This window comes from Vagococcus fessus (genome assembly GCF_003987565.1).
GTDB lineage: Bacteria > Bacillota > Bacilli > Lactobacillales > Vagococcaceae > Vagococcus_D > Vagococcus_D fessus.
The window spans coordinates 1-57,671 of sequence record NZ_NGJY01000006.1; the positions used below are offsets into that span (position 1 = coordinate 1).

Genomic DNA, 57,671 nt, shown 5'->3' on the forward strand with positions numbered 1-57,671 from the left:
GATCTAGCGCCTAACGGCGTGGGGGTTCAAGTCCCTTCACCCGCATTTTATTTAGCCGGCTTAGCTCAGTTGGTAGAGCATCTGATTTGTAATCAGAGGGTCGAGGGTTCAACTCCTTTAGCCGGCATTAAGAGTTTTTTAACTCTTTTTTAATTTAAAAATTAAAATAAAGTTTGCGGAAGTAGTTCAGTGGTAGAACATCACCTTGCCAAGGTGGGGGTCGCGGGTTCGAACCCCGTCTTCCGCTTTTGTTATGTCACATAACAAAAGAAGTATTAAGACCAGTTTGTAATGCGCCGGGGTGGCGGAACTGGCAGACGCACAGGACTTAAAATCCTGCGGTAAGTAATTACCGTACCGGTTCGATTCCGGTCCTCGGCATTTTTATTAGATTACTAATAAATGAGCACCCATAGCTCAATTGGATAGAGTACCTGACTACGAATCAGGCGGTTAGAGGTTCGACTCCTCTTGGGTGCATGTATTATCCCGGGAAGTAGCTCAGCTTGGTAGAGCACTTGGTTTGGGACCAAGGGGTCGCAGGTTCGAATCCTGTCTTCCCGATATTATAACCGGTAAAAGCTAAACATTTAATGTTTAGCTTTTTTTGTATAGAATAACGAGTCTTTTTTTTGCATTTCTAGATAGGGTTTTAGTATAATGAAATAAGTCAAATAAAGTCAGTTTATTGGGAGGGAAATAGATGTGGGGAGTAAAAACATGTCAGATGCTATTGAAAGTCATATAAAAGATATTTTAAATGAAAAAGATATGATTGAAATTAAGCGTGTAGAGTTAGCTCACTATTTTTGTTGTGTACCGTCTCAAATAAATTATGTTATAAATACACGTTTTACGATAAGTCAAGGCTATATTGTTGAGAGCAAGCGTGGTGGCGGTGGCTTTATTAGGATAAAAAAAGTTATCCATACGGAACATAGCGTTTTGCTTGATTTGAAAAGAAATTTAGAAGATGAGTTAACCGAGCAAGAAGCTGAATGGATGCTTCATAAATTGGTTGAGTTTAAATTAATAACAGTTAGAGAAAAAGAGTTAATGAAGGCTATATTTATAAGATCTGTATTGTCTAATAATTCTCAAAGTGATTTAAAAATAAGAGCAAACATGATGGAGACGTTATTGGAACGTCTTGGCTATGAAGAGAGGGAATAAATAATGGAACAATTTTTTACTGAAAGAGCGAAAACAGTCTTGGTTTTGGCCCAGGATAATGCACAATATTTTAAGCATCAATCGATTGGAACAGAACATCTTTTATTTGCATTAGTAGCTGAAGAAAATGGAATAGCTGGGAAAATTCTCAGACAGTCAGGTATGTCAGAAAAATATATTATTGAAGAAATTGAAAAAATAACAGGATATGGTTCTACAAAAGGAAGGTCTAATGATCGTTTCTTACCTTATTCACCTCGAGCTAAAAAGGTTTTGGCTTTTTCAGGAGATGAATCTAAGCGTCTAGGGGCACCTAGTATTGGGACCGAACATATTTTATTGGGACTATTAAGAGACGAGGAAGTATTAGCAGCTCGTATTCTTCAAAATTTTGGCTTGAGTTTAGCTAAAACACGTCAATATATCCTTAAAACGATTGGTGTTACTGAAAATAGAGGAATGAAGACTACTAAAAAAGGTATTTCTCAAGATAAAGTTAATGATGTTTCGGGGAGTTTAACTCCTACGCTAGATTCACTTGCACGTGATTTAACAAGTTATGCTCGTTCAAATAAAATTGATCCGGTTGTGGGTAGAAGTAAGGAAATTGAGAGAATTATTCAAGTTTTATGTAGACGAACAAAAAATAATCCTGTTTTAGTAGGAGAGCCAGGTGTTGGTAAAACAGCTATTGCAGAAGGATTAGCTCAAAAGATAGTGATGGGTGAAGTGCCAGAGGAAATTGCTAAGAAACGCTTAATGATGCTTGATATGGGTTCAATGGTTGCAGGGACAAAATATCGCGGTGAATTTGAAGATAGAATGAAAAAAATTATTGAAGAAATTTACCAAGATGGCAATGTTATCCTATTTATTGATGAGTTGCATACTGTTATTGGTGCAGGTGGAGCTGAGGGTGCAATCGATGCCTCAAATATTTTGAAACCAGCTCTAGCTCGTGGAGAACTTCAAACAATTGGTGCGACAACTTTAAATGAGTATCAAAAATATATTGAGAAAGATACGGCTCTTGAGCGACGTTTTGCGAAGATTATGGTTGATGAACCAACAGCTGATGAAGCTATTGAGATTTTAAAAGGATTGAAAGGTCATTATGAGTCGCATCATAATGTTGCAATTACTGAAGCGGCAGTCGAAGCGGCAGTTAGCTTATCAATTCGTTATTTGCCAACGCGTCAATTACCAGACAAGGCTATTGATTTAATTGATGAAGCAGCATCGAAGGTTAGATTGAGTATTGTTCGTAAAAAATCACGCTTTGCTGTTCTAGAAGAGGCGTTAGTTGCGATTAAACAAGAAAAATTAGAAGCAATTCAAAACCAAAATTTTGAATTGGCATCGGAATTACGTCAAAAAGAAAAGAAACATGAGAAGAAATTAGAAACGTATATTGAATCACAAGCTGATAAAGTTGCTAATTATGATATTGAAGTTCAAGCTGAAGATATTGCTGAAGTGATATCACAGTGGACCGCTATTCCTCTACAACAACTAGAGAAAAAAGAGAGTGAACGTTTATTAAATTTAGAGTCTGAACTACATAAACGAGTGGTGGGGCAAGAAGAAGCCGTTGGAGCTGTCTCTAGAGCTGTTAGAAGAGCGCGTAGTGGACTTAAAGATCCTAAGAGACCTATTGGGTCATTTATCTTCTTAGGGCCTACAGGAGTCGGTAAAACGGAATTGGCAAAAGCCCTAGCTGAAACAGTCTTTGGTTCAGAGGATGCTCTAGTGAGAGTGGATATGTCTGAATTCATGGAAAAACATAGTACGAGTCGTTTGATTGGTTCACCTCCTGGTTATGTTGGGTATGACGAGGGTGGACAGTTATCAGAAAAAATTCGTCAAAAACCTTATTCAGTTATATTATTCGATGAAATTGAGAAGGCACATCCTGATATCTTTAACATATTACTCCAAGTATTAGATGATGGTTACTTAACAGATACTAAGGGACGCAAAGTTGATTTTAGAAATACTATTATTATTTTAACGTCGAATGTGGGAGCAACGGCTCTTAAAGAAGAGAAATCAGTTGGGTTTAATGCCTCTGATGTGACTAAAGATCATAAAGCAATGAAGAGTCGCGTTTTAGAGGAATTGAAAAAAGCCTTCAAGCCGGAATTTTTAAATAGAATTGATGAAACGATTGTTTTCAAATCATTAGATAAAGAAGAATTAAGAGAAATTGTTAAGATTCTAAGTCAATCTGTTGTGGACCGTCTAGTTGACCAAGATGTGAAGCTTAAATTAACAACCGCAGCATTAGACATTATTGGTAAAGAAGGATTTGACCCAGAGTATGGTGCGCGTCCGATAAAACGTGCCTTACAAAAAGAAGTAGAAGACCGATTAAGTGAGGCGTTGCTTGCTGGAGATATTGCACAAGGTGACAAGGTTACAATTGGTGCAACTAAGGGTAAGGTTACGTTAACAGTAGGTTAAAAGCACTTGCGAAATTTCACAAAAAGGGTTAAAATTTAAGGTATAAAATTACAATAACTTTTATAAGTTGGTAGGTGCAAAACCAAAGCCCCTACCAACTTTTTGCGTTTTTTTACGCATTTTATTAAAAATGGAGGCGAGTAGAATGGCAATTGAGATTACGACAACGGTTGAGTCACTAGCTCAAGCGAAGGCTTTACTTGAAAGCGGAGTAGATGCTATTTATTTTGGTGATGAAAAATTTGGTTTGAGATTACCTGCTTATTTTTCTAGAGAAGAGCAAAAAGAATTAGTGGCGTTAGCACATGGTTATGGAAAAAAGGCGATTATCGCAGTAAATGGGATTATGCATCCAGAGAAAATGCTAGATATTCCGGAATACCTAACATTTTTAAAAGAAATTAAAGTAGACCAGATTACGGTTGGGGATACGGGGGTTATTTTCTTACTTCAGAAAAATGAAGTTAAGATCCCTTATATCTATGATGCACATACACTAGTAACAAGTGCGCGCCAAATTAATTTTTGGGGTAAACGTGGTGCGGTAGGTGCGGTTGTTGCACGTGAGGTTCCATATTTGGAAATGAAAGAAATGGCTGAGAAATTGACAGTTTTCGGTGAAGTTTTAGTATACGGCGCAACATGTATTCATCAATCAAAGCGTCCTTTAGTAGAGAATTTCTTCTCGTACATTAAGAGTGACGATAGTGTGGGGAAAGAGCGGGGGTTATTTATCTCTGAACCTAAGAAAGAGGATACACATTATTCAGTTTATGAAGACGAACATGGGACACATATCTTTGCAGATAGTGATGTTAACTTGATGACAGAGTTGGACAAGCTAAATGAGATTGGAATTACACATTGGAAGTTGGATGGTATCTATAGTCCAGGTGACAACTTTGTTGAGATTACGACGTTATTTATTGAAGCAAAAGAGTTAATTGAAAAAGGTGAATGGTCAGAAGGTGTTGCTCAAAGTTTGACGAATAAAGTCATCGAGTTACATCCAAATGAGCGTAGCTTAGATACAGGATTCTTCTTAATGGATCCAGATGAAGTGAAATAGGAGGGAATAATAATGGATAAAACAACATTAAAACGTCCTGAGGTGCTAGCACCAGCAGGGACTTTAGAGAAATTGAAAACAGCGATTCATTACGGAGCAGATGCTGTATATATTGGGGGAGACGCTTACGGCCTTAGAAGTCGTGCGGGTAACTTTAGTTTTGAAGAAATGGCAGAAGGTGTCGCTTTTGCAAAAGAATATGATGCTAAAGTCTATGTTGCAGCGAATATGGTTACACATGAGGGGGATGAAGTAGGAGCAGGTGAGTTCTTTAGAACGTTGCGTGATATTGGTATTAATGCAGTTATCGTATCAGACCCAGCTTTAATTGAAATCTGTGCCACAGAAGCACCAGGGTTACCAATCCACTTGTCAACGCAAGCTTCAGCAACAAACTATGAGACATTAGAGTTTTGGAAAAATGAAGGATTAGAGCGTGTGGTATTGGCGCGTGAAGTGTCAATGGAAGAGGTTGCGGCAATTCGTGAGAATACGGATATTGAAATTGAAGCGTTCATCCATGGGGCGATGTGTATTTCGTATTCAGGTCGTTGTACGTTATCTAATCATATGTCTAAGCGTGATGCTAACCGTGGTGGGTGTTCTCAATCTTGTCGTTGGAAATATGATTTGTTTGATATGCCATATGCAGGTGAGCACCGTTCTCTTCTAACAAATGGTGAAATCGAAGATGAACCGTTTTCAATGAGTGCGGTTGATATGTCGATGATTGAACATATTCCTGATTTAATTAAAAATGGCGTAGATAGTTTTAAAATTGAAGGGCGTATGAAATCTATTCACTATGTATCTACTGTAGCTAATGTTTATAAAAAAGCGGTTGATACCTATATGGAAGACCCAGAAAATTATGTCTGCAAACAAGAATGGGTAGATGAATTATGGAAAGTAGCTCAGCGTGAGTTAGCAACTGGGTTCTATTATCAAACCCCAACTGAAGAAGAACAATTATTCGGTGAGCGTCGTAAAATTCCGGTTTACAAATTTATTGGTGAAGTGATGAGCTATGATGATGCAACTGGATTAGCAACAATTCGTCAACGTAATCATTTTAAAATTGGGGATGAAATCGAATTTTATGGTCCTGGTTTTAATCATTTTTATCAAAGTGTTGAAGAGATGTGGAATGAGGAAGGTGAAGCAATTGACCGTGCTCCAAATCCAATGATGTTATTAACAATGCCAGTGGCACAGCCTGTAAAACCTGGTGATATGATTCGTAAGAAAAAATAACCAGTTATCAAACAGATTAATTGCCTTACGTAGTAGGTGATGAGTATAATCAAATTGGGTAATAGTGTAGAGGAAAGGAGGACTGACTTATTAAAGAGTTTGACTATATTGTTGTTGGTGGCGGTAGTGGTGGTATTGCTACAGCTAACAGAGCTGCCATGCACGGCGCGCGAGTGTTATTAGTAGAAGGTCAACATTTTGGTGGGACATGCGTTAATGTAGGATGTGTGCCTAAAAAAGTAATGTGGAATGCTGCACAGATGAGAGAATCAATAGTGCTAGACAGTAGTAGCTATGGTATTGATGCGCCGCTTAATAAGTTTGACTTTAAGACGTTAGTAGCTAATCGAAATAGCTATATTGACCGTTTGAGAGGCCTTTATGCAAAAGGATTAGCGTCAAATAACATAACCGTTGAAAAAGGTTATGCTAAGTTTAAAGACAAACGAGTTATTGAAGTAAATGGAAATGAGTACACGGCTCCGCATATTGTGATAGCAACAGGTGGACGTTCACGTTTTCCAGATTTACCAGGGAGTGAGTTGGGTATCGACTCTGATGGTTTCTTCGCCTTGGATAGTTTGCCAGAAAAGGTAGTAATTGTTGGTGCAGGCTATATTGCCGTTGAGATAGCTGGTGTTTTAAATGGATTAGGATGTGAGGTGCATCTTGCTTACCGCCATGACCGTCCATTAAGACAGTTTGATGAAACGATTGTTGAGGCTATGCTAGCTATTTATGAGCAAGAAGGGATTAAGTTACATCCTAATTCAGCTCCAACTAAAGTAGAGGAAGTGGCTAATGACCAAGTAACAGTGTCCTTTGACAACCAAATAGAGGTAACAGCAGATAAAGTAATTTGGGCAATCGGTCGTATTCCAAATACAGACCGTATTGGCTTAGAAAAAGTTGATGTTCAGTTAACAAAAGAAGGGTATATTGAGGTCGATGAGTATCAGCAAACTTCTCAAGAAGGCATTTATGCTGTGGGAGATATTATTGGTAAGGTTGACTTAACTCCAGTTGCGATTGCAGCCGGTCGTCAATTAGCAGAGCGTTTATTCAATGAAAAAACAACAGCCAGGGTTGACTACACAAATGTTCCAACAGTTATTTTTAGTCATCCTGCAATTGGTACTATTGGGCTATCTGAAACAGAGGCTAAGGCGCAATATGGTTCTGAATCAGTTAAAGTTTATCAGTCACAATTCAACCCAATGCAGTATGCTCTTCAAGAGCGTAAAGTAAAAGCAACTGTTAAATTGGTCTGTGTTGGTGCAGAAGAACGAGTTGTCGGTTTACACGGTATTGGGGTTGGCATGGATGAGATTATTCAAGGTTTTGCTGTTGCCATTAAGATGGGGGCAACGAAACAGGATTTTGATGATACAGTTGCGATTCATCCCACGGCTGCGGAAGAATTTGTTACGTTAAGATAGCCAGAAATTTGATAATTAGTAAAAAAATTAAATTTCTATTTTAGAGTAAGATGTTTTATAATAGTTAGGTAATAATAATAATTACAATATATAAAAAACTTAAAGGAGGTTCTTTACGTGGATGTATTAACATTAGCACGTATTCAGTTTGGGATGACCACAGTTTTCCATTTTCTTTTTGTGCCATTATCAATTGGTTTAGGATTAGCTGTTGCCATCATGGAAACGATGTACGTCGTAAAGAAAGACAAGGTTTACAAAGACATGGCGAAGTTCTGGGGAAAAATCTTCCTATTAAGCTTTGCAGTTGGTGTCGTAACAGGGATTATTCAAGAGTTCCAATTCGGTATGAACTGGTCTGAATATTCTCGTTTCATGGGTGATATCTTCGGAGCACCGTTAGCAGTAGAGGCATTATTAGCATTCTTTATGGAATCAACATTTATTGGGTTATGGGCATTTACTTGGGATAAAGTAAGTCCAAAACTTCACGTTGTATTCATGTGGTTAGTTGCTTTAGGGTCAACTTTATCAGCTCTATGGATTTTAGCAGCGAACTCATTTATGCAAAATCCTTCAAAAGAAATTTTTAGTATTAATGAAGTGACAGGTCGTGCGGAATTAGAAAGTTTTGGTGCATTATTAAAAAATCACCAACTATGGTTAGAATTCCCACACGTTATCTTTGGAGCATTTGTTACAGGTGGTTTCATTATCGCAGGTATCTCAGCTTGGAAGATGTTACGTAAGGAAGATACTGTTTTCTTCCAAAAATCAATGAAAATTGGTTTAGTAATTGGTTTAATTTTCTCAGTGGCAACAATTGCTGTTGGTCATGAGCAAACTCAAGCTATCATCGAAGACCAACCAATGAAATTTGCTGCAACAGAAGGTATCTACCAAGATACTGAAGATCCAGCACCGTGGAAACTAATCGGTTTGATGGATGAAAAAAATCGTACAGAAGGACCATCTATTGAAATTCCATACTTATTAAGTATTTTAGGAAGTTCTCATGAAGGTAGCTTTAAAGGTATGAACACTATTAATGAAGAGTTAAAAGAAAAATATGGGGATAAAGCAAATGATTATTATGTTCCTGTTAATGCATTGTTCTGGAGCTTCCGCTTCATGGCAGGTTTTGGTTCATTAATGGCTTTATTATCTGTAGTTGGATTGTTCTTATTAAGAAAAGAAAAATTACAAAAAATGAAATGGTTATTAGTCATTATGGCGTTATGTACATTTGCACCATTTATTGCGAACACATCAGGCTGGTTAATCACTGAATTAGGTCGTTATCCATGGACTGTTTACGGGTTATTCACAATTGCAGATAGCGTTTCACCAAGTGTGACAGCGGGGCAATTGATGTTCTCAAATATCATGTTCTTCTTAATCTTTGCTTTATTAGGGGGCGTTTTAGTCTTCCTAATTCAACGTACAGCTAAATATGGTCCGTACGCTGAAGAAAAAGAAGAAGAAACAATCGATCCTATGTCGAAGGAGGCGTTCTAATATGACTGGTTTAGAATTGTTATGGTTCGTCTTAATCGCCGTGCTATTTATTGGCTTCTTTGTTCTTGAGGGCTTTGACTTTGGTGTCGGTATGGCAATGAAATTAGTTGCTAAAAATCGTCAAGAACGTGACGTTTTAGTTAACTCAATTGGACCTGTTTGGGATTCAAATGAGGTATGGTTAATTACTGCGGGTGGTGCTTTGTTTGCATCATTCCCAGAGTGGTATGCTACGTTATTTAGTGGATATTACATCGTATTATTCTTAATTTTATTCGGTCTAATTTTACGTGGGGTGTCATTTGAATTCCGTCATCACATGGAAACAAAACGTGGCCGTAATATATGGGAATGGGCAACATTTATTGGAAGTCTTACAACTCCATTCTTATTTGGTTTAATGTTTACAAGTTTAGTTCGCGGTATGCCTATTGCAGATGATAAAAACATTTACGCTAGTTTTGGCGATTATGTTAATATCTTCTCAGTTGTAGGTGGTATTGCTGTAACATTAGTATGTTTCTTACAAGGTTTAAACTATATTCGCTTGAAAACAGATGGTCCAATTCGTCATCGTGCTCATCATGTAGCAAAACGTTTATACCCAGTATTATTTGTTGGTTTAGTAGTATTTGCAGGTCTTTTATGGGCGAATACAGACTTCTTCGACAAACGTCCGGTATCAACTTTAATTCTTTTAGTAGTTGTGGTATTAATGGCTGTTGTAGCAGCTTACGGTACTTACAAAGATAAAGAGATGGTATCATTTGTTGGAACAAGCGGTATCTTAGCAGGGATTGTAGTCCTGTTATTCAACGGTATGTTCCCACGTGTTATGATCGGCTCAACAGGCTATGATTTATTAATCACAGACGCTGCGAGCACACCGTACACATTAAAAGTGATGACAATTGTAACTTGTATTTTATTACCAGTTGTTCTTGCTTACTTAGTTTACACGTATTACACATTCAGAAAGAGAATACACGCAGAAAAAATCGAGGGATAATTCTAATGATTGATAAAAATCTTTTTAAGATCAATAAAATTAGACCTGTATTGATAGGGCTTGCGGGACTTGCTGTCCTGCAGGCTCTTTTGATTATAGGTCAGGCTTATTTTTTAGCAAAAGGTATCAGTAATGTATGGGCCGGTAAATCAGTGAAAGCTCAGCTAATGTACGTCGGTTTATTTTTTATATGTTTTATGATGCGACAGGTTGCTAATTACGGCAAGGACCGTTTTTTAGACAGTTATGCTTACAAGGAAACAAAGATTATTCGCCAACAGTTACTAAAAAAAGTTTTTTCTTTAGGGCCTAATTTTGTTCAAAAAGAAGGAACAGGTAATATGGTAACGATGGCAATTGAGGGCGTTAGTCAGGTAGAAGATTACATCACAATCATCTTGCCTAAGATTACAAATATGATGATTGTGCCGTGGATTATTGCGGCATTTGTTTTTACTCAGGATATTAAATCAGCTATTACGTTGCTCGTTGTTTTTCCAATTATTATTATTTTCATGATTGTATTGGGATATGCAGCTCGAGCTAAAGCTGATAAGCAATATGAAGGGTTTCAACGTTTAAGCAATCATTTTATTGATTCGCTTAGAGGATTAGAAACATTAAATTTATTAGGGTTAAGCAAACGTTATGGGAAAAATGTTTACCAAGTGAGTGAAAATTATCGTAAAGCCACAATGAGCACATTGAAGATTGCGATATTATCAACGTTTGCCTTAGATTTCTTCACCACCTTATCTGTAGCGGTTATTGCGTTATTTTTAGGTTTAAATTTAATTGAAGGGCAAATGAGTTTGTTCCCAGCATTAACAGTTTTAATTCTAGCACCAGACTTTTTCTTACCGATTCGTGATTTTGCGAATGATTATCATGCTACGTTAAATGGTGGAAATACGTTGAAGAGTATCTTTGCTGTATTAGATGTTGAAGAACCAACGGATAATACAGAGTCATTAACTCATTTTACGGGCTGGACACCTACAAGTGACTTAGAGCTAAAGGATGTAGCTGCGAGTTATGATGCTTCTATTGAGAAGGATGCGCTTGAAGGGCTTAACCTCAAGTGGCAGGGTTACGGTAAAATTGGTGTGGTTGGTCTATCTGGATCAGGTAAGTCAACATTAATTAAAGTTATAGGTGGATTTTTAAATGGAACACCATCAAGTGAAATTAGAGTAAATGATGAAACAGTAACTAGTTTAAATAACAGTAACTGGCAAAAGAATTTATTCTATGTTCCTCAAAATCCATATATATTCCATGGGTCGTTCAGAGAAAATATCAATTTCTATGTTCCTAATGCGACAGATTCTGCTGTATTAGAAGCAGTTAGCCAAGCTGGTTTAACCTCACTTTTAAGCGAGCTACCAGAAGGTTTAGAGACGGTTATTGGTGAAGGTGGACAAATGTTAAGTGGTGGACAAATGCAGCGTGTAGCTCTTGCTAGAGCGTTTTTAGATAACAGTCGAAAAATCATGTTGTTCGATGAACCAACCGCACATTTAGATATTGAAACAGAAGCGGAATTAAAAGAAACAATATTGCCATTAATGGAAGATAAATTAGTTTTCTTTGCGACACATCGCTTACATTGGATGAAAGAAATGGATTATATTTTAGTCATGAAAGATGGTTGTATTGTTGAGCAAGGGACTTATTCAGAATTACTAGCTCAAGAGGGCGTTTATAAGGAATTTGTAAATGAAATTAGAGGGGGGAGCGAGAACAATGGCTAATGAACCAAAACAAGAGCGTTTATTATTAACCAAACAAGATACATGGGTTCGCCCCTTCTTTAAAAAATACAAACGTCTATTAGCATTAGTATTATTTCTAGGGCTAATGACCTTCTTTGCAGGTAGTGCGTTGATGTTTACATCAGGTTTCTTGATTAGTAAATCAGCAACTCGCCCGTGGAATGTTTTAGTGGTCTATGTTCCTATTGTTTTAACACGTGCCTTTGGTATTGGCCGTCCAGTCTTTCGTTATACTGAACGATTAGGAAGTCATAATTGGGTTTTAAAAATGACTTCGGATATACGTTATAAGTTGTATCGTTCATTAGAATCGCGAGCAAGCCAATCAAAAGAAGAATTTCAAACGGGAAGTATATTGGGAATTCTAGCAGAAGATATTGAGCATATTCAAAATCTTTATTTGAGAACAATTTTTCCAACGTTAATTGGATTGTTATTGTATGTTTTAATTGTTGTCATGTTAGGATTTTTCTCAATCCCATTTGCGCTAATGATTGCGTTATTATTAGGTATCCTGATTATCGTGTTACCTTTAACATCAGTTGCGATTAATCGTGCCAAAATTTATCGCCGTAAGTATAAACGTCATGTGTTATATAACCAATTGACAGATTCTATTTTAGGTGTAGGAGATTGGCAATATAGTGGCCGTTATGATGAATTTTTAACACGCTATAATGAGTCTGAGTCAGCTGTTAGAGAAGAAGATATTAAATTAAATCGTTACACTCGTTTCCAAGATTTAGTTATTCAATTTGTTTTTGGGTTAATTGTATTAGCTATATTTTTCTGGGCGGGTACGTACTTTGGTGATAAAGGAGGCAGTGCCTTGAACTGGGTAGCAGCCTTTACTTTAGCAGTATTCCCACTGATGGATGCTTTCTCTCCTATTAGTCAAGGTGTGACTGAGTTACCGATGTATGAAGATTCAACAAAACGTCTACATGAGTTACCTCAAGTTGAAGATGAAGAAACAGCTATTGCTTCAGAATTGACTGATTTGTCATTTGACCAATATGATGTTTGTTTAGAAGATGTTTCGTTTAATTATCAATCAGAAGGTAAAGTGATTTTATCTGATTTTAGTTTAACTATTCCGACAGGGCAAAAAATTGCGGTATTAGGAAAAAGTGGAACGGGTAAAACGACTTTAACGAAACTCATTCGTCATGATTTAGTTCCGGATAAAGGAATGATCACTATTGGAGGTCATGCTGTTTCAGAGATAGCAGATATGTCACCGCATGTGGGAGTTCTGAACCAAGCGCCTCATTTATTTAATACAAGTATCTTAAATAACGTTCGTCTAGGGAATGTTGAGGCAACGGATGAAGAAGTCTTTCAAGCGATTAAGCAAGCGGGATTACAGCCTGTTATTGATGCTTTACCTAATGGGGCAGATACAGTAGTTGAAGAAGCGGGACAACGTTTTTCTGGCGGGGAGCAACAACGTATTGCGTTAGCTCGTATTTTATTACAGAAAGTTCCAGTTGTTATTGTAGATGAACCAACAATCGGTTTAGATCCTATTACAGAGAATGCTTTACTTACAACAGTATTTGATGTATTAAAGGATAAAACTGTTATTTGGGTCACACATCACTTGATGGCAATTGAAAAAGCTGACCGTGTTATTTTTATTGAAGAGGGAGCTATCAAGATGGATGGTTCACCACAAGAGTTGAAACAAACCAACGAGCATTATCGTCATTTGTTGAGTTTAGATTATAATTAAAAAAATACCTGTTGCGTAAGCAACAGGTATTTTTTATTTAATCATTACGATGAAGTAATTTTGTCGTAACGGTTAAGATGATTTCTTTTTCTGGAATATTAGGGAGTTTATTAATTTCAGAAAGAGCTTTATTAGTATAGCGTTCTGCTAATTTTGAAGCTTTTTCAATGCCGCCAAATGTTTGAATACCTTTAACAATATAAGCAATTTCATCATCTGTTAAATCACGGTCATCATTTAAGATTGAAAAATAATCTGGGTTTTCTTTAATAGCATAGATAAGGGGGAGTGTATAGTTACCATTTTTAATATCTTCTAAAACAGGCTTATGAAAATCTTCTTCAGTAGAAGAATAATCTAGAACGTCATCTAGTATTTGAAAAGCCATACCAATATTATATCCGATACGTTGGGCAATCAACTGAACACGTTTTGAAGTGTTAGCGAAATGAGCTCCTTCATAGCAACTTAACTGGAATAACTGTGCTGTTTTACCTTGGATATGCTGTAAATATTGTTTAATTGTAATATTCGGATTGTTTTTTAGATGGAGCTGGTCTAATTCGCCAATTAATATTTTTCTCATATTTACAGAATTTCGCTCTAAGGTAGAAAGATCTTTCGACGCTCCGCTTAGCAGTTGGAAATAAACCGTAAATAAGAAATCACCGGCATAGACTGCAATATCTTTGCCGTATAAGGCTTGGATAGATGGTAAATCTCTTCTAACGGGTGATTCATCAATAATATCATCATGAACGAGAGTCGCTGCATGTAAAATTTCTAATGAGGCAGCGTACTGAAGTCGACGCTTTCCGTTAGGCGCTTCACCAAATTTTGAAAATAATAAAAAGTAAGCGGGTCTTAATAGTTTTCCGCCAGATTTAAAAAATAATTGAAGGGCTTCGGTCATTTCTTTGTTACGAATTTTGACAGAGGACATCATTATTTTTTGTGTTTCAGTTAATTCTTTTTGGATGGTTGGGAATTGGTCCCATATTGGATGAATCGCCATGTTAGGCCTCCTACACTATTCTTTACACTGTCTTCAATTTAGCTTAAAATGAAGCAAGTGTCAATTGATTGATACATAAAATTAAAATATAATTGTTTGGTCGGTATGTGACTATCAAGTAGGAGAAAGTAGGGCGATAGAGATGTCATTTAAGATTTTTGCTGAGTTAATTGAATTAAAGGCAAAAACAGCAAGTGTCTTCCCATTTGTATTAGGAATGGCGTATAGTTGGTATCATTACCAGCAAGTAGATTGGTTAAATATGTTGTTATTTTTTATTGCAATGTTGTTATTTAATATGGCAGTAGATATTTTGGATAATTATATGGATTATCATAATGCGACAGATAAACATGATTATAAAGAAGAAACTAATATTATAGGACGAGAAAATTTATCATTGCCTCTAATTCGCAATATGATCCTTTTCTTAGTTGGAATATCAGCTGCGATGGGTGTCTATTTAGCCTCACAGACGAGTTGGGTAGTCTTATGGTTAGGAATTCTTAGTTATTCGGTGGGAATTTTTTACTCAGCAGGACCTATTCCGCTATCGAGTTTGCCTGTAGGGGAAGTTGCCTCAGGTGTTACGATGGGCTATGTTATTCCACTCATTTGTGTGTATTTAAATATATATGACCGTACTCCCTTTACATGGGGATTAGCTGGACAAGTATTAATGATTGCATTACCTGCTGTATTTGCTATTGCGAATCTGATGTTAGCTAATAATACGTGTGATTTAGAAGAAGATATTTTAAATAATCGTCATACTTTAGTCTATTATATAGGTAAGAAAAAAGCGATTCAGTTATTTTGGTTTTTAGCATTAGCACCTTTTGTAATAGCGACACTTTCGGTTTTAGTTGGAATTGTGCCCTGGACAGTGTTATTGATGTGGTTAGCATTTCCAATTGTCTTTAAAAATACGAAGCGTTTTTCGGATAAGCAAATTAAGACAGAAACATTTCCTTTAGCGATTAAAAACTTAGCACTTACGATGTTACTATATGCTATTTTATTCGTTATTGGTGTTATAATTTAATTTAAAAAGGAAGATGAGTTTACTCCTCTTCCTTTTTTTATTCGGTTATTATTTGCACAATTTAAGGAAGTGTTGTAAGATTAACATATGAAAAAGATTTCATATGTTAATCTTAAATTAATCAAAAGAGAGAAGGAAATCAGATGTCACACGACCACGGAGCGACTGAAACTCAAGAGCAGCATCATGAACATAATCATGGAAAGATGCCACTTATATTATTTTTTGTAGGACTTATTGCCTTTATTATTGCCTTATTTATGAGTGCAGGTGTATTAAAAAATGTGTTATATGTAGTAGCAATGTTAGCCGCAGGTTCTCATATTATTGAAGAAGGTATTTTAGATACTATTTCTTCTACTAAAGAAAAAGGGAAGTTTACTCCTAATGTTCATATTCTAATGACATTGGCAGCTATTGGTGCGATGATTATTGGTGATTTCCAAGAAGGAGCTTTACTGATTGTTATTTTTGCAGCGGCACATTTCTTAGAAGATTATGCTGAGGGTAAGAGTAAGAGAGAAATAACTAATCTAATGCAAATGAACCCAACAGAAGCACGTCTGATTAAAGCAGATGGCACAGTAGAAGTTGTTGAAGTAGCCTCATTAAAAATTGGAGACCAATTAAAAGTATTAAATGGTGATCAAGTTCCAACGGATGGTAAAATTATTTCTGGATATAGTTCAATCGATGAGTCATCAATTAATGGTGAAAGTGTCCCGGCTGAAAAAACAGTTGGCGATGAAGTTTTCGGTAGTACGATTAATGGAAATGGTTCATTTACAATGGAAGTAACTAAAGATTCTAGTGACACATTATTTGCTAAAATTATCGAATTGGTTGATCAATCTCAATCTAATATGACAAAAACGGCAACAAAGATTCAAAAATTAGAACCGGTTTATGTTAAAACGGTTTTAGTAGTTGTTCCTATTTTTATCTTATTAGCGCCAACGATTTTTGGTTGGTCATGGTATGAAAGCTTTTACCGCGGGATGGTCTTGTTAACTGTGGCCTCGCCGTGTGCTTTAGCCGCTAGTGCGGTTCCGGCAACATTGTCTGCAGTATCAAACTTAGCAAAACGAGGTGTTCTATTTAAAGGTGGCGCCTACTTATCAAATTTAGCAGATGTTAAAGCTGTTGCGTTTGATAAAACAGGAACCTTAACAGAAGGTAAACCTAAAGTAACAGATTATTTCTTTGAAGGTTCAACTGATGAAGCGTATATTGATATTATTGTTGGGATGGAAAAAACTGCAAATCATCCACTAGCGAACGCTATTTTAGAAAAATTTACAGCTAAAAATGATTTAACTTTAGATGTAGATAACCAAATCGGTAAAGGTTTAGTTACAACTTATCAAGGAAAAGCTTATAGAATTGGAAAACCAGATTCATTCACAACTGATTCAAATGAGATTGCGAAATTAAATCATGATTATGCAAGTGAAGGAAAAACAGTTGTCTATTTTTCTGAAGATGAAAAAGTTGTAGGGTTAATTGCAATGATGGATGTGCCAAATGAAGATGCTAAGAAAGTAATTAGCTATATGAAATCTCAAGGTGTACATACGACAATGATTACAGGTGATGCTGAAAAAACTGGTCAAGCTGTAGGAAATATGTTAGGTATGGATGAGATTATTGGAAATGTTTTGCCTGAGAATAAAGCAGCTATTGTAACAGAACAACAAGAGAAATACGGTGTAGTTGCGATGTTAGGTGATGGTGTAAATGATGCACCTGCTTTAGTACAAGCTGATATTGGTGTTGCTATGGGCGAAGGAACCGACATAGCCATTGACGTAGCAGATGCGGTATTGATGCAGAATGATCTAACAAAATTAAGCTATGCTCATAAAGTTGCAAAACGTCTAGATAAGATTGTATGGCAAAATATTTACTTCTCATTGGCAGTGATTGCCTTACTTATTGTTTTAAATATTTTCGGTAAAATGGATTTACCTTTAGGGGTTATCGCTCATGAAGGAAGTACAATACTAGTTATTTTAAATGGTTTAAGATTGTTATTACCAATAAAAGAATAAACAAAAAAGATACCAATTTTTAAATTGGTATCTTTTTTGTTAATAAGTAATAATCATATCATCTTCTTCATCAGGGACACCGATGATTTCAACGATGAGACGATGAGGTAAACAAATAGCAGTTTGACCGGGTTTACTTATCCACCCAGTATGAACGGCTATCTGATCAGGGCTGTTATCTTCCTTTACGCGGATACGACGCCCTTCCATTTCTACTATATTATATTGTTTTCCTTTAGGACGATAGGTTACTTCTTTATGTTTTGTAGAATCTGATAATTTAAAACGGTCCACTTCTTTACCATCAATAGAGATGACAGCAGTTGTTTCATCTGTTTTAATATCTTCACCTAGGGCATTATAGCCAAATAAAACATAAGGTATAAAAGATAAAATGATAAGACAAATAATAATAATCCCATCAAATATTTTAAATTGTTTTTTTATTTCGTTCCAAAACATCAGACTCACTCCAAACCAATGGTGGTTTATTTAAGATAAATTACTCTATATAGAGTAACTATAATAGAAGGATTAGTCAATAAATACTTAGCATAAACAAAGTTTTGTTTGTGAAACAGGCATTAAAATTGCTTATTCTGTTTGGTATGATGTATAATTTTTTCGAACAAAGATTAGGAGGAACTAGCCTTGGCTAACTATCAAGTATTATTATATTATCAATATGTCCCAATCGAGGACCCAAAAGAATTTGCAAAAGAACATTTAGAATTTTGCCGTTCATTAAACTTAAAAGGTCGTATTCTTGTAGGTGATGAAGGGATCAACGGTACTTTATCAGGTTTAGTAGAAGATACTGAAAAGTATATTGAAGCTATGCATCAAGATGAACGTTTCAAAGAGATGCTATTTAAAATTGATGCTGCGGAAGAGCATGCCTTCAAAAAAATGCATGTTCGTGCGCGTAAAGAGATTGTATCATTAAACTTAGAGGATGATTTAAATCCATTAGATTTAACCGGGCAATATTTATCACCCAAAGAATTTAAAGAAGCTATAGTTGATGAAAATACTATTGTTATTGATGCTCGTAATGATTATGAATATGACTTAGGACATTTTAGAGGATCAGTAAGACCGGATATCAGAAGCTTTAGGGAATTACCACAGTGGATGATAGACAATAAAGAAAAATTCATGGACAAACGAGTAGTAACCTATTGTACAGGTGGTATTCGTTGTGAAAAATTCTCAGGTTGGTTAGTTCGTGAAGGGTTTAAAGATGTTGGACAACTTCACGGGGGAATTGCTACATACAGTCGTGATCCTGAAGTTCGTGGTGATTTATGGGACGGCATGATGTATGTCTTTGATGAGCGTATCAGTGTTCCAATTAATCATGTAGAACATGTTGTCGTAGCAAAAGACTTTTTCGATGGTGAGCCATGCGAACGATATGTGAATTGTGCCAATCCTTTCTGTAATAAACAAATTTTTGCATCAGAAGAAAATGAAGATAAATATCTAAGAGGGTGTTCTGAAGAATGCCGCTGTCATGAAAAAAATAGATATGTATCAGAACATAATTTAACAAAAGACGAGTGGCAAGCAAGATTAGAAGTGCTTGGTGAAAGTCTTTAATATGAGGAGGAGAGTACGACTGTGCTTTCCTTTTTATTGTATGTTGGTTATAATGAACAGAAGAGTTTAAACTAGTTTATAAAATGGAAGGGTTGTCAAAATGGAGAAATTTTTTACGAAACAACGATTAACAGATTTGGCCTATGTCATAGTAGGGTCTTTTGTTTTAGCGTTATCAATCAACCTACTATTAGAACCAAATGATTTGGTAGCAGGTGGAGCTAATGGTATTAGTATTATCATTAAAAAATTATTTGGAATTGAGTTAGCTGTTACGCTTTATGCAATAAATATTCCTTTATTAGTATTATGTTTTGCTTTATTAGGAAAAGAAGTCGGGATGAAAACAATATTTGGAAGTATGATATATCCATTCTTTGTAGGATTAACAACTAATCTTCCGACACTTACAGAAAATCCGTTACTTGCAAGTATTTTTGGAGGTGTTATTACCGGATTAGGTTTAGGATTAGTATTTAAAGGAAATGCTTCAACAGGTGGAACAGCCATTATTTCTCAAATTGTCCATAAATATTTAAAACTACCACTAGGTATTGCGGTAACAGTAGTGGATGGGTTTGTAATTCTAGGTGCATGTTTAGCCTTTGATATTGATAAAGTATTGTATTCTCTAATTTGTTTATTTGTTATTGGTCGTGTAGTAGATATGGTTCAAGTTGGAATGGATCGTTCTAAGAATGTTCTTATTATTTCAGAAAAATTAGAAGATATTGAAACAATGATTTTAAAAGATATGGACAGAGGTGTTACAAAAATAGCTGTAACAGGTAGTTATAAACAAAATAATAAAGAAATGCTAATGTGTGTATTACCAGAAAAAGAATTTCATGATTTGAAAGAACATATTTTAGAAATTGATGAACACGGTTTTGTTGTTGTTATGCCTGCTAATGAAGTAATGGGTAAAGGATTTAGTATTTCAAAATAAAATATTGACGTGTTTCTACTATTATAAGGGCTTGTATTTCTCATAAGTCTTTATAATAGTTTTTTTGTTCAATTGATTTATTTTAACAAATGAACAAAAACAACTAAAAGTTCATACTTTCTTCATATTTAAAAGATAGAATAGTAGTTAAGTGTTTTGGTATTATTTTTAGTAAGTTAACTCTTATTCTTTATATTATTTTAATAAATTTTAAAAAATTAAAAATAAAAAAGAGACGTATTAAGAATTTCTATGTTATACTAATATAGAAATAAAGAGAAATAACAAATGCCAAACAAATGCCAAAAAAAAATAAAATTAATAGGTGATAATATGAAACGGACGACGCTTATATTCGCCACTATGTTGATGTTAGTAAGTAACTTGGTTACTCCAGCAATTGGATTAGCCGATGTTATTACTTCAAGCGATAGTAGTGTGACTGCGACAACAGAAGTTTCTGATAATCCAACGGAAGAAAGTTTGCCATCTGAAAATGGTAGCACTGAAAATCCGGGAGGGGAGATAGAAGTGCCAACCCCGCCAACAGGAGAAACTGAATTACCTGGGACAGGAACAACAGAAGCGCCTGAAACAGGAACAACAGAAGATCCTGGGATATCTGAGACAGAAACAACAGAACCTCCAATCACGGAGCCTGAAACATCAGAAACACAAAAACCAGAAACGTCGGAAACAGAGAAACCAGAGACGTCAGAAACACAAAAACCAGAAACGTCGGAAACAGAGAAACCGGAGACGTCAGAAACACAAAAACCAGAAACGTCGGAAACAGAGAAACCAGAGACGTCAAAACCGGAAAAGCCAAACAAGCCGAAGCCGGAAAAACCGAATAAACCAAAACCGGAAAAACCGAATAAACCAAAACCGGAAAAGCCAAACAAACCGAAGCCGGAAAAACCGAATAAACCAAAACCAGAAAAACCAAAACCAGGTGGAAATGTTTCTCATAAACCTTCAAGACCAAATGGTAATGTAGGTGGGTCAGGTGGAGAAATTCACATAACCACTAACCAAACATCACAAGAGTTTATCGATACAATTGGGCCGTTAGCTGCTGAAATTGGTGAAAAACAAGGTTTATATGCCTCAGTTATGATCGCACAAGCAGCTTTAGAAAGTGCTTATGGAAAAAGCGGTTTAGCTTCACCTCCAAATCATAATTTATTTGGTATCAAAGGATCATACAAGAATTCTTCAGTAAGTTTTGCCACTTTAGAAGATTCAGGTGCAGGGAATATGTACCAAATTGTTGCAGGTTTTAGAAGTTACCCAAGTTACAAAGAATCACTTGAAGATTATGCTGATTTAATTAAAAATGGAATTGCTGGAAATTCAAGTTTCTATGCCGGAACTTGGAAAAAGAATGCTAAGACATATAAAGAAGCAACAAGTTTCCTTACAGGAAGATATGCTACAGATACAAGTTATGATCAAAAATTAAATGGAATCATTAAAGCGTATGACTTAACTAAGTACGACAATGGGACTGAATCAAGTGAATTCGAAACAATTGAAACAACAGTAAAAATGCCAGCTAAGTTTTATCGTGTTCAAAACAACGATAGCTTACAAAAAATATCAACGAAACAAAAAGTTGAGTTAGATAAAATATTTGATTTGAATGAAGAAATTGAAAATCCAAATATGATTTATCCGGGTCAAAAAATTAAAGTAGCAAAAGAAAAAGAAATCAAAAAAATTATTAAACGTAAAAAAACTTCAAATAGAAGAATGCTTAAAGATCCAAATAAAGTAATTGAGTTAGCAAGAACATATATAGGAGTACCTTATGTATGGGGGGGGACAACACCACAAGGATTTGACTGTTCAGGATTAGTTCAGTATGTCTATAATAAATTAGGCGTATCCTTACCAAGGGTTACATATGATCAAGAATATGCTGGGAAAATCATCCCATTTGAACAATTAGAACCAGGAGATTTATTATTCTGGGGACAACGTGGAAGTACATGGCACGTTGCATTCTACTCAGGAGAGGGCAATATGATTATGGCCCCTCAACCAGGAGAATTTGTTAAAGAATTACCAATGAATCAATTTATGCCGGATTTTGCAATTAAAATTAAACAGAACCGTCTTTCACCAGATTGATAATGAAAAATCTCTTAGTTTGATGTCGACTGTGATGAAATCTAATAGTGATTGACTTGATTTTATTAATAGTTAATCATCCTTTTGTTAGGAAGTTACTTGGATGGATATATATTACTCGAGATAATATTTTATTCACCAATAATACTTGAACTTAATCGTATCAATATAATTTCTAGCTAAAATTTTATTGATAGGAATAGGTGCTAATAAAAGCTGTGCTTTTCTAATAATAGTAATCAATGAAATCATTTATTGGATTTCCTCATTTAGATGGATACTAATTGATTTTAGATTTAACAAACTTGTGATAGACAACCCTCTAGTATAAGGTACACATCTTTTGGAAAACAAATAATCTATTAGAATGATATTTTGTGAATAAAGACTTTCTAGGAATGCAGTAATATAATTAGTGATCAGTTCACTGATTAAACTCCGGCATAAGTTTGGTCGGTAAGCTGTGAGATAAGAGTAAGGCTGTAATTCGAGATAATTCGTTATGAATGGAAAATCAAACTAGTTTTTATGCGTTTTCTAAAAGACAAACTTTAGAGCAGCTGTTATCAGACTGCTATAATATGTGCTAAGTGATTATTTAGCGGTAATCACTTAGTGACATATTTTATATAATGAAATAGTTTGCGCTAATTCATTATCAATGTTATAATAAATATATAGAAATACCATCCGTATATTAAATAAAATTCGAAATACATCCCAGTATAATAGTTATAAAATAGTAACAGTATTAAACATACCAGTATAATAAAGAGATAAAAGAAATATGCCAGTATTAAAATGCCGAAGTAGTAAAACACACTAGTACAATAAAGAAATATGCCGAAGTATGTAAACAAACGAGTATAAAGTAAAAAATCAACAACACATGAAATATGCCAATATTAAAATGCCAAAGCAGTAAAACACACTAGTATAATAAAGAAATGAAAGTATATGCCAAAGTATGTAAACAAACGAGTATAAAGCAAAAAAATCAACAACACATGAAATATGCCAGTATTAAAATGCCGAAGCAGTAAAACACACCAGTATAATAAAGAGATAAAAGAAATATGTCGAAGTATGTAAACAAACGAATATAAAGATCAAGATTCAATGTAACGTGAAATATGCCAGTATCAAAATGCCAAAGCAGTAAAACACACTAGTATAATAAAGAGATAAAAGTATATGCCAAAGTATGTAAAAAATAAATGAGTAATAAAGATCCAGATTGAATATTATATAAAATATGCCAATATTAAAATATCTAAGTAGCAAAACACACCAGTATAATGAAAAGATAAAAGAAATATGTCGAAGTATGTAAACAAACGAGTACAAGATTAGGATTTAATAACACAGGAAATATGCCAGTATCAAAATGCCAAAGTAGTAAAACACACTAGTATAAAAAAGAGATAAAAGTATATGCCAAAGTATGTAAACAAACGAGTATAAAGTCAAAAATAAACAACACATGAAATATGCCAGTATTAAAATGTCAAAGCAGTAAAACACACTAGTATAAAAAAGAGACGAAAAAATATGCCGAAGTATGTATACTAACGAGTATAAGTTTAAGAGTCAATACAAGATGAAATATTCCAGTATAATAAAGGGATTGAAATACCATCAGAATTATATGGAAACATTCCGAATCCAGCCAAAAAATAAGATTTTTAGAAATTAGTAAAAAATGAAGTGTACTAGTATTAAAATATAAGTTTATGTAATATAAATATTTAGATATTCATTTTTCATATTGAATATATGCTGTAACAACAGTGGTTAAACTGATGTCTTTTATCAATATATATAATATGATGAACTGTTATATTGTTTGTATATCAACTTATTAGAATCACAGATAGATACTAAATAAACAACTATATATTTTAAGCGAGTATGATTATTTTTAAAAATCAACTTATTCACCTAAACAGAAGTAAAAAGAATGAATCTATTCTTTCAATATAATTGATTTTTAATTTATGTTTTTTTATATTATGTTGACTATTTAGATGTGTTACCCAAAGAATCAAATAGTTTTTCGCTATATTCGTTTGAATCGTGATAAGATGATTTGAACATATCATTTATTTTGCTAAAAAACAGTTTTATTTGTTATACCCTTTTAAATCCTTACTAATGTGATTTGTATAGAAGATTTTATTTTTTGTTTTTTGCAACAAAAAGCTTATTTGATATGCATAATTTTATATGATATAGTCAGTCTTGTTAAGTCGTAAATTTAACAGGTTTATTTGTGTTTTTTTAAAATATAAACAAATAGAAATAAGCTAGGGATATTAAGTGACATAATTATTATTTTTTTATATAATAACATTATAATATTATTATATTTAAAGGAGCTGGTTGGTATGAAAAGAAAGCAAGAAAGTTTTGATTGGTTAAGTTTAGTATTAGGTATATTATTTATAGTAACTGCCTTGTTTTCATTAAAAGCATCACCTATTTCTAATTTAGGGATTATAGTTGTTTTCTTCACAATACTATTAATTACTAAAGGGATTTCGATGTTGATTTTTCGTTCAAGAGTAAAATTATGGTTAAATATATCAGTAACACCTCTATTGATAGTAGGCATTCTTGATATTATTATGGGATGTTATTTCATTTTTAATTTAAGTAAAGGTATTATGATAGCACCATATGTATTTGCTATTTGGTTTTTAATCGATGCTTTTATGGGATTATTCGATCTAGGTTGGATTAAAAAAGTAAGTAATAACTTCTTTTGGTTAACATTAGTGAGTTCTACTATAGGGATTATCATAGGATTCATGCTTCTAGTATCTCCAATAGTTTCTGCTTTAACACTATCCTTTTTGGTTGGTTTTAATTTATTAAATGTTGGAATCACTTATATAATAAGAGCATTTCCAATTAAGTAAAAAAAGATACTGTTGAATTAAAGTAAAATAAATTCAACAGTACCTTTTTTATTTTCACACAGTATATGAGAAGATTAGCTCATCATTGTTTGGATCTATGTTTTGTGTATTGAAAAAACCAAATGTTTCATATAGTTGTATTGCCAGACTATTTGTATCATGGACGCTTAAATAGATTATTTTGAGATTAAAGTTCTCCTTGAGGTACTTTATAATGAAATCAAGCGATGCTTTTCCATATCCAAGCCCTTGAAAATTGGAGTCAATCATAAATCTGTCTAACCAGATTGATTTATCTTTGATATTATAGTCACCATACATTGTAAAACCGATATAGTTTTGATTGTGTAATATGGCTTTAGGGGTCCAGCAGTAGTCATTGTCATAAACTGCTTCTAACAGAGACTGTGTATTACTTTCGATGTGGTCAAGCTGATTTCTATTAACCTTTAAGTTGGCAACAGTTCTCCAATTGTCACTTGTGATGTCTTTTAATAGTATGTATTTATCGATTGTGATTCACCTCAATATGATGATAGCATATAATTTAAATTGATAGTGATTAATTTTTTTTTAATAGTAAACAAAGTACTTTATATTTTTAGTCTCCTAGACTACACTATGAAGATAAGAATAAAATAATAATGAATGGAAGAGTGTTATGACTATTAATGTATTAGTTACTGCAGGAGGTACAACTGAAAAAATAGATAATGTTAGAGGGATTACTAATTTTTCAACAGGGACATTAGGAAGTTTGATTGCTGATGCATTTGCTTCTCAGGATGCAGTTGATGTGGATTATGTTCATGGATTGGGGTCTAAGATGCCTGTAAGTGATACTATTGTTGCGACTCAAATAGAGTCTGTTGATGATTTGTTACGGGTTATTAAAGAAAAATTAACTAGTAAGACATATGACGTGGTTGTTCATGCTATGGCCGTAAGTGATTATTATTTGGTAGGTTCTATAGGGGAGCAAGAGTTGACGAAGCAATTATTTTCTGATGAAAGCAGCTTAGACTCTGTGAACTTTGTAGACAAGCTTAATGAATCGTTTGATAAAGTCCAGTCAGTAGGTAAATTAGGATCGGATATGTCAACACTTTATATGCAGTTAAAAGAGACACCTAAGGTTATTAGGGAAATAAAAAAATTACAACCAACGACTAAATTGGTAGGGTTTAAATTATTAGTGGATGTTTCTGAAGAAAAGCTAGTGTCTGTAGCAGAATCTTTAATGGAAAAAAATGACTGTGATTATGTTTTAGCAAACGATAAGTCATTGATCAAAGAGGGTCAACACATTGGACTTTTAGTGAGTTCTGATGGAAACATTCAGCGATTTAATACAAAAGAATCTATTGCTGAAGGAATAGCGGTAGAGTTGATGAAGGAGAATAGAAAATGAAACGTATAGTATTGGGAGTAAGTGCAAGTATTGCAGCATATAAAGCTGCATCAATCGTATCAGAGTTGAAAAAAAGAGGTGTTGATGTACATGTTGTTATGACAGAGCACAGTACAGAATTTATAACACCACTTACTTTACAAATTTTATCAGGTAATCCTGTTCATGTTGATGTCATGACAGAACCTTCAGTTGAGAGAATCAATCATATTTTCTTGGCTCAAAATACAGATTTACTTTTGGTAGCGCCGACTACTGCGAATATGATTGGTAAGTTAGCGAACGGTATTGCTGATGATATGCTTTCAACAGTGTGTATGGCAACACCACAGACGACACCTCGCTTATTTGCACCAGCTATGAATACAAAAATGTATGAGCAGCCTGTTACGCAGGACAATTTAGAGAAGTTAAAACGTTATGGTTATGAAGAAATTAAGCCAATAACAGAAAAATTAGCTTGTGGTGATGTTGGGATTGGTGCAATGGCTCCAGTTTCTGAAATTGTAGATTTAGTTATGGCTAAATTAAATGAAAGTCCAATAGTTTAAATAAAAGAGACGTTTCTATTTTGAAATGTCTCTTTTTGTTTCCTAATTTTAACAGTAATGCATTAAATGACATCTTTTGTAATGTTCTCGTTATCTATATATTTTTTTTATAAAGTATAATTAGAGGGTTAGTATGAGACATATGGAGGTGTCCAGATTTATGAAATTAAAACAATTATTAATGATTCAAGGTGTTACAGCACTGTGTCTATTAGTGAGTCCAGTTGTGAGTCTTGCTACAGTAACGGAAGAATCTTCAGTGGCTGCTGAGGGAGAGGTCATTAGCCAAGAAATAGAGGATTTAGTTTCCGTTATTAATAAGAAATATAAAGCGTTAAATGAGATTGATACGACAATCGCGAAGTCGAAAGAAACGATAAAAACTGCTAGGAAAGACATTGTTCAAACTGAAGAGCATATTGCTAAACGCAGTGATTATGTTGCGAAACAAATGCAAATTTTACAGTTAAGAGGAACAACTAAGCCTACAATACTGGCATTACTCGATTCAAAAAGTGTGAGTGATTTTTTCAATAGAGCATATGCCATTAGTGTCTTGTCATTTGCTCAAAAAGATAAAGTCGAATCTTTACATCAAGACAAGGAAAAACTAGTAAAATTACAAGAGAAACTAGAAGATAATCAAAAGGGTTTAAAAGAGCAGCAAGAAGTTGCTAGTGTTGAGAAAGAAGAGCTGGATAGTAGAATGTCTGGTTTGAAAGATAAATTAGCAAATAATAAAGATTTACTTGAAAAATTAGTAAGTGAACGTATTGAAAAAGAAAAAACACGTAAAGAAGCCTTGGTCAAGGCAGAAAAATCTAAGAAAAAAGGTAGTAAAGCTGCGGAACCTAAAGTATTAGCAACAGTTGAAAATAAGTTATCTGAAAAGAGTGAAGATAGCGAATCGCCTCAAAATGATTCAGAGACTACAGAATCAACTTCTGCCAATTCTGAAACTGAGACCTCTGAAGAAGTAACAGAGACTACAGAACCTGAGGGAACAACAGGAACTGAGCCTAAAGAACCAAAACCAGAAGAAAAACCATCAACTGGAGGCATGTCTGGTCAAGCAACAGCTTATATAGCAACAGGTAATAAGACTGCAACAGGAACAGTGCCTCAAGTAGGAAGAACCATTGCGGTAGATCCTGGTCTTATTCCACTAGGCTCGGCGGTTCAAATTACCGTTCCAGGAGCGCCGTCATATTCAGGTGTCTATATTGCTGAGGATACAGGTGGAGTTGTAAAGGGAGCTATTATTGATATATTTGTTGGGAGTCAAGGAGAAGCTGTTTCTTTCGGAAGACAGTCAATTACTTTCACTATTTTATAAAATTAGAACGATGTTTGGAGAGTCTATTTTCCAACCGTCGTTCTTTTTTTAGTGGATTTATTTGACTTATCATTTTAGGACACGTAAACTTTTAGACAGGATATAGGAGGATGAGATAGATATGTTACGTTCAGCTAAAATAAGTGATGCAGAGCAAGTTGTACCACTGATTATGATTATTTTAAAAGATATGGAATTACCTTTCTTACTAAAGTATGGTGAAGAGAAAGTGACGACGGTATTAAAAAAAGGATTTATGACAGAGACATACCGTTATAGTTATAAAAGAGCCTTAGTAGTAGAAGAAGATGGGGAGATTTTAGGAGTAGCCTTTGGTTATAATGAATCGGAAGAAAGTACAATTGATGACCCGTTGTTCCCAATTCTTAGAGAAGAAGGTATCGGTGAAGCTGAAAAGATGTTTACTGATAAAGAAGCTTTTGAAAATGAATGGTATTTAGACAGTATTGCCGTACGTTCAGATCAACGTGGTAAAGGAATTGGCGCATTGTTATTAAATGCTTTGCCAGAGTTTGCTAGAAGCCAAGGAGCTGACAAATTAGGTTTGAGTGTCGATGATGCTAATCCTCGTGCTAAGAAACTTTATATGCGCGAAGGATTTGAAGAAGTAGGGCGTAAAACAATTAGTGGTCATTTATATGACCACATGCAAAAGAGAATATAAAAAAGTGCGTGACTTCATAGTCACGCACTTTTTTATTCTGTTGGAAGAGGGAGTGTTGTCCCTTTTTTTAAATTAGATAAAGGCGAGGGCGTTGAATCTGTTTTTAATGACCAATAATCGAGTACTGCTGCGATACAGAGACAGATAGGTGCATCTGCTTCGGAAGAGACTGTCATTTTTAATTCAGTTCTATCATTTTTTCTTACAGGTTCTAAGGTCATGATTTGGTGATTAAAATGATAAATACTGTAAGTTTGTGTGTCTATAGAGCCCATCACAGCCCAGTTTAATTTTCTGACATAGTAAAAATCACGATTTAAAGTGAGAAGACGTTGGAGTGTTCCAACCTTATCTCCATCATAGTAGAGGTCAAATCGAGTACCAAGAGCCAAAGCGAAAGTAGCTTGTTTAATTGAGGCGATAAGAGTACCATCGAGCTGATAAAGTGAAAAAACATCACCTCTGGCGCCCCACCGCCCAACCATTAAGAAGCTATCACGGTTGGATTCGTCTTTTATTAGGGAGCGACAGTTGGAACCTAGTACATTTTTGCGAATATAATAAGTAACCATACTTTCAACACCTTTCATTAAACTAGTGATCTATAGGGATTCATCAATGGCACGACGAATGGCTTTAGCCACCCCACCTTCGTCATGGTTATCCGTTTCGAAGCGAGCGATTTTTTTAACGCCCTCTTCGGCATTTCCCATGGCAAAACTAACACCTGCGAGTTCAAGCATGCTAGCATCATTAAAGTTATCACCAATCGTCATAACTTCATCCATAGATATCCCGAGTTTTTCAGCGTATTTCTTAACAGCAATCCCTTTTTGGGCATTCATATGGTTAATTTCGATATTGTTAGGGAATGAAGAGGTCACTACGATATCTGGAATTGTTTCCACTTTTTGGCGTAGAGGTTTTAAAATTTTATCTCCTTGTTGTTCAAAGACGATAACTTTTAAAATAGTAATAGCGTTGTCATCTATTAGTTCTTGATAGTCTTTAACATAATCTACTTCAAGCATAGCAAGGTGTGTAGAGGCCATAGCTATCGCCATTTTAAAAGTAAGGTGTGGCAATTGATTAGCAAGCATTGTAGCAGCATTTTCAATTCTTAGGTGAGGATTATCTGAGAAAATTCCTTTGTCAGTAGCAATTTCAAAATAAACACCAGCTTCTTTTAGAAGGGTAATAATTGAAAGGGCAGTTTCTTTTTCTAGTCCGACAGTGAATAATTTTTTACCTGTTTCATCAAAAGCTTCGGCACCATTAACTGTAATCATTGGACACGTGATGTTTGCTTCTTCTAGCACAGGTATGGCCTCTGTTGCACCACGACCAGTAGCAACCATGAAAGTAATTCCTTTATCAGTGGCGTAACGAATGGCCTCGATATTTTCCTGTGGTATTTCCATTTTTTTACCTAAAAGTGTTCCATCCATATCAGACGCTATTAATTTAATCATATTAGTTCCCCCTATTGTCAGTTGTTCGTAAAATAAGTGTACCATTTTTTTAGCGCTTTCGCATATAATAGATATGAGGATAGAATAGTCAGGAGAAGGAGTGGCAAAACGTGTTAGAGATGAAAAATGACTGGTCAGAGCATCTATCTGATTGCTTGAAATCAGAGGAGTATAAGAAGTTAAATTTATTTTTAGAAGAAGAATATAAAACCCAAACGGTTTATCCGGAGGTACACCGAGTCTTTGAGGGATTGGATTTAACGTCATATGAAGAGACGAAAGTTGTTATTTTAGGACAGGATCCCTATCATGGTCCAAATCAGGCACATGGCTTGAGTTTTTCAGTATTACCTGGAAATAAGGTCCCACCATCGTTAGTTAATATTTACAAGGAGTTAGAATCGGATTTGGGTTACCCACCTGTGACGCATGGTTATCTTGAGTCGTGGGCTAAACAAGGTGTTCTAATGCTGAATACAGTATTGACAGTTAGACAAGGTGAACCGAATTCACATAAAGGTCAAGGGTGGGAGATGTTAACTGATAGAATTATTGAAACATTGAATGAGAAAGAAACACCTGTTATTTTTGTCTTATGGGGAAAGCCGGCACAGCAAAAAATAAAAATGATTGATCAAACGAAGCATAAAATTATAGCTGCGCCTCACCCAAGCCCGTTGGCAGCGTATAGAGGTTTCTTTGGAAGTAAGCCTTTTTCTACAATCAATGCTTATTTAAAAGAGAGTAATCAAGAAATAATTAATTGGAAACTTTCAGAAACTGTATAACAATCTTTTGTTCTGTATCAGTATTTATTAGATTAAAATTATTTTGATGAATCAGTCACGGTTTTAACTCGTGGTACAGGAATTTAAACTGTTATTTTCTTGCGTTTAGGTGTATGATAGGTAGGAATGTAATAAAACAAACTTGGAGGTTTTACAATGGATATTTTTGAAGGTTTAAAACAACAAATTGATGGAAAAAACGTTAAAATCGTTTTCCCAGAAGGTAATGACATCCGTGTATTAGGTGCTGCTATTCGTTTAGGCGTTGAAGGCTTATTAGAACCAATCGTAATTGGTGAAGAATCAGCTATCTCAGCTTTAGCTGCAGAAAACAACTTAAAAGTGGAAGGCTTAACAATTATTAACCCTGAAACTTATGGTGAGTTCGATGAAATGGTTGCATCATTCGTTGACCGTCGTAAAGGCAAAGCAACAGAAGACCAAGCTCGTACAATCTTAAAAGACCCTAACTACTTTGGGACTATGTTAGTATACATGGAAAAAGCTGCAGGTATGGTAAGTGGTGCGGTTCACTCAACAGGTGATACTGTTCGTCCAGCGTTACAAATTATCAAAACTAAACCAGGTGCTAGCCGTACAAGCGGTGCGTTCTTAATGGTACGTGGTGAAGAAAAATACTTATTCTCAGATTGTGCAATCAACATCAACCCAGCGGCTCAAGAGTTAGCTGAAATCGCTGTTGAAAGTGCTAAAACTGCTGAAATGTTCGGTATCGAACCAAAAGTAGCAATGTTAAGCTTCTCTTCAAAAGGGTCAGCTAAATCTGATGAAGTTACAAAAGTAGCTGAAGCAACTAAGATTGCTCAAGAATTAGCTCCAGAATACGCTATCGATGGCGAATTACAATTTGATGCTGCTTTTGTTGAATCAGTTGGTCAACAAAAATCACCAGGTTCAAAAGTTGCTGGTCAAGCATCAGTATTCGTATTCCCTGAAATTCAATCAGGAAACATTGGCTACAAAATTGCACAACGTTTAGGTGGATTTGAAGCTATTGGTCCTGTTTTACAAGGGTTAAACAAACCAGTTTCTGATTTATCACGTGGTTGTAATGAAGAAGATGTTTACAAATTAGCTTTAATTACTGCTGGCCAAGCTTTAATGGGTTAATTATAATGAAACTGCTCAATCCTAGTGATTGGGTAGTTTTTTTTTTGAATTATCGTTATACTAATAAAGATAATAGAGATTAGAAAAAGTAGGTGACCAAAGATGGAGAAATGGTTATTAAATAGCGCTGAGGAAACGTTAGCAGTCGCAACAAAAATCGGTGAAGTATTAGAAAGTGGCGATTGTATTGTACTAACAGGAGAGTTAGGGGCCGGTAAAACAACCTTCACTAAAGGAATTGCAAAAGGCTTAGAGATTGAAAGAATGGTAAAGAGCCCGACGTATACAATTGTGAGAGAGTACCGTGAGGGGAGACTACCGTTATTTCATATGGATGTCTATCGTTTAGAAGAGGGTGCGGGTGAATTAGGTTTAGAAGAATATTTCGAATCAGAGGGTGTCTCAATTGTAGAATGGGGCCAAATAATCCGTGATGAATTACCTGAGGACTATGCTGAATTGACATTAAGTTATCTTGAAGAGCAAGATACACGTAGTTTAAGTGTTGCCAGTACAGGTGAGCAAGGGGCAGAATTAGCTGCTCGTATTAAGGCTGTTTTGTAGGAAGCGAGGGAAATCATGACAGAAGAAGTGGCTATTACGCTTAGAGAAGTAGCACCTGAAGAAGCAACGGATGTGAAAGAGTTATTAGCAAAAGTTGCTTTAGAAACAGATTTTGTGACGATAAGTGAAGCAGAATTGACGTTATCAGATGACTTATTAGCTTCTCAGTTAGGGGCTATTTATGAGAGTGACCGACATTTTTTACTTGCAGCTTATGATGGAGAAAAGATGATAGGTTTAGTCAGTGTTAAAGGTGAGGACTGTGATAGTATTGCTCATATTGGAGATGTTGGTGTGAGTGTTTTGAAAGACTATTGGGGCATGGGCCTAGGTCAGTTGCTATTAGAAGAGGTTGTTTTATGGGCACAAGAGATGGCAGTATTACACCGTTTGGAATTACGTGTTCAAGCTAGGAATGAACGTGCGGTACATCTTTATAAGAAATTAGGATTTGAGATAGAAGCGACACTAAAAAGAGGGGCACTTTCATCAGAAGGTGACTTTTTAGATGTTTATATGATGAGTTTGATGATTAATTAAAAAAGAACGTGCCAATTACGGCACGTTCTTTTTTACATATATTTAACGAGTTCTTTTAACGGTTCAACACCAAATTGACGTTCTTGTTGAAGTAAAATATTCGCACAGGCAATACTATCATCAAGAGCGTGGTGATGATTTTCAAGGGAAATCCCTAAGTTTTTGCATACCGTATTGAGGCGATGATTTTCAAACTGAGGGTAAAGTTTTTTACTCGTACGAACGGTACAAAGTGATAAATAGTGAGGTTGCTCTAAATTATAGTGTTCTAAGCACGCTTTAAGGACACCGTTATCAAATGGTGCATTATGAGCGACGATTAAACGATTATCTTGAAAGAATTCACTAATTTCTTCCCAAATTGCAGGGAAGGTTGGTGCATCTTTTACCTCATCAGGTTGAATCCCATGGACGTCAATATTCTTCCAATGAAAATCAGTTTGAGGGTTGATAAGCGAGTAATAGTGACCGACGATTTTGCTATTTTGAACCATAATTAAGGCAACAGAGCAAGCGCTGTGTTTTTTAAAGTTAGCTGTTTCAAAGTCAAATGCGATAAAATTCATAGCCATCCTCCTTACTCAATCACTAGTTCCACAGGACAATGATCACTGCCTAAAATATCGGCATGAATGGTTGCTGAAACTAAACGATCTTCTAATTTTTGTGAGGCTAAGAAATAATCAATACGCCACCCTGCATTATTTTGACGAGCATTGAAACGATAGCTCCACCAAGAGTAGGCACCTTCTAAATCAGGGTAAAAATGACGGAAGGTGTCGATAAAGCCACTATCTAAAAATTGAGTCATTTTTTCGCGCTCTTCAGGTGTGAAACCTGCATTTTTTTTATTAGTTTTATGGTTCTTTAGGTCAATTTCTTGATGCGCCACATTTAAGTCACCACATAGAATGACAGGTTTTACTTGATCAAGCTCATTGATATAATCTTGGAAGTCTTCTTCCCATGACATACGGTATGGTAGGCGCTTTAGCTCGTTTTGAGAGTTTGGAGTATAACAGGTTACCAAATAGAAATCAGCATACTCTAAGGTGATAACACGTCCTTCTTGGTCATGTTCTTCAATCCCGATACCGTAAGTAGCATTTAGTGCAGGTTCTTTAGCAAAAATAGCTGTACCAGAGTAGCCTTTTTTTACAGCATAGTTCCAATATTGTGTGTAACCTGGTAACTCAAGGTCAATTTGTCCTTCTTGTAATTTAGTTTCTTGTAAACAGAAAAAATCTGCATCTAATGTATTAAAAATATCGACAAAGCCTTTTTTAACAACAGCACGTAAGCCGTTGACGTTCCATGAAATAAACTTCATTCTTTTTCCTCCTTAAAAACTTCTGATTCTATTGTAACGAAAAAAAAGAAGTAGTGAAAGGATTTCACTACTTCTTAAGAGACTTATTTATTTTTTTAATGATTTAACAAAGTCGCTTGATTGTGTTCCAGCTTGACGACCATAGATAATGATGTCAGCTACAGCGTTTCCGCCAATACGGTTTTTACCATGTAGTCCGCCTGATGCTTCGCCGGCTGCGTATAAACCAGTAATCGGTGTGCCATCTTTTTTCAAGACTTGAGCTTTTGTATTAATTTTAGCCCCACCCATTGTGTGGTGGATACCTGGTGCGATTTTGATTGCATAGAAAGGACCTTTAGATAAATCATTATCCATACCAGTTGTACGACCAAAATCAGCGTCTTTTTTAGCTTTAACATTATCGTTCCATGTTGTCATTGTATTTTCTAGTGTTTTCGCATCCATGTTAATTTCTTTTGCTAAGTCAGCAATAGACTCGCCTTTTTTAACAAAACCTTGTTTTTCATAGAAGTCGATAGCTTTAACGCGGTCTTTAACACCTGAATCTAATACTAGGTAAGCGTATTGGTCTTTAAGGCCAATGATAGCTGCTGAAACATTGTCACGTGTTTCTAATTCGTTAACGAAACGTTTGCCTTCTTGAGAAACTAAGATAGCACCTTCACCACGAACCGCTTCTGTTACTAAGAATGATGTTTCTTGTTCAACAGTTGGATGGATTTGAATTTCTTTCATATCAACAGTGTCGCCACCTAATTTTTCAATCATTTTAACGCCGTCACCTTGGCTACCAGCTTGGTTTGTTGTAACAAATCCGTCTAAGTCTTTATTGTAGCTTGTCACCATATCTAAGTTAGCACCAAAACCACCAGTTGCGACAACAACTGCCTTTGTTTTGATTTCTTTTTCATCTTTATTATTGAATTTAACTTTAACACCAGAAACAGCGCCATCATTTTCTTTGATGTCTTTAACGTCAGCATCTGTAAATAATGGAATATCACGTTCGTGAACGTTGCGTAGGAGACCTTCAACTAAATATTGCCCTACTGCAGAACCATCAGCTGGACGGTGAGTACGTTTAACGCTCATTCCCCCTGTTACAGTTAAGTTATTAAGCGTGATGCCCATACCATCTAACCAATCGATAGCATTAGCTGAACTGTCTACAAAGTAACGTAATAATTCTTTGTCATTTGTTTCTTTTCCGCCTTTAAGTGTTTCATCGAAGAATAAATCGTTAGAATCTTTCACACCAGCTTCTTTTTGGAATTTAGTTCCAGAAGCATTCATACCAGCAGAGGCTTTAACTGTATTTCCACCTGCGACAGGCATTTTTTCAAAGATAACAGGGTTCATTCCCATATCTTTTGCTTGAATAGCAGCTGACATTCCGCCACCACCAGCACCAACGATAACAACATCGTATTCATCTTTTAGATCTTCAAGAGATGTTTTCTTTTGTTCTGATGCACCAGTGTTGGCATCAGTAGTTTGTTCAGTTTTTTCTTTCTTTTCGGTCGCTTTTGTAGCACTTTCTTTCGGTTGGTCAGGTGTACAACCTGTTGCGATGAACAGAACTGATAAAAGTGAAGCTAACCCAACTTTGATTTTACTTTTCACATTAATTCCCCCAAAATATTTAGTTATTCATTTCACAAACCTATAATATCAAGGGTTTCAAAGGATTTCAACATTAATTAAGTAATTTAAGTAACTTTTCTTATATTGTCGGTTTAATTATAAGTTGTTTAAAAACTGTGAAGGTCGATTTTATCGCAATGGAAAGGGTTGCTCTCTATTTATTACAAGGTATATGAAATTTCACAGACTTACAGGTTGTCTTACTCTTCAATTCATGCTAATGTAAGGGTGTTACAAAAACTAAATAGAACTTACCATCACAAAGGGGTGCCGTTTAGGCTGAGATTGAGCGCAAGCTTGGACCCTTCGAACCTGATTAAGTTGACACTTACGTAGGGATTGTGATGGAGCAGAGACTCTTTTATTATATGAAGCTAATAATTAAGACGATAGGCTCCTCCTTTGTTGTATGGCTCTTGTTCTATACAATTTTAAGGAGGAGTTTTTTATGTTAAATCAGCGTTTACAAGTTTGGATTGAAGGGGCTATCGTGGCAGCGTTATGTATGGTTTTATCCATGATACCAACAAATATCGGCAGTAGCTTCACTATTTCGTTAGGGATGATTCCCATCACGATTTATTCGTTAAGACGTGGGTTCAAGGCAGGTTTATTTTCAGGATTATTGTGGGGATTGCTTCACTTTTTAGTAGGGAATATTGCATTCTTGACAGTAAGCCAAGTTTTAATTGAATATGTGATTGCCTTTGTTTTTGCAGGTTTTAGTGGGTTATATGCCACTAAATTAGCTAAGCAATTATCAGAAAACAAGACGAAAAGTGTCTTAGGGACGGTTGTCTTAGCTAGTTTAGTAGGGTGTGCGGCTCGTTTCTTCTGGCATTTTATCGCAGGTGTTATTTTCTGGGGAAAATTTGCAATGTGGGGATTAAATCCATGGGCCTTTTCATTTGTAATGAACGGAGCAAGTGGTTTAGCAACTGCGATAGTGACCGCTATTATTTCATATATGATTGTTAAAAAATATCCAGCAGTAGTGATAGGAAAATAAAAAAGACGAAGCCGCGGCTTCGTCTTTTTTATTTTGCAAATTGTGAGTGATAGAGTTGTGAATACGCACCATCTGGTATAGCGAGTAGGTCGTGGTGGCTACCAATTTCTACAACCTCACCTTGGTCCATTACCATTATTTTATCAGCATTTCGAATAGTTGAGAGACGATGAGCGATGACAAAACTCGTGCGACCCGTCATCATTTTAAGGAAACCTTCTTGGATAATTTGTTCCGTTAGAGTATCAACAGAGCTTGTTGCTTCATCTAAAATAAGCATAGGAGGCTCAGAAATCATCGTTCTAGCAATGGTCAACAACTGACGTTGACCTTCAGAGATTTTAACACCATTTGAACCAATAATCGTGTCATAGCCTTGAGGGAGTTTCATGATAAAGGAATGACTATTAGCTGATTTAGCACCGGCAATAATCATGTCGTCTGTTGCACCGGGTTTACCAAGGCGTAAATTATCTTTAATAGTACCATCAAATAACCAGGTATCTTGCAATACCATTCCAAACGCTTTTCGAAGAGAATCGCGTTGGTAGTCTTTTATAGAATGGTTATCGATTAAGATATCTCCTGCAGACACGTCATAAAAACGCATAAGTAAGTTGACTAGGGTCGATTTTCCAGCACCTGTTTTCCCCACAATGGCGATGGTTTCACCGGGTTTAACACTAAGGTTTAAATCCTTGATGAGTGGTTTATCTGGTGTATAAGAAAAGGCGACGTGTTTAAATTCAATAGCACCGACAGTTTGTTCAAGTGGCAGGCTATCTGAAGTGTCCTCTGTTTCGATAGGTTCATCTAATAGTTGGAATGTTCGGTCTAATCCAGCAAGTCCAGTTTGAATTTGTGTGGTGATACCGGATAATTCAATAAAAGGTTTAGAAAATTGGCTTGAGTATATGGTAAAACTTGAAATCATTCCTACTGTTAATGTCGTATTTCCTTTAACAACCAAAAGACCTCCGATTAATCCGATGAAAACATACGTCAAATGGTCAATAAAACGCGATAAGGGGTTGGTAAGAGAAGAGGCATACTGCGCTTTTTGCCCTTCAATTTGTAACGTATGATTTAGTTTGTCGAATTGTTGCTGCGACTGGTCTTCGTACTGAAAAGCTTTTACGAGTTTTTGATTGCCGATAACTTCGTTCACATAACCTGAAATATCTCCGACTAGTCGTTGTTGTGATGCAAAACGTTTTTGGCTAGAACGAGCGACAAGCCAACTGATTAAAAAGATAAGTGGTGTAGCAACTAAAACGATAAGGGTAAGTTGCCAACTCAAAGCAAGCATGGAAACGAAAGCAATTAAAACAATCGTCATACCTGAAAAAAGATTGTTAAAGATAGCCACGCATGCTTCAGATACCGTGTCTAAATCATTGGTAAAACGACTAATAATATCACCATGAGAGTGTTGGTCGTAATAATTGACAGGTAGATGGTTCAAGTGATCGAAGCTCTCTTTTCTCAAAGTAGCAACAGAGTGATAGGCCATCTTATTACCGAGAAGTTGAACCCCCCACTGAGCAAGGCTGGCCACACCTAGTAGACCGACTAAGATTAATAAGTAATACTCTAATTGTTTAAAATTAACGTGGCCGACACCAACCATTGTATCGATGGCTTGACCGATGTAATAAGTCATCATAACTGTGGCAGCTCCACCTAGAAGCCCTAGTGAGATAGCTCCTACAATTTCTTTTTTATACTGAGAAAGGTAAGGTAAAAAACGTTTAAATGAAGAAGACTGGGCTGATTGTTTCATTAGTTCTCCTCCTGTTCTTGCTGTGAGGCATAAATCGCTTGGTAAGTGTCGGACTCTTTTATAAGAATCTCGTGTGTTCCACTTGCGACTTGTTTGCCATCATCTAAGACAATAATTTTTTCGGCGTGTTGAACAGAGCTGATACGTTGAGACACGATAATTAAAGTTGTTTGCTCTAAGTCACGCTTTAAAGCTTGGCGTAATTCGAAATCTGTTTGATAATCTAGGGCACTAAGCGAATCGTCTAAAATTAAAATAAGTGGTTTTCTAATAACCGCTCGAGCAATAGCTAAACGTTGACGCTGACCGCCTGAAAAGTTTTTGCCACTTTCAGTGACCATGGTGTCTAGTTTATTAGGTAGAGTGCTAACGAAATCTAAACATTGGGCAGTTTCTAAGGCTTGCCAACAGTCGTCATCGGTAGCGTCTTGTTTCCCCCATTTTAAATTATCTCGAATAGTTCCAGTGAATAGGACACTCTTTTGTGGCACGATTCCAATAGCTTCACGTAGTGTATCGAGTGGTAGGTCAGTTAATGACTGACCAAACAGTGTAATGGTCCCTGTAGTGGGATCATAGAAACGCGGAATTAATTGAGTAAGAGTAGATTTTCCACTACCAGTTGGCCCGACAATTCCTAAGCTTTCACCAGGATGTAATGAAAAATTTAGTGTATCAAGTGCTAACCCACTTGTAGAGGTATACTTGAATGATACATCTTCAAAAGCTAACGCATAACTGGTATCTGCAGGGTGAAGCTTGTTTGTTTGCTCAGTATGAGCATCTGTAATAGAAGGTTCTGTTTCAAGTACGTCATTAACCCGCTCTGCTGAGGCAGCCGCTTTGGTAAAAATAATAACCAAGTTAGAGATGACGATCAAAGCGAGAAGCATTTGCATTAAATAATTAATAAGAGCAAGTAATTCTCCTTGAGTTAGACTGCCGCTATTAATTGAAACACCACCAAGATAGAGTAAAGCGATAGTGGCACCATTCATAACTAAAAGAGTAGCAGGATTTAAAAGAGCAGAGATGTTAGCCACACGATTATAGGCACGTGCGAGCTCATCTGTCGTATCTGTCATTTTTTCTTGGCTATATTTTTTTTGACCAAAAGCCCTTAAAACACGAACCCCACTTAAATTTTCAACTAAAACAGTATTAAGGTGGTCAACTTTTGCTTGGACTTTTTTGTAAAGAGGGACAGTTCGCGTCATCATGATATACAAGACTAGGCAAAATAAAATAAGTGCGCCTAAAAAGATAGTAGCCAGTTTAGGGCTAATGTAAAAGGCCATAACAAGTGAACCTATACTTAAAAAGGGGGCTCTAAATACTAAACGAATTAACATCGCTAAGGCCAGTTGTAATTGATTGATATCATTTGTCATACGCGTGATTAAGGTAGAGGTGCCAAAGTTATCGAGCTCTTTATGTGAGAATGTGTTGATTTTTTTTAGTAAAGCAGAACGTAACTCTGTCCCAAAGCCTTGTGAAGCGACAGAAGAGTAGTACTGGCAAATCATGACACAGACCAATCCGATGACGGACATGGCAATCATAATGAGTGCTGTTTTTAAAATATAATGGGTGTCATTTTTAGCGACACCATTATCAATTAAGTAAGACATATAAATGGGAAGCAGTAATTCAAAAACAGCTTCTAAAAATTTGAAAAAAGGGCCTAAGAAGACTTCTTTTCGGTAGTTTTTGGTAAATCTTAAGAGCTTGACCATATCGTTTCTCCTATTCATTGTAAAAATCTAATATACTGATTGTTATTGTACTCTATGGTCATGGATAAATAAAGTCCGTTAAGAAAAGGTAAGACAGGATATTTAAAATCTGTTAAACTTATGTAAAGGTTTTTAAAAGTGATAGGAGGTTATTTAAATGGCTTTAATGGAAGTAAATTTTTATTCAACAGTTTTAGATTTAACCTTGTCTATGCAGGTTATTATCCCGCAAGATGGGGCTAAAGAAATTGAGAGTTATCCTACATTGTACCTTTTACATGGTATGGGTGGGGACCAGACATCATGGTTAAGAAAGACATCAATTGAGCGATATGTAGAAGAAACAGGAATGGCTGTTGTTATGCCCACAACACATCTAGGGTGGTATACAAACACCGCTTCAGGTTTAAAATATTGGGAGTTTATTTCAGAGGAATTGCCAAGAATATGTCGTGAATTTTTTCCTAAAATGTCAGTCAAAAGGGAAGAAACATTTGTAGCGGGATTATCTATGGGGGGATACGGTGCTTATAAATTGGCATTAAGTAGACCAGATTTATTTGGTGCAGCAGCTTCGTTATCTGGAGCTTTGGATATGGCAACGGCATTTGATGGAGAAACAGGTTGGGAAAAAAATGCATATTGGCAAGGTGTTTTTGGTGAAAATCTAGGGATAAATGGTACGGAAAATGATTTATTTACTTTAGCAGAAAAATGTACAGATAATGAGGCTCCACTTCCCGTATTGTATCAGTGGTGTGGCAAACAAGATTTTCTATACGATCAGAATTTAAGAGCACATGATAAATTTATGGAGTTAGGATATGATATAACGGCCTCTTTTACCGATGGAGACCATAACTGGCAAGATTGGGATGATCAGATAAGAAAGGTTATTAAATGGATTGAAAAGTTAAAATAGAACTATATTGTAAACGCATTATTTGTAAAAACGTCTCTTTTCTTGACTTAATTTCAAATGCCTAGTATGGTGTAGACATAAGCTTATATTATAGTGTGACTATTTCAAAAGGGCGATTTTTATGAAAGAGTCATGATGAGCAATCAAATGATAGATTAAAAACTGCTACTATCCTTTGGTAAATAAGATCATTCTATAATGTTAGGTTTAGTTCGCTTTTCAGGAACTGACAAAAAGGGACCGGTTGTTTATCTGTGTTGATCGTATTAGTGATTTGATTGAGGATGAAACGGATTAACAAGAGTAACAAAAGGATCTCATTTTTGGAAAATATCTTAAGGAGGAGATTATTTATGGCAGTCTTATTGAAAGTAAACGAAAGAGCGGTACGTCCAAGATCATTGAAAAAACAATTACGTGAGGAAGGAATAATTCCAGCGGTTGTATATGGTAATGGAATGACAACAACATCAATTTCAATTGACGAAAAAGAATTGATGAAGGCTATTAAAGAGAATGGTCAGAATGCGGTGTACACATTAGACATTAATGGAACGAAAACACCTACATTAATCTTTGACCAACAACAAGATACGTTTAACCGTCGTTGGTTGCACGTGGAATTCTTGGCAGTTGATATGTCAGAGAAAACAGAACTAGAAGCAGAAGTACTATTAACAGGGACACCTAAAGGCGTAAAAGTTGGAGGCTCATTGGGTCAAAACTTGTACACAGTCTTGGTTTCAGCAACACCAGATAATATTCCTGATGTCATTGAAGTGGATGTAAGTGAGTTAGAAATTGGTGATGCTATAACATTAGGTGATTTACCTAAGAATGATAAATACGATATTGTAATGGATATGGAAGAACAAATTGCAATCGTCGAAGAACCTCGTGTTCATGAAGAAGAAGAAACAGATGGGGTAGCAGCTGCTCCAGAAGTGATTGGTGAAAAAGAATAATATAAAAAAGAGCGAATCTAATAGATTTGCTCTTTTTCTGTTTATAAACAGAGTTATCCACCGAAAACGAAAAGTTATCAACAGATTTCTGTGGATAACTCCTTATTAACAGGGGATAACTCTGTAAAAGCTTAAAAAAACTGAGTTTTAAATGTGTATAACAATGGGGATAAGAAATTATAAGTTTTGGGTATAATGTGAATAACTATTAAAAGTAAAATAAAAGTCTCGCTATCAATTTGATAACGAGACTTTTATTGACTATAATAAGGACGAGGTTATCGTCTTATTTAGCAGGTGCTAATTTTGGTTCACGACCTAAGATGAATTTAAGAACTGCTAAAACTAATTCTGCAGCGATCAAACCATACATTAGTGAACTGTATGTCGTGATGTCGAAATCCCAAGTTTTGTAGACAACTAAAACAATAGCTAAAACAATTGCTGCAATAACATTTAAGAAACCAAAAGCCCAAAGATTTCCGTTTTCTTTGTTTGCTAAATAATAAATAGAAAAACCAGTGCTAATAATAATCCAAGCGATACTTACAAGAATACTTGCCCAATAAATTAAAAATGCTACCATTTTTTTCACCTCTTTCTTTGTCACTTTATAGTTTATCATCTTATTTTTAACTTGTCATTGAAAATATATGAAAAATTTTTCAAAAAGTAAAGGGGTATTTATTAGAGTAGTAGGTAGTTTAATAAAGTTTGAAAGGGAGAGAATATAATGTCAGTTGATAAGCAAGCGTTAGAACTTTTAAAAAAATCTAAGCAACCTGTATTTTTAACAGGGGCGGGGATATCTGTGCCTTCTGGTATTCCAGATTATCGTTCGTTAGGCGGTGTTTATGAGGGGCTAGATTCTCCTGAATATCTACTAAGTAGAAGTTGTTTTGAACAGGAGCAAGAGAAATTTTATGAGTTTGTTAAAAAACTATATCACCCAGAGGCTAAGCCTAATGTAAGTCATTTGAAGATAGCTCAACTTACTAAGGGAAGAGACTCAGCAAAAGTGGTTACTCAAAATATTGACCATCTCCATGAAGAGGCAGATACAACAAATTTAATAAATTTTCATGGGAGCTTATATCACTGTTACTGTACTAAATGTAACAAGACATGTTCAGTTGATGATTATTTGACAAGTAATCATCATGAAAGCTGTGGTGGTATTATACGTCCAGATATTATTTTATATGAAGAAGGATTACCCGAAGATAGGATAGAGCAGGCGATTAAAGCAGTGAGTGAAGCGGATTTAATTTTGATTGTAGGAACGAGTTTCAAAGTCTACCCATTTAGTCAATTAATCGAATATCGCAAGCCTGCTAGTCCAATTGTGGTGATTAATAAAGAAGAAATAGAAACGAGCGAGGAGCATTTATTTATTAAAGGTGATGCGCAAAATTTTTTTAATAGGGTATAAGAGGAGAAGTGGAAGAAGATGTTAAAAAAGCAACGTCAAGAAATTGATAGAATAGATCAAGAAATTATAAGCTTACTCGAAGCACGCTTAGATGTTGTGAATGAGGTAGTTGGGATTAAAGAGCAAGAAAATATAGAGGTATTAGATAGTGATAGAGAAAAGAAGATTCTTGATAAAGTAGGCATGACTGTGATTAATAAAGAGTATGCTCCAGTTATTAAAGAGTTGTATCAAGAAATGATGAGGGTATCGAAAGAGTATCAATCGTCTAAACTAGTTAAAAAAAAGCGATGAGCCATTAGCTCATCGCTTTTTTATTAAAAGACAATAACGGGTGTGTTTATTTCGATTTCAGAGTAAAGTTTTGCTGCTAAATCAGGTGGTGTATTGATACAACCATGTGATCCGAAGCCATCTTTCCAACGAGCCCCACCGTATACGGGTTGCCAGTTAGAATCATGAAGGCCAACTCCAGTCCAGTCGATAGGCATCCAAAAATCTACAGGTGCTGCGTAATCTGAACCATCATCATTTTTACCTCTTAAAATAGAAGGTGATTCTTTATTCCATAGGTAATGAACACCAGGTGGCGTAGGTGTTTTTGGTTTTCCTGAAACGATATCAGTATCAATTATTGTTTTTCCTTCTTTATAGAAGTACATATGTTGATTTTTTAGATCAACTTCGACGTAAGTGTCACCGATTAATGCAGGACCTGATGAAGCACTACCAACGCTGATAGGAGAACGATCAATTCCTTTTCCTGCTAGAAAATCAGCAGCCAAAGCTTTAGCTTCGTCATCTGTTTGAATAGTCCAACTGTATGTTCCAGCGGGGACACTAACTGTTCCGCGCTTAGTGCTCTTGAATTCTGTTGGAACCGTACTAGTATTATATTTCTCACCAAGTTCGGTTACATATTTAGTGATGATATCTTGATTGACTCCCACTTTTTTTTCTTTTTGGTCAACAGTTACCCATTTTACTAATTCTTTTTTAGGGATAGTAATCGATTTACCATTAATTAAGTAAGTTGCTTTTTGATCAACTAAATCGTTTGCTTTTGTAAGTAATTCTTTTAGCTCAGGACTCTTAGTAGTTAACTCAGGTAGTGCGACGTAATCTTGTAAGTTAATATCAGGTATCCCGTTTCGAACAGCTTCTTTTAGAGAGTTTGAAAGATTGTGATAGCTTATGTCATTACCATAGCTTTCTTTTTTTATAGCTAAGCCTTCTTCTTCACTAATAATAGTGGCATTGACAGAAGGTGTCTTATCTTTATTAAATTCTTTAATCTCTGGTTCTAAAGATTTTGTAAAGTCGTCTAGGCCATCTTCGTTTAAAGAAGAGGCTGCGATACTAAGGGTAGTTGGTTTAAATAATGAGGTAATCCAAAGTAATTTATTTTGAGAATCAAGAATTTTATGAAGACCAGGTTTGAAGTCTGTTTCAATCCCAAGTTCTTTTTTATGAACTTCTTTCCAAACTTTTTCACCATTCAAAATTTTAAAAGTCCCTTTTTCTTCTTCATCGTATAGCATCTTCTCGACTTTAGAGAGAGGCATACGCCCAACAGCTAGACCATTTATGGTTGTCTTGGGTAAAAAGTGGGTTTTATAAAAATTAGCTTGCATTGTGTAAAGTGCAACTAAAATAAAAATAAGGGTGGTTACAAGTAAATAAATCCATCTGCGCCGTGTAATCGTCATGAATCAAATTCCTCCAATGTATCATTTGTAATCATATTGTAACATAAAACATTTATTATAGAACTATTTTTTGCACAATCCTGTTTTTTTTTAGGTACTCTATAAGGTAAAAATACTACAAGAATAGTCACTATATGCTATAATTAACAAGAACTGAGGGGCTTTTGAACGCTTCTCGGCTATTTTGTGTGTAGTAGGTGTAAAATGAAAACAACTAAATAACGATCTTTAAAAAAACGGTCGTTATATTAGGAATAATGAATAGAATGGGAGATTTTGGTTAATGAAGATGATAGTTGGACTGGGAAATCCAGGTACAAAATATATGGCAACAAAACATAATATTGGATTTATTACATTAGATGAAATCGCACAAAGAGAAGGGTGTCGTTTCACTAAACAGCAATGTGAAGCTGACATTGCAGAATATTTTGTAGCGGGCGAGAAAGTCTTGCTCGTTAAACCAATAACGTTTATGAATGAATCAGGTCGTTCAGTGGGACCTCTGATGGATTATTATAATTTAGATGTATCAGATTTATTAGTTATATATGATGATTTAGATTTAGCGGTAGGCCGTATTCGTTTAAGAGAAAAAGGTAGTGCCGGTGGACATAATGGTATTAAGAGTTTGATTGCGCATTTGGACACGAAAGAATTTAACCGTATTAAGATAGGGATTGATAGACCTAAACCAGGTCAAGATGTCGTATCGCATGTGCTGGGAACATTTCCTAAAGAAACCCATGAAGAGATGGGGATTGCAGTTAAGACTGCAGCTGATGCTACGGAGGCGTGGTTGAAAGGTGCGTCTTTTGTAGAGGTTATGAATCAATTTAATGTTAAGAAATAAAAAATAGGAGCTAGTGAAAGTATGAAGATGTTAGAGATTATATCGAAATCACCAAAAGTTTTAGACTGGATGGCTCATACTAAAGAAGGTAAGCAACAATTAGTGACAGGTCTAACTGGCTCTGCAAAAATGTTAACGATGGCTAGTTTATATGATTATAAACATAAAAAGACATTAATTATAACGCCGAATTTGTATTACGCTAGTAACTTAATGGAAGATTTAAGAAATGTTATTCCAGATGAGAGTATTCATTTTTTTCCAGTCAATGAGATGACAGCTATTGAAATGTCTTATTCGTCACCTGAAATAATGGCAGAACGGGTCGCGACCTTATCATTTTTAGCGAGTGATAAACCAGGTGTGATTGTGACACCACTTGCTGGAGCTAGAAAGTATTTACCAAGCAAAGAATGTTGGAGAGGTTTCGAAAGACAATTTGCTTTAGGTGAAACAATTTCATTAGAAGAGATAACAACTGATTTAGTATTAATGGGTTACACGCGCCAAAGTATGGTGGGGAAACCAGGTGAATTCAGTTTAAGAGGAAGTATCTTAGATATTTATCCACTGACAACAGATTATCCTGTTCGTGTGGATTTATTTGACGATGAAATCGAATCATTGCGTTATTTTGAAGCGGACACGCAACGCTCTGTTCAAAAAATTGGTAAAGTGTTAATCACGCCGGCTTCTGATTTATTGTTAACCAGTGAGTCCTATCAACAAGGTGCTGTTAAGCTTGAAAAAGCTTTAGAAAAATATCTGTCTCAATTAACAGATGAGTCTGATAAGGTTCAAGTATCGGCACAGTTTAGACACGTTATTGAAACTTGGAAATCAGGGTTACCAACGTCAGAGGACCGTTTATACAGCGATTATTTATATAAAGATAAAACAACTATTTTGGATTTCTTTGATGAAACAGACGATATTATCATAGACGATTATCCAAGGTTGTTAGAAATAGAGAGGGAAGTTGTCAAAGAAGAAGGCGAGTGGTTGACGCTTAAATTGGCGGACAATAAAGCTTTACCTAAACAGAAGTTAGGAACGGATTTTAGAAAAAAATTGAAGGAACACCCTGCAGCAACAACGTATTTCTCGTTGTTCCAAAAAGGGATGGGCCATTTGAAATTTCAAGAAATTCATGCCTTCCAATTCAGAACGATGCAACAATTCTTTGGTCAATTTGCCAGTTTAAAAGTAGAAGTAGACCGTTGGGCTAAAAAGAAAAATACGGTTGTCTTCTTAGTGTCAACTGAAGATAAGTTAAAAAAAATAGAAGAAATGTGCTTAGACCATGATATTCAAGCGGTTGTGACTAAACCTGATGAGTTATTACAAGGTCAATTACAAGTAACATTAGGTGATCTACAAGCCGGATTTGAGTTGCCAGAAGAGAAGCTAGTTGTCGTTACAGAAAAAGAAATTCTTCAAACAGTTACGAAGAAGAAGGCTCGTAGACAAAATATTTCAAATGCGGAGCGCTTGAAAAGCTATACAGAGCTTAAAGCCGGAGATTATGTTGTTCACGTAAATCATGGTATTGGGCAGTATTTGGGAATGGAGACGCTTGAGGTTGACGGTATTCACCAAGACTACATGAGCATTCTTTATAAAAACAATGATAAGTTGTTTATCCCGGTTACTCAGCTAGATATGATTCAAAAGTATGTGGCTTCTGAATCTAAATCGCCTAAAGTTAATAAACTAGGTGGCACGGAATGGTCTAAAACGAGAAGTAAAGTATCTTCGAAAATAGAAGATATTGCTGACGACTTGATTAAACTTTATGCTGCTAGAGAAGCTGAAAAAGGTTATGCTTTTTCTCCAGATGACTCATATCAAAAAGAGTTTGAAGATGCTTTTCCGTATAGTGAAACAGAGGATCAATTGAGAAGTACATCTGAAATCAAAAAAGATATGGAAAAAATAAAGCCAATGGATCGTCTATTAGTAGGGGATGTAGGGTTTGGTAAAACTGAAGTAGCGATACGTGCAGCATTCAAGGCGGTGCAGGATGGTAAGCAAGTAGCAGTGCTTGTTCCAACGACTATTTTAGCGCAACAGCATTATGAAAATATGATGGAGCGATTTGAAGGTTTCCCTGTAACCGTTGGTTTATTAAGTCGTTTTAGGTCTAAAAAACAACAAGAGGAAACTTTAGAAGAAGTATCTGAAGGGAAAGTTGACGTCTTAGTTGGCACCCATCGTATTTTATCTCAAGATGTAGAGTTTAAAGATTTAGGGTTATTGGTTATCGATGAAGAACAGCGATTTGGCGTGAAGCACAAAGAGCGTTTAAAACAATTACGGTCACAGGTGGATGTTTTAACCTTAACAGCAACACCAATTCCTAGAACGTTGCATATGTCGATGCTAGGAGTAAGAGATCTATCTGTTATTGAAACACCACCTTCAAATCGATATCCAGTTCAAACTTATGTCATGGAAAAAAATCCAGGTGCGATCAGAGATGCGATTGAACGAGAGATGAGTCGTGGTGGTCAAGTGTTCTATTTATATAACCGTGTTGACACAATTGACCAAAAAGTTTCTGAGATTCAGGAATTAGTGCCAGGTGCACGTGTTGCCTTCGCCCATGGTCAGATGACAGAGGTTCAATTAGAAAATGTCTTGTTGGAGTTTATTGCTAAAGAGTATGACGTGTTAGTGACCACGACGATTATTGAAACCGGTGTGGATATTCCAAATGTTAATACGTTATTTGTTGAAAATGCAGATTACATGGGATTATCACAACTTTACCAATTACGTGGTCGTGTTGGCAGAAGTAATCGTGTTGCGTTTGCATACTTTATGTATGAGCCAGAGAAGGTTTTAAATGAAGTGAGTGAGAAACGCCTACAAGCGATTAAAGATTTTACAGAGTTAGGTGCGGGCTTTAAAATAGCAATGCGTGACTTGTCTATTCGTGGTGCGGGTAATTTGTTAGGCGCTCAACAGCATGGATTTATCGATTCAGTCGGATTTGATATGTATACGCAAATGTTAAGTGAAGCAGTTGATCGTAAACAAGGTAACGAGAAGAAAGACCGTAAGACGTCAGTCGAAATTGATGTTGGTGTAGATGCTTATATCCCATCCGATTATATTAATGATGAGCGACAAAAAATTGAAATTTATAAACGTGTCCGTCAACTTGAAAATCAAGCAATGTTTGAAGAGTTAGAAGACGACTTGATTGATAGATTTGGTGATTATCCTGATGAGGTAGGTTACTTATTATCTGTGGGTCTAATTAAGATGGATGGGGACTATGCTTTAGTTGATAAAATCAGAAGAGATAAGCAACAGTTAATCATTACCATTAGTAAAGCGGGAACCAATCTTTACACCATCGAACAATTGCTGCGTGCATTATCGGCGACAGATTTAAAAGCAGATGTCGGTTCAGTAGAAGATAAGATGGTCTTGAAGTTGACTATTGGGAAAAATATGAGTGAAGCAAGATGGCTATTAGAATTATCTAAAGTAATGGCGGCACTTCGCAAAGAAAAATATATAAGTTTAGAGCGTGTCAATCAGGAACCTAAAAAATAAGGAGGCAGTGGTTAGCTCTATGTTGAAAACAAAACAAAAAGCAGTTGTAGAAGGTGCGCTTCTTCTAACGCTTACCTCTTTTATTGTGAAGATATTAAGCGCTGTTTACCGAGTTCCTTTTCAAAACTTAGTTGGAGATGAAGGGTTCTATGTTTACCAACAGGTTTATCCGATTTATGGAATCGCAATGACGTTAGGGTTGTCAGGATTACCTATTCTAGTATCTAAAATGGTGGCAGAGCAAGATACACACACCAAACAGGAAGAGGTTATTAGAGGGCTATTCCCATTATATTGGCTACTATCATTGGTTTTATTTGTTGTGTTTTTCTTGGCTAGTGGCGTGTTAGCTCGATTGATGGGGGATAGTGAACTTGCTCCGGTCATAGAAATGGCAGCTATAGTATTTTTGTTGGTGCCATACTTAACGACTTATCGAGGATATTTTCAAGGGAAACTAGAGATGGAACCAACTGCTTATTCTCAATTATTCGAACAACTTGTCCGTGTGGGTATGATTTTACTTGTAGCTTGGCTATATACCTCGGTAAATTGGACGGTATACACGATGGGACGATATGCGATGAGTGGTGCTATTTTTGGTGGAGTAGTCGCTTTAATAACGTTACTGCTTTTCAAGCCAAATTTAAAGTTACTCGTTATTCCTTCAAAATTAGAATTATATAATAGTAGGAAGTATTTGAGACGTTTTTTAGTTGAAGGTGGTTTGATTTGTGGCTATAGTTCACTTCTAGTTATTTTTCAATTGGTAGATTCCTTTTTAATTAAGAATGCATTGGTTGCACAAGGATTATCTGATCAACAATCTAAAATCATCAAAGGAATCTATGATAGAGGTCAACCATTAGTACAAGTTGGTATGGTAATAGGGATAGCGTTGACGACAGCTTTTCTTCCGATATTAATCAGATATGTGACGGAGAAAAATGACTGGGCCTATTATCGAACGATAGCTTTATTTGTGAAGACGGTTATCGTAATATCAAGTGCTGCAAGTGTAGGGCTCATTATGTTGCTTCCATACTTGAACGGTAGTCTGTTTGGTGATAATCAAGAAAGTCTATCATTGTCGGTATTGATGGGGACGGTATTCTTTATGTCACTTGTATTGATGCTACAAATTATATATCAAACAAAAAATAAATTTAAAATACCAGTCTATAGTTTACTTGTGGGATGTTTAGTCAAGATTGGATTTGGTTTTTTACTGACAATACAACTTGGAACAGTAGGAGCTAGTTTAGCAACGCTATGTGGTCTAATTGGCGCATTAATCTTATTGCTGTTAGGTTTAGAGGGTCAGATAAAAAAATGTTTTATAAATCCTGACTTTATCTGGAAATTACTAGTAGCATTGGGTATGATGATAGTAAGCTTACTCCTTTATCGTTGGGCAATGGGTGTTGTCATAGGAAATACCACATCACGTGTCATTTCCTTTATACAAGCTCTATTGGGAGTTGTGGTTGGTGGTAGTGTTTATGTATTGGTTATATTTAAAACAAGAATGTTTACATTAAGAGAGTGGTTGTTACTACCTAAAGGAAATAAACTTGTTCGTAAAGTAAAGAAAGTTTCAAAAAATAGAATATAATATAGAGTAGAGTGAGGTAAAAAAATATGCGATTAGATAAATTTTTAAAAGTATCACGTATAATAAAGCGTCGTACTGTTGCGAAAGAAGTAGCAGATAAAGGACGTATCCAAGTGAATGGTCAAATGGCTAAGTCATCTACTTCTGTTAAAGTAGGAGATAGTGTTAAAATCTTATTTGGTAATAAAACTTTAGAGATTAAAGTGTTACAGTTAAAAGACTCGACGAAAAAAGAAGATGCTGAGAAAATGTATGAAATTATCAGTGAAACACGAGAAGAAGGATTTGAAAAATTAGATTAGACAATGCCTGTCCTTATTGCTATAATATCTATGATACAAAATCCAGAAACGGAGTTTTTGAGATGAATGAAATGAACGAAGAGAGAGTACAAAATGAAGGTAATAATAATGTATCTTCTATTGGAAATCAATTTACGATAGAGCAGTGGGATCAATCTAATCAAGTTAATAAAAAAATAATTTTCAAGAGACGCAGACTAGGAGTGATAGCCGTAGTAGCGAGTATCATTTTTCTAGTGAGTGGACTCAATATATTTAGAAGTTACCATCATATTAAAGAGTTGAAAAAAGAAAAGATTGCGGTACAGAAACAACAAGCGCAACTTTCTGATCAAGTTGCTTCTTTAGAATATGATGTTAAGTTATTGAATAGCGATGATTATTTAGCGAAAGTCGCCCGTCAAAAATTCTTTTATACAAAAGATGATGAGTTAGTTTATAGCATTCCTCAAACAGAGGAAGCGATGGACAAACAAGCGGAAAAAGCGCTTCGCAATTAGAAAAATTATTAAAGAGAGTTAAAATTTAAGGAGGAACAACTTTTTTATGTCAATCGAAGTAGGAGCTAAAATTCCAGGTAAAATTTCAGGAATTACAAATTTTGGAGCATTTGTTGATTTAGGTGAAGGAAAAACAGGGCTGGTTCATATCAGTGAGGTCTCAAACAGTTTTATTAAAGATATCAACGAGGTTCTTAAAGTAGGCGAAGCTGTAGAAGTTAAAGTAATGTCAGTTGGAACAGATGGGAAAATTGGTTTATCAATTCGTCGTGCCTCTTCTGATGAAGTTCCTGAAAGAGCTCCGAAGAAAGAGTATAGTCGTCCACAACGTAAAGAATATAAAAAGCCGGTTGCTAAACCAGCACCTAAGAAAGATGATTTTGATTCATTAATGAACTCTTTCTTAAAAGATAGTGATGATCGTTTAACTTCATTAAAACGTAATACTGAAGGAAAACGTGGCGGTCGTGGCGGCCGTCGTAACTAGTTTATAATAAGTGATGAAGGATAAGGAGACTTATCCTTTTTTCTTTTTTTAGGAGGTGATGTTATGTTACAAAAGAAATTTATTTCCGATAGTCTGAAGTTGTTTCAGTGGGATAAGCAAACGAAGTTATTAGTTGCTGTATCAGGTGGAGTCGATTCGATAGTGCTTTTAGAGTTATTGTTAGCTATTCCAGAGGATGAGCGACCAGAAATTGGTGTCGCTCATGTCAATCACCAATTAAGAAAAGAGTCTGAAGAAGAAGCAGAGATGGTTAGGCAGTTATGCCAAACGAAAGGTTTACCTTTTTATTCTTATGTGTGGCAATCTCAGTCTGAGCAAGGAAATATGGAATCGAAAGCAAGGGAAGTTCGTTATACTTTTTTTGCTGAGGTGTATAAAAGAGGGGGCTACACTGGGTTGGTAACCGCTCATCATGCAGATGATTTAGCTGAAACCTTGATTATGAAATTGATTAAGGGGACTCAGTTAGGCAACTTAGCGAGTATTAGAGCCGAATCGAGCCGTTTAGGAATGAGGATTTACCGACCACTTCTTACTTTCTCTAAGCTGGAATTACGGGATTACGCTAAGGCTAACCAGCTTTTCTATTGTGAGGATCAAACAAATCACAGTTTAGATTATCAACGAAACAGAATAAGGCATCAAGTTATCCCGTTGTTGAAAGAAGAGAACCCTAATTTTTTAAATCAGGTTCAAAATTTAACGAAGCAGTTAAGTTATACTGACAAAGTGTTATCGACCACCTTGGAACCTATTTTGGATAGCATGACACATTGTGAAAGTGAAAAATGTTGGGTATTGGATTTGGACATGTTTCAAAACCAATCAAAAGAGTCGCGTTATTTATTGTTGACGACTCTTATTCAGAAAGTGATGATTCAAAAAGGGTATTCTTTATCAGATAGACAAGTAGAGGCGATTTTATCACTTATTGAAAAAGGAAAATCACAAGGTAGGATTGACCTTCAAGCAAACTGGTATTTTAGGAAAGAATACAATGTAGGGTACATAGAGCAAGTGGTTGGAAAATCAAGTATCATTTCTTCAATGATAACCGAGGTGTTGGGTACAGGAGAGTATGAGTTATCGAAGACTGAGAAAGTTAGATTGTATCCAGAGGATGAAGCAGCGGCTGTGGACCATTCATTTTTAGGGACTAAAGAAGAGATATCGTTGTATTTAGACCAATCCGATTTTCCTCTTTCTATTAGAAGAAGAGCGCCAGGTGATGCTATTATTTATAATAAAGAAGGCAACCATAAAAAATTAAGACGGCTATTTATAGATGAAAAAATACCTCAATCAATAAGAGAAAAAATGTGGGTTGTGGCAAATTCCGAACGAGAAGTTCTCGGAGTGTTTACAATCGGTAAAAGTTATTTGAGTATTAAGAAAGAAACTGATAAAATACATTACAGGCTCGTTTATTTTAAAGAAGAGCATTAGTTGGAAGGAGAGTTTTATGTTAGAAAAAGACATTGAACGTACATTATATTCAAGAGAGCAAATTGAAGAAGTAACAAAGCGACTAGGTAAAGAAATTACAAAAGACTATGCGGATAAAGAACCTTTAGTTGTCGGTATTTTAAAAGGTGCTGTTCCATTTATGGCTGAACTAGTTAGCGAAATTGATGTTTATTTAGAAATGGACTTTATGGACGTTTCAAGCTATGGTGATGCTTTAGTATCATCTGGTGAAGTTAAAATCGTTAAAGATTTAGATACTAATGTAGAAGGACGCGACATTTTAATTGTTGAAGATATCATCGACAGTGGCCGTACTCTTAAATATTTAGTAGAATTATTTAAATACCGTAAGGCAAAATCAGTTAAGTTAGTCACATTGTTAGACAAACCTGAAGGTAGAATGGTTGAAATCGCTCCTGATTACTTTGGTTTCCACGTGCCTAATGAATTTGTTGTTGGCTACGGACTAGACTACAAAAACAAATACCGTAATTTACCATTCGTTGGCGTACTTAAGCCTGAAATTTACGAATCAAAAAACTAATGTTTTTTCCAAAATATGTTAAACTGATTAATGTATAAAACATAAGTTAGGTAAGATAGAGGGAGGCTATGTATGAATAAAAAGAAAAATGGGAAAAATACACTATATTACGTCCTGTTGATATTAGGGATGGCAATGCTAGTATTTTTTGTCTTTGGAGATAACCAAAGCCCCGGTTCAGAAGTGACCTATTCGAAATTTTCTGAACAATTAAAAAATGATAAAATCAAAGAGTTGACTATTCAACCTGGTAACGGCGCGTACAGAGTTTCTGGTACGTATTATGACAAACAAAAAGTTTCAAATAATGGCCTACCTATTTTTGGTTCAGCGACAACATCAGACCGTTTCACAACACTTGTGTTACCGAACGATGCAACGTTAGCAGAGATTACTAAAAATGCAGCAGGCTCAGAAACAAAAGTTCATATTAAGGAAGAGTCAAGCAATGGTATGTGGATGACGATGATTTTATCATTCTTACCATTACTACTTATGATTTTCTTCTTCTATATGATGATGAATCAAGGTCAACAAGGTGGCGGCGGAGGCCGTGGCGTGATGAACTTTGGTAAATCAAAAGCTAAAGAAGCAGATAAAAAAGCAAGTACTGTTCGTTTTTCTGACGTAGCGGGAGCTGAAGAAGAGAAACAAGAACTTGTTGAAGTAGTTGAATTCTTAAAAGACCCACGTCGTTTTGCGGCGCTTGGTGCAAGAATTCCAGCGGGTGTCCTTTTAGAGGGACCTCCAGGTACGGGTAAAACATTATTAGCACGAGCAGTTGCAGGTGAAGCGGGAGTTCCATTCTATTCAATCTCAGGTTCAGACTTCGTTGAGATGTTTGTTGGGGTTGGAGCGAGCCGAGTTCGTGACTTGTTTGAAAATGCTAAAAAGACAGCACCAGCGATTATCTTTATTGATGAAATTGATGCTGTAGGTCGTCAACGTGGCGCTGGTATGGGTGGCGGAAATGACGAACGTGAGCAAACACTTAACCAATTATTAGTAGAAATGGATGGTTTTGGTGGCAATGAAGGTGTTATTGTTATTGCTGCAACAAACCGTTCTGACGTACTAGATCCTGCTTTACTTCGTCCTGGTCGTTTTGACCGTCAGATTTTAGTAGGTCGTCCAGATGTTAAAGGGCGTGAAGCGATTCTTAAAGTACATGCTAAAAACAAACCATTTGCTAACGATGTTGATTTGAAAGTCGTAGCACAACAAACACCAGGTTTTGCTGGTGCGGAATTAGAAAATGTCTTAAACGAAGCGGCTTTAGTAGCAGCTCGTCGTAATAAAAAAGTTATTGATGCTTCTGATATTGATGAAGCTCAAGACCGTGTAATTGCTGGTCCGGCTAAGAAGGACCGTGTGATTAGTAAACGTCAACGTGAATTAGTAGCTTATCATGAAGCGGGACACACTATCTGTGGTTTGGTTTTAGATGATGCTAACACAGTTCATAAAGTGACAATAGTTCCTCGCGGACGTGCTGGTGGTTATATGATTGCTCTTCCTAAAGAAGATCAATTCTTAATTACTCGTAATGAAATGTTTGAGCGTATCGTAGGTTTACTTGGCGGACGTACAGCTGAAGAAATTATCTTCGGTGTTCAAACAACAGGAGCAAGTAATGACTTTGAGCAAGCAACTGGTCTTGCCCGTAGTATGGTAACTGAGTATGGTATGAGTGAAAAACTTGGACCTGTTCAATACGAAGGGAATCATCAAGTCTTTGTAGGTCGTGACTACGGCCAATCAAAAGCATTCTCTGATCAAGTGTCATACGAAATTGACCAAGAAGTTCGTGCTATTTTAAATGAAGCTCATGCAAAAGCGCGTGAAATCATTGAAGAATACTCAGAACAACACAAGTTAATTGCTGAAAAATTATTAGAATTTGAAACATTAGATGCTCGTAGTATTAAATCATTGTTTGAAGATGGTGTAATGCCAGCAGATGTTGTGAATGATGAGTTTCCTAGTGAAAAATCAGGTTCTTTTGAAGAAGCAAAACATGCATTAGAAGAAAAAGAAGCACAAAAAGAATTAGAAGCTAAAAAAGAAGAATCTTTAACGGGAACAGCTGAAGAAGTTGTGGAAGAAACAAAGGATGACTCAGCAGAATAATAAATTGAGCGTATCTTATT

49 protein-coding genes, 5 tRNA genes and 1 riboswitch are annotated in these 57,671 nt (G+C 35.7%); of the genes, 42 read left to right on the forward strand and 12 right to left on the reverse strand.

From position 1 onward, the window contains the following. The first annotated feature begins 54 nt into the window (after positions 1-54). The 14 genes from CBF31_RS10670 to cydC all read left to right on the forward strand — a co-directional run bounded on the left by CBF31_RS10670 (position 55) and on the right by cydC (position 13,435). Positions 55-127: transfer RNA gene (locus CBF31_RS10670), tRNA-Thr, on the forward strand. A gap of 48 nt (positions 128-175) precedes the next feature. Next, a tRNA-Gly gene (locus CBF31_RS10675) sits at positions 176-247 on the forward strand. A gap of 48 nt (positions 248-295) precedes the next feature. Further along, positions 296-381 (forward strand) — tRNA-Leu (locus CBF31_RS10680). Positions 382-406: 25 nt separating this feature from the next. Beyond that, a tRNA-Arg gene (locus tag CBF31_RS10685) sits at positions 407-480 on the forward strand. Between the two features lie 10 nt (positions 481-490). Further along, positions 491-564: transfer RNA gene (locus tag CBF31_RS10690), tRNA-Pro, on the forward strand. 156 nt (positions 565-720) lie between these two features. Beyond that, the gene (locus tag CBF31_RS10695) at positions 721-1,173 is read left to right on the forward strand and encodes a CtsR family transcriptional regulator (RefSeq protein ID WP_245977962.1); all 453 of its coding nucleotides are present in this window, start codon (positions 721-723) and stop codon (positions 1,171-1,173) included. Positions 1,174-1,176: 3 nt separating this feature from the next. Continuing rightward, on the forward strand, positions 1,177-3,636 hold the full coding sequence (locus tag CBF31_RS10700) for an ATP-dependent Clp protease ATP-binding subunit (protein ID WP_126832869.1): 2,460 nt from the start codon (positions 1,177-1,179) through the stop codon (positions 3,634-3,636). Between the two features lie 145 nt (positions 3,637-3,781). Next, on the forward strand, positions 3,782-4,705 hold the full coding sequence (locus CBF31_RS10705; protein WP_126832871.1) for a peptidase U32 family protein: 924 nt from the start codon (positions 3,782-3,784) through the stop codon (positions 4,703-4,705). 12 nt (positions 4,706-4,717) lie between these two features. Further along, positions 4,718-5,959, forward strand: coding sequence for a peptidase U32 family protein (locus tag CBF31_RS10710; RefSeq protein ID WP_126832873.1), 1,242 nt, complete (start codon positions 4,718-4,720; stop codon positions 5,957-5,959). 89 nt (positions 5,960-6,048) lie between these two features. Next, on the forward strand, positions 6,049-7,398 hold the full coding sequence (gene gor / locus CBF31_RS10715; protein WP_126832875.1) for a glutathione-disulfide reductase: 1,350 nt from the start codon (positions 6,049-6,051) through the stop codon (positions 7,396-7,398). Positions 7,399-7,515: 117 nt separating this feature from the next. Then, the gene (locus tag CBF31_RS10720) at positions 7,516-8,916 is read left to right on the forward strand and encodes a cytochrome ubiquinol oxidase subunit I (RefSeq protein WP_170167950.1); all 1,401 of its coding nucleotides are present in this window, start codon (positions 7,516-7,518) and stop codon (positions 8,914-8,916) included. A gap of 1 nt (position 8,917) precedes the next feature. Continuing rightward, positions 8,918-9,925 carry a cytochrome d ubiquinol oxidase subunit II gene (cydB, locus tag CBF31_RS10725; protein WP_126832877.1) on the forward strand — a complete coding sequence of 336 codons (1,008 nt, stop codon included), beginning with the start codon at positions 8,918-8,920 and terminating at the stop codon, positions 9,923-9,925. 5 nt (positions 9,926-9,930) lie between these two features. Next, positions 9,931-11,679: a thiol reductant ABC exporter subunit CydD gene (gene cydD / locus CBF31_RS10730; protein WP_126832879.1), complete on the forward strand. Its 1,749-nt coding sequence runs from the start codon at positions 9,931-9,933 to the stop codon at positions 11,677-11,679. Beyond that, positions 11,672-13,435 (forward strand): thiol reductant ABC exporter subunit CydC, encoded by a 1,764-nt coding sequence (gene cydC, locus CBF31_RS10735; RefSeq protein ID WP_126832881.1) that lies wholly within the window; start codon positions 11,672-11,674, stop codon positions 13,433-13,435. The genes cydD and cydC overlap by 8 nt, the downstream gene beginning before the upstream one ends. 37 nt (positions 13,436-13,472) lie before the next feature. Here the strand turns inward: cydC and CBF31_RS10740 are convergent, their stop codons facing one another. Continuing rightward, positions 13,473-14,450: a polyprenyl synthetase family protein gene (locus CBF31_RS10740; protein ID WP_126832883.1), complete on the reverse strand. Its 978-nt coding sequence runs from the start codon at positions 14,448-14,450 to the stop codon at positions 13,473-13,475. Between the two features lie 142 nt (positions 14,451-14,592). Here CBF31_RS10740 and CBF31_RS10745 point away from each other — a divergent pair, with 142 nt between their 5' ends. Both CBF31_RS10745 and CBF31_RS10750 read left to right on the forward strand, forming a co-directional pair. Beyond that, the gene (locus tag CBF31_RS10745) at positions 14,593-15,495 is read left to right on the forward strand and encodes a prenyltransferase (protein ID WP_126832885.1); all 903 of its coding nucleotides are present in this window, start codon (positions 14,593-14,595) and stop codon (positions 15,493-15,495) included. Between the two features lie 143 nt (positions 15,496-15,638). After that, positions 15,639-17,546: a heavy metal translocating P-type ATPase gene (locus CBF31_RS10750; protein ID WP_126832887.1), complete on the forward strand. Its 1,908-nt coding sequence runs from the start codon at positions 15,639-15,641 to the stop codon at positions 17,544-17,546. A 39-nt stretch (positions 17,547-17,585) separates the two neighbouring features. Here the strand turns inward: CBF31_RS10750 and CBF31_RS10755 are convergent, their stop codons facing one another. Continuing rightward, positions 17,586-18,008, reverse strand: coding sequence for a NusG domain II-containing protein (locus CBF31_RS10755; RefSeq protein WP_126832889.1), 423 nt, complete (start codon positions 18,006-18,008; stop codon positions 17,586-17,588). 189 nt (positions 18,009-18,197) lie between these two features. Between CBF31_RS10755 and trhO the strand changes: the two genes are divergently transcribed. From trhO to CBF31_RS10775, 4 genes are all read left to right on the forward strand, one after another. Further along, positions 18,198-19,148, forward strand: coding sequence for an oxygen-dependent tRNA uridine(34) hydroxylase TrhO (gene trhO, locus CBF31_RS10760; protein WP_126832892.1), 951 nt, complete (start codon positions 18,198-18,200; stop codon positions 19,146-19,148). Positions 19,149-19,248: 100 nt separating this feature from the next. Next, positions 19,249-20,097, forward strand: coding sequence for a YitT family protein (locus CBF31_RS10765; RefSeq protein WP_126832894.1), 849 nt, complete (start codon positions 19,249-19,251; stop codon positions 20,095-20,097). Positions 20,098-20,385: 288 nt separating this feature from the next. Next, positions 20,386-22,233 carry a glucosaminidase domain-containing protein gene (locus tag CBF31_RS10770; protein ID WP_126832896.1) on the forward strand — a complete coding sequence of 616 codons (1,848 nt, stop codon included), beginning with the start codon at positions 20,386-20,388 and terminating at the stop codon, positions 22,231-22,233. A 2,387-nt stretch (positions 22,234-24,620) separates the two neighbouring features. Next, the gene (locus CBF31_RS10775; protein WP_126832898.1) at positions 24,621-25,154 is read left to right on the forward strand and encodes an HdeD family acid-resistance protein; all 534 of its coding nucleotides are present in this window, start codon (positions 24,621-24,623) and stop codon (positions 25,152-25,154) included. Between the two features lie 54 nt (positions 25,155-25,208). Here the strand turns inward: CBF31_RS10775 and CBF31_RS11300 are convergent, their stop codons facing one another. Further along, positions 25,209-25,673, reverse strand: a complete 465-nt coding sequence (locus CBF31_RS11300; protein ID WP_126832970.1) for a GNAT family N-acetyltransferase — start codon at positions 25,671-25,673, stop codon at positions 25,209-25,211. Between the two features lie 142 nt (positions 25,674-25,815). Between CBF31_RS11300 and CBF31_RS10785 the strand changes: the two genes are divergently transcribed. From CBF31_RS10785 to CBF31_RS10800, 4 genes are all read left to right on the forward strand, one after another. Next, positions 25,816-26,565 (forward strand): phosphopantothenoylcysteine decarboxylase domain-containing protein, encoded by a 750-nt coding sequence (locus CBF31_RS10785; protein WP_126832900.1) that lies wholly within the window; start codon positions 25,816-25,818, stop codon positions 26,563-26,565. Continuing rightward, on the forward strand, positions 26,562-27,116 hold the full coding sequence (locus CBF31_RS10790; protein ID WP_126832902.1) for a flavoprotein: 555 nt from the start codon (positions 26,562-26,564) through the stop codon (positions 27,114-27,116). The genes CBF31_RS10785 and CBF31_RS10790 overlap by 4 nt, the downstream gene beginning before the upstream one ends. A 160-nt stretch (positions 27,117-27,276) precedes the next feature. Continuing rightward, positions 27,277-28,452 (forward strand): 3D domain-containing protein, encoded by a 1,176-nt coding sequence (locus tag CBF31_RS10795; RefSeq protein WP_170167951.1) that lies wholly within the window; start codon positions 27,277-27,279, stop codon positions 28,450-28,452. Positions 28,453-28,573: 121 nt separating this feature from the next. Further along, positions 28,574-29,137, forward strand: coding sequence for a GNAT family N-acetyltransferase (locus CBF31_RS10800; RefSeq protein WP_126832906.1), 564 nt, complete (start codon positions 28,574-28,576; stop codon positions 29,135-29,137). A 32-nt stretch (positions 29,138-29,169) separates the two neighbouring features. On the opposite strand, the gene CBF31_RS10805 is transcribed toward CBF31_RS10800, so the two are convergent. Together CBF31_RS10805 and CBF31_RS10810 are read right to left on the reverse strand one after the other, a co-directional pair. Further along, positions 29,170-29,709 carry an LURP-one-related/scramblase family protein gene (locus tag CBF31_RS10805; RefSeq protein ID WP_126832908.1) on the reverse strand — a complete coding sequence of 180 codons (540 nt, stop codon included), beginning with the start codon at positions 29,707-29,709 and terminating at the stop codon, positions 29,170-29,172. A gap of 30 nt (positions 29,710-29,739) precedes the next feature. Then, on the reverse strand, positions 29,740-30,609 hold the full coding sequence (locus tag CBF31_RS10810; protein WP_126832910.1) for a Cof-type HAD-IIB family hydrolase: 870 nt from the start codon (positions 30,607-30,609) through the stop codon (positions 29,740-29,742). Positions 30,610-30,728: 119 nt separating this feature from the next. Here CBF31_RS10810 and CBF31_RS10815 point away from each other — a divergent pair, with 119 nt between their 5' ends. The 4 genes from CBF31_RS10815 to CBF31_RS10830 all read left to right on the forward strand — a co-directional run bounded on the left by CBF31_RS10815 (position 30,729) and on the right by CBF31_RS10830 (position 33,632). Then, positions 30,729-31,397, forward strand: coding sequence for a uracil-DNA glycosylase (locus CBF31_RS10815; protein WP_126832972.1), 669 nt, complete (start codon positions 30,729-30,731; stop codon positions 31,395-31,397). A gap of 156 nt (positions 31,398-31,553) precedes the next feature. Further along, positions 31,554-32,528, forward strand: coding sequence for a phosphate acetyltransferase (gene pta / locus CBF31_RS10820; protein WP_126832912.1), 975 nt, complete (start codon positions 31,554-31,556; stop codon positions 32,526-32,528). A 102-nt stretch (positions 32,529-32,630) separates the two neighbouring features. After that, positions 32,631-33,092, forward strand: a complete 462-nt coding sequence (gene tsaE / locus CBF31_RS10825) for a tRNA (adenosine(37)-N6)-threonylcarbamoyltransferase complex ATPase subunit type 1 TsaE (RefSeq protein WP_126832914.1) — start codon at positions 32,631-32,633, stop codon at positions 33,090-33,092. A gap of 15 nt (positions 33,093-33,107) precedes the next feature. Next, positions 33,108-33,632 carry a GNAT family N-acetyltransferase gene (locus CBF31_RS10830; protein ID WP_126832916.1) on the forward strand — a complete coding sequence of 175 codons (525 nt, stop codon included), beginning with the start codon at positions 33,108-33,110 and terminating at the stop codon, positions 33,630-33,632. Positions 33,633-33,664: 32 nt separating this feature from the next. On the opposite strand, the gene CBF31_RS10835 is transcribed toward CBF31_RS10830, so the two are convergent. The 3 genes from CBF31_RS10835 to CBF31_RS10845 all read right to left on the reverse strand — a co-directional run bounded on the left by CBF31_RS10835 (position 33,665) and on the right by CBF31_RS10845 (position 36,588). Beyond that, complete coding sequence (locus CBF31_RS10835) at positions 33,665-34,198, reverse strand: 3'-5' exonuclease (RefSeq protein WP_126832918.1); 534 nt, start codon at positions 34,196-34,198, stop codon at positions 33,665-33,667. 11 nt (positions 34,199-34,209) lie between these two features. Beyond that, positions 34,210-34,962, reverse strand: coding sequence for an exodeoxyribonuclease III (locus CBF31_RS10840; protein WP_126832920.1), 753 nt, complete (start codon positions 34,960-34,962; stop codon positions 34,210-34,212). A gap of 87 nt (positions 34,963-35,049) precedes the next feature. Continuing rightward, positions 35,050-36,588, reverse strand: a complete 1,539-nt coding sequence (locus CBF31_RS10845) for a flavocytochrome c (RefSeq protein ID WP_126832922.1) — start codon at positions 36,586-36,588, stop codon at positions 35,050-35,052. A 274-nt stretch (positions 36,589-36,862) separates the two neighbouring features. After that, a riboswitch (TPP riboswitch) is annotated at positions 36,863-36,965 on the forward strand. A gap of 92 nt (positions 36,966-37,057) precedes the next feature. Here CBF31_RS10845 and thiT point away from each other — a divergent pair. Next, positions 37,058-37,618 (forward strand): energy-coupled thiamine transporter ThiT, encoded by a 561-nt coding sequence (gene thiT, locus CBF31_RS10850; protein WP_126832924.1) that lies wholly within the window; start codon positions 37,058-37,060, stop codon positions 37,616-37,618. Positions 37,619-37,646: 28 nt separating this feature from the next. On the opposite strand, the gene CBF31_RS10855 is transcribed toward thiT, so the two are convergent. Both CBF31_RS10855 and CBF31_RS10860 read right to left on the reverse strand, forming a co-directional pair. Beyond that, positions 37,647-39,401 carry an ABC transporter ATP-binding protein gene (locus CBF31_RS10855; RefSeq protein ID WP_126832926.1) on the reverse strand — a complete coding sequence of 585 codons (1,755 nt, stop codon included), beginning with the start codon at positions 39,399-39,401 and terminating at the stop codon, positions 37,647-37,649. After that, complete coding sequence (locus CBF31_RS10860) at positions 39,401-41,137, reverse strand: ABC transporter ATP-binding protein (protein WP_126832928.1); 1,737 nt, start codon at positions 41,135-41,137, stop codon at positions 39,401-39,403. Before CBF31_RS10860 ends, CBF31_RS10855 begins: the two co-directional genes overlap by 1 nt. 157 nt (positions 41,138-41,294) lie before the next feature. Here CBF31_RS10860 and CBF31_RS10865 point away from each other — a divergent pair, with 157 nt between their 5' ends. Beyond that, entirely contained in the window at positions 41,295-42,059 is a 765-nt protein-coding gene (locus CBF31_RS10865; protein ID WP_126832930.1) for an alpha/beta hydrolase, read from the forward strand. Positions 42,060-42,412: 353 nt separating this feature from the next. After that, positions 42,413-43,024 (forward strand): 50S ribosomal protein L25/general stress protein Ctc, encoded by a 612-nt coding sequence (locus CBF31_RS10870; RefSeq protein ID WP_126832932.1) that lies wholly within the window; start codon positions 42,413-42,415, stop codon positions 43,022-43,024. A 286-nt stretch (positions 43,025-43,310) separates the two neighbouring features. On the opposite strand, the gene CBF31_RS10875 is transcribed toward CBF31_RS10870, so the two are convergent. After that, positions 43,311-43,610 (reverse strand): hypothetical protein, encoded by a 300-nt coding sequence (locus tag CBF31_RS10875; RefSeq protein ID WP_126832934.1) that lies wholly within the window; start codon positions 43,608-43,610, stop codon positions 43,311-43,313. A gap of 147 nt (positions 43,611-43,757) precedes the next feature. Here CBF31_RS10875 and CBF31_RS10880 point away from each other — a divergent pair, with 147 nt between their 5' ends. Both CBF31_RS10880 and CBF31_RS10885 read left to right on the forward strand, forming a co-directional pair. Continuing rightward, positions 43,758-44,456: an NAD-dependent protein deacylase gene (locus CBF31_RS10880; RefSeq protein WP_126832936.1), complete on the forward strand. Its 699-nt coding sequence runs from the start codon at positions 43,758-43,760 to the stop codon at positions 44,454-44,456. A gap of 18 nt (positions 44,457-44,474) precedes the next feature. Then, complete coding sequence (locus CBF31_RS10885) at positions 44,475-44,750, forward strand: chorismate mutase (protein WP_126832938.1); 276 nt, start codon at positions 44,475-44,477, stop codon at positions 44,748-44,750. 23 nt (positions 44,751-44,773) lie between these two features. On the opposite strand, the gene CBF31_RS10890 is transcribed toward CBF31_RS10885, so the two are convergent. Next, complete coding sequence (locus CBF31_RS10890; RefSeq protein ID WP_126832940.1) at positions 44,774-46,165, reverse strand: L,D-transpeptidase family protein; 1,392 nt, start codon at positions 46,163-46,165, stop codon at positions 44,774-44,776. A gap of 283 nt (positions 46,166-46,448) precedes the next feature. Here CBF31_RS10890 and pth point away from each other — a divergent pair, with 283 nt between their 5' ends. The 9 genes from pth to ftsH all read left to right on the forward strand — a co-directional run bounded on the left by pth (position 46,449) and on the right by ftsH (position 57,651). After that, positions 46,449-47,018, forward strand: coding sequence for an aminoacyl-tRNA hydrolase (gene pth / locus CBF31_RS10895; RefSeq protein WP_126832942.1), 570 nt, complete (start codon positions 46,449-46,451; stop codon positions 47,016-47,018). 21 nt (positions 47,019-47,039) lie between these two features. Beyond that, the gene (mfd, locus tag CBF31_RS10900) at positions 47,040-50,585 is read left to right on the forward strand and encodes a transcription-repair coupling factor (protein ID WP_126832944.1); all 3,546 of its coding nucleotides are present in this window, start codon (positions 47,040-47,042) and stop codon (positions 50,583-50,585) included. Between the two features lie 19 nt (positions 50,586-50,604). Beyond that, positions 50,605-52,200, forward strand: coding sequence for a putative polysaccharide biosynthesis protein (locus tag CBF31_RS10905; protein WP_126832946.1), 1,596 nt, complete (start codon positions 50,605-50,607; stop codon positions 52,198-52,200). A 26-nt stretch (positions 52,201-52,226) separates the two neighbouring features. Beyond that, the gene (locus CBF31_RS10910) at positions 52,227-52,502 is read left to right on the forward strand and encodes an RNA-binding S4 domain-containing protein (RefSeq protein WP_126832949.1); all 276 of its coding nucleotides are present in this window, start codon (positions 52,227-52,229) and stop codon (positions 52,500-52,502) included. Positions 52,503-52,564: 62 nt separating this feature from the next. Further along, positions 52,565-53,002: an FtsB family cell division protein gene (locus CBF31_RS10915; RefSeq protein WP_126832951.1), complete on the forward strand. Its 438-nt coding sequence runs from the start codon at positions 52,565-52,567 to the stop codon at positions 53,000-53,002. A gap of 46 nt (positions 53,003-53,048) precedes the next feature. Next, positions 53,049-53,489 (forward strand): S1 domain-containing RNA-binding protein, encoded by a 441-nt coding sequence (locus CBF31_RS10920; protein ID WP_126832953.1) that lies wholly within the window; start codon positions 53,049-53,051, stop codon positions 53,487-53,489. A 63-nt stretch (positions 53,490-53,552) separates the two neighbouring features. Beyond that, entirely contained in the window at positions 53,553-54,956 is a 1,404-nt protein-coding gene (gene tilS / locus CBF31_RS10925) for a tRNA lysidine(34) synthetase TilS (RefSeq protein WP_126832955.1), read from the forward strand. Between the two features lie 16 nt (positions 54,957-54,972). Beyond that, a complete protein-coding gene (hpt, locus tag CBF31_RS10930) occupies positions 54,973-55,521 on the forward strand; it encodes a hypoxanthine phosphoribosyltransferase (protein WP_126832957.1) in 549 nt (182 codons plus the stop codon). Positions 55,522-55,593: 72 nt separating this feature from the next. Further along, on the forward strand, positions 55,594-57,651 hold the full coding sequence (gene ftsH, locus CBF31_RS10935) for an ATP-dependent zinc metalloprotease FtsH (protein ID WP_126832959.1): 2,058 nt from the start codon (positions 55,594-55,596) through the stop codon (positions 57,649-57,651). Positions 57,652-57,671: the final 20 nt, after the last annotated feature.

Coding starts and splice junctions, on each gene's coding strand:
- tsaE (WP_126832914.1), top strand. CDS start 32,631: ATGGAGAAATGGTTATTAAATAGCGCTGAGGAAACGTTAGCAGTCGCA.
- CBF31_RS10770 (WP_126832896.1), top strand. CDS start 20,386: ATGCCAAACAAATGCCAAAAAAAAATAAAATTAATAGGTGATAATATG.
- CBF31_RS10750 (WP_126832887.1), top strand. CDS start 15,639: ATGTCACACGACCACGGAGCGACTGAAACTCAAGAGCAGCATCATGAA.
- CBF31_RS10810 (WP_126832910.1), bottom strand. CDS start 30,609: ATGATTAAATTAATAGCGTCTGATATGGATGGAACACTTTTAGGTAAA.
- CBF31_RS10710 (WP_126832873.1), top strand. CDS start 4,718: ATGGATAAAACAACATTAAAACGTCCTGAGGTGCTAGCACCAGCAGGG.
- CBF31_RS10860 (WP_126832928.1), bottom strand. CDS start 41,137: ATGGTCAAGCTCTTAAGATTTACCAAAAACTACCGAAAAGAAGTCTTC.
- CBF31_RS10865 (WP_126832930.1), top strand. CDS start 41,295: ATGGCTTTAATGGAAGTAAATTTTTATTCAACAGTTTTAGATTTAACC.
- CBF31_RS10775 (WP_126832898.1), top strand. CDS start 24,621: ATGAAAAGAAAGCAAGAAAGTTTTGATTGGTTAAGTTTAGTATTAGGT.
- CBF31_RS10905 (WP_126832946.1), top strand. CDS start 50,605: ATGTTGAAAACAAAACAAAAAGCAGTTGTAGAAGGTGCGCTTCTTCTA.
- CBF31_RS10830 (WP_126832916.1), top strand. CDS start 33,108: ATGACAGAAGAAGTGGCTATTACGCTTAGAGAAGTAGCACCTGAAGAA.
- CBF31_RS10890 (WP_126832940.1), bottom strand. CDS start 46,165: ATGACGATTACACGGCGCAGATGGATTTATTTACTTGTAACCACCCTT.
- hpt (WP_126832957.1), top strand. CDS start 54,973: ATGTTAGAAAAAGACATTGAACGTACATTATATTCAAGAGAGCAAATT.
- CBF31_RS10855 (WP_126832926.1), bottom strand. CDS start 39,401: ATGAAACAATCAGCCCAGTCTTCTTCATTTAAACGTTTTTTACCTTAC.
- CBF31_RS10920 (WP_126832953.1), top strand. CDS start 53,049: ATGTCAATCGAAGTAGGAGCTAAAATTCCAGGTAAAATTTCAGGAATT.
- CBF31_RS10700 (WP_126832869.1), top strand. CDS start 1,177: ATGGAACAATTTTTTACTGAAAGAGCGAAAACAGTCTTGGTTTTGGCC.
- CBF31_RS10790 (WP_126832902.1), top strand. CDS start 26,562: ATGAAACGTATAGTATTGGGAGTAAGTGCAAGTATTGCAGCATATAAA.
- CBF31_RS10815 (WP_126832972.1), top strand. CDS start 30,729: ATGAAAAATGACTGGTCAGAGCATCTATCTGATTGCTTGAAATCAGAG.
- CBF31_RS10885 (WP_126832938.1), top strand. CDS start 44,475: ATGTTAAAAAAGCAACGTCAAGAAATTGATAGAATAGATCAAGAAATT.
- CBF31_RS10765 (WP_126832894.1), top strand. CDS start 19,249: ATGGAGAAATTTTTTACGAAACAACGATTAACAGATTTGGCCTATGTC.
- CBF31_RS10840 (WP_126832920.1), bottom strand. CDS start 34,962: ATGAAGTTTATTTCATGGAACGTCAACGGCTTACGTGCTGTTGTTAAA.
- CBF31_RS10740 (WP_126832883.1), bottom strand. CDS start 14,450: ATGGCGATTCATCCAATATGGGACCAATTCCCAACCATCCAAAAAGAA.
- ftsH (WP_126832959.1), top strand. CDS start 55,594: ATGAATAAAAAGAAAAATGGGAAAAATACACTATATTACGTCCTGTTG.
- CBF31_RS10785 (WP_126832900.1), top strand. CDS start 25,816: ATGACTATTAATGTATTAGTTACTGCAGGAGGTACAACTGAAAAAATA.
- mfd (WP_126832944.1), top strand. CDS start 47,040: ATGAAGATGTTAGAGATTATATCGAAATCACCAAAAGTTTTAGACTGG.
- pta (WP_126832912.1), top strand. CDS start 31,554: ATGGATATTTTTGAAGGTTTAAAACAACAAATTGATGGAAAAAACGTT.
- cydD (WP_126832879.1), top strand. CDS start 9,931: ATGATTGATAAAAATCTTTTTAAGATCAATAAAATTAGACCTGTATTG.
- CBF31_RS10870 (WP_126832932.1), top strand. CDS start 42,413: ATGGCAGTCTTATTGAAAGTAAACGAAAGAGCGGTACGTCCAAGATCA.
- cydC (WP_126832881.1), top strand. CDS start 11,672: ATGGCTAATGAACCAAAACAAGAGCGTTTATTATTAACCAAACAAGAT.
- CBF31_RS10745 (WP_126832885.1), top strand. CDS start 14,593: ATGTCATTTAAGATTTTTGCTGAGTTAATTGAATTAAAGGCAAAAACA.
- CBF31_RS10755 (WP_126832889.1), bottom strand. CDS start 18,008: ATGTTTTGGAACGAAATAAAAAAACAATTTAAAATATTTGATGGGATT.
- CBF31_RS10695 (WP_245977962.1), top strand. CDS start 721: ATGTCAGATGCTATTGAAAGTCATATAAAAGATATTTTAAATGAAAAA.
- cydB (WP_126832877.1), top strand. CDS start 8,918: ATGACTGGTTTAGAATTGTTATGGTTCGTCTTAATCGCCGTGCTATTT.
- CBF31_RS10805 (WP_126832908.1), bottom strand. CDS start 29,709: ATGGTTACTTATTATATTCGCAAAAATGTACTAGGTTCCAACTGTCGC.
- tilS (WP_126832955.1), top strand. CDS start 53,553: ATGTTACAAAAGAAATTTATTTCCGATAGTCTGAAGTTGTTTCAGTGG.
- CBF31_RS10705 (WP_126832871.1), top strand. CDS start 3,782: ATGGCAATTGAGATTACGACAACGGTTGAGTCACTAGCTCAAGCGAAG.
- thiT (WP_126832924.1), top strand. CDS start 37,058: ATGTTAAATCAGCGTTTACAAGTTTGGATTGAAGGGGCTATCGTGGCA.
- CBF31_RS10910 (WP_126832949.1), top strand. CDS start 52,227: ATGCGATTAGATAAATTTTTAAAAGTATCACGTATAATAAAGCGTCGT.
- CBF31_RS10915 (WP_126832951.1), top strand. CDS start 52,565: ATGAATGAAATGAACGAAGAGAGAGTACAAAATGAAGGTAATAATAAT.
- CBF31_RS10800 (WP_126832906.1), top strand. CDS start 28,574: ATGTTACGTTCAGCTAAAATAAGTGATGCAGAGCAAGTTGTACCACTG.
- CBF31_RS10795 (WP_170167951.1), top strand. CDS start 27,277: ATGAAATTAAAACAATTATTAATGATTCAAGGTGTTACAGCACTGTGT.
- CBF31_RS10875 (WP_126832934.1), bottom strand. CDS start 43,610: ATGGTAGCATTTTTAATTTATTGGGCAAGTATTCTTGTAAGTATCGCT.
- pth (WP_126832942.1), top strand. CDS start 46,449: ATGAAGATGATAGTTGGACTGGGAAATCCAGGTACAAAATATATGGCA.
- CBF31_RS10835 (WP_126832918.1), bottom strand. CDS start 34,198: ATGAATTTTATCGCATTTGACTTTGAAACAGCTAACTTTAAAAAACAC.
- CBF31_RS10880 (WP_126832936.1), top strand. CDS start 43,758: ATGTCAGTTGATAAGCAAGCGTTAGAACTTTTAAAAAAATCTAAGCAA.